This is a genomic window from Nonomuraea sp. NPDC059023 (assembly GCF_042740095.1).
Classification (GTDB): domain Bacteria; phylum Actinomycetota; class Actinomycetes; order Streptosporangiales; family Streptosporangiaceae; genus Nonomuraea.
On record NZ_JBHYIO010000003.1, the window covers coordinates 280,252 to 336,152 of the forward strand.

The 55,901-nt window shown below is 71.5% G+C and carries 53 protein-coding genes and 1 riboswitch (1 of these 54 running past the window's edge); of the genes, 22 read left to right on the forward strand and 31 right to left on the reverse strand.

Annotation, left to right across the window (positions count from 1 at the left end; genetic code table 11):
- Window positions 1–11: 11 nt before the first annotated feature.
- Complete coding sequence (locus tag ACFWYW_RS07235; protein ID WP_379611658.1) at window positions 12–2,351, reverse strand: VIT domain-containing protein; 2,340 nt, start codon at window positions 2,349–2,351, stop codon at window positions 12–14.
- A complete protein-coding gene (locus ACFWYW_RS07240) occupies window positions 2,348–3,127 on the reverse strand; it encodes a helix-turn-helix domain-containing protein (RefSeq protein WP_379611657.1) in 780 nt (259 codons plus the stop codon). Before ACFWYW_RS07240 ends, ACFWYW_RS07235 begins: the two co-directional genes overlap by 4 nt.
- Before the next feature lie 103 nt (window positions 3,128–3,230).
- Here ACFWYW_RS07240 and ACFWYW_RS07245 point away from each other — a divergent pair, with 103 nt between their 5' ends.
- Window positions 3,231–3,698: a Dps family protein gene (locus ACFWYW_RS07245; RefSeq protein ID WP_379611656.1), complete on the forward strand. Its 468-nt coding sequence runs from the start codon at window positions 3,231–3,233 to the stop codon at window positions 3,696–3,698.
- A gap of 33 nt (window positions 3,699–3,731) precedes the next feature.
- Here ACFWYW_RS07245 and ACFWYW_RS07250 read toward each other — a convergent pair whose 3' ends face one another.
- Window positions 3,732–6,125, reverse strand: a complete 2,394-nt coding sequence (locus tag ACFWYW_RS07250; protein WP_379611655.1) for a P-loop NTPase fold protein — start codon at window positions 6,123–6,125, stop codon at window positions 3,732–3,734.
- Window positions 6,126–6,226: 101 nt separating this feature from the next.
- Here ACFWYW_RS07250 and ACFWYW_RS07255 point away from each other — a divergent pair, with 101 nt between their 5' ends.
- Together ACFWYW_RS07255 and ACFWYW_RS07260 are read left to right on the forward strand one after the other, a co-directional pair.
- A complete protein-coding gene (locus tag ACFWYW_RS07255; protein ID WP_379611653.1) occupies window positions 6,227–7,261 on the forward strand; it encodes an alkaline phosphatase PhoX in 1,035 nt (344 codons plus the stop codon).
- A gap of 44 nt (window positions 7,262–7,305) precedes the next feature.
- Complete coding sequence (locus ACFWYW_RS07260) at window positions 7,306–7,761, forward strand: MarR family winged helix-turn-helix transcriptional regulator (protein WP_379611652.1); 456 nt, start codon at window positions 7,306–7,308, stop codon at window positions 7,759–7,761.
- Here the strand turns inward: ACFWYW_RS07260 and ACFWYW_RS07265 are convergent.
- Window positions 7,758–8,465, reverse strand: coding sequence for a lysophospholipid acyltransferase family protein (locus ACFWYW_RS07265; protein WP_379611651.1), 708 nt, complete (start codon window positions 8,463–8,465; stop codon window positions 7,758–7,760). The genes ACFWYW_RS07260 and ACFWYW_RS07265 overlap by 4 nt on opposite strands.
- 157 nt (window positions 8,466–8,622) lie before the next feature.
- On the opposite strand from ACFWYW_RS07265, the gene ACFWYW_RS07270 reads away from it, so the two are divergent.
- Both ACFWYW_RS07270 and ACFWYW_RS07275 read left to right on the forward strand, forming a co-directional pair.
- Window positions 8,623–9,381: an alpha/beta hydrolase gene (locus ACFWYW_RS07270; protein ID WP_379611650.1), complete on the forward strand. Its 759-nt coding sequence runs from the start codon at window positions 8,623–8,625 to the stop codon at window positions 9,379–9,381.
- A gap of 25 nt (window positions 9,382–9,406) precedes the next feature.
- Window positions 9,407–9,874 carry a hypothetical protein gene (locus ACFWYW_RS07275; protein WP_379631131.1) on the forward strand — a complete coding sequence of 156 codons (468 nt, stop codon included), beginning with the start codon at window positions 9,407–9,409 and terminating at the stop codon, window positions 9,872–9,874.
- Window positions 9,875–9,883: 9 nt separating this feature from the next.
- Here the strand turns inward: ACFWYW_RS07275 and ACFWYW_RS07280 are convergent, their stop codons facing one another.
- The 7 genes from ACFWYW_RS07280 to ACFWYW_RS07310 all read right to left on the reverse strand — a co-directional run bounded on the left by ACFWYW_RS07280 (window position 9,884) and on the right by ACFWYW_RS07310 (window position 15,715).
- The gene (locus ACFWYW_RS07280; protein ID WP_379611647.1) at window positions 9,884–10,999 is read right to left on the reverse strand and encodes a hypothetical protein; all 1,116 of its coding nucleotides are present in this window, start codon (window positions 10,997–10,999) and stop codon (window positions 9,884–9,886) included.
- A 155-nt stretch (window positions 11,000–11,154) separates the two neighbouring features.
- Window positions 11,155–11,859 (reverse strand): endonuclease/exonuclease/phosphatase family protein, encoded by a 705-nt coding sequence (locus ACFWYW_RS07285; RefSeq protein WP_379611646.1) that lies wholly within the window; start codon window positions 11,857–11,859, stop codon window positions 11,155–11,157.
- A 32-nt stretch (window positions 11,860–11,891) separates the two neighbouring features.
- On the reverse strand, window positions 11,892–12,824 hold the full coding sequence (locus ACFWYW_RS07290; protein WP_379611733.1) for an ROK family glucokinase: 933 nt from the start codon (window positions 12,822–12,824) through the stop codon (window positions 11,892–11,894).
- 2 nt (window positions 12,825–12,826) lie between these two features.
- A complete protein-coding gene (locus tag ACFWYW_RS07295; protein ID WP_379611645.1) occupies window positions 12,827–13,249 on the reverse strand; it encodes a DUF5304 family protein in 423 nt (140 codons plus the stop codon).
- Between the two features lie 34 nt (window positions 13,250–13,283).
- Window positions 13,284–14,489, reverse strand: a complete 1,206-nt coding sequence (locus ACFWYW_RS07300; protein ID WP_379611644.1) for an ArsA family ATPase — start codon at window positions 14,487–14,489, stop codon at window positions 13,284–13,286.
- Window positions 14,486–14,926, reverse strand: a complete 441-nt coding sequence (locus tag ACFWYW_RS07305; RefSeq protein WP_379611643.1) for an SRPBCC family protein — start codon at window positions 14,924–14,926, stop codon at window positions 14,486–14,488. The genes ACFWYW_RS07300 and ACFWYW_RS07305 overlap by 4 nt, the downstream gene beginning before the upstream one ends.
- Before the next feature lie 21 nt (window positions 14,927–14,947).
- Entirely contained in the window at window positions 14,948–15,715 is a 768-nt protein-coding gene (locus ACFWYW_RS07310; RefSeq protein WP_379611642.1) for a metallophosphoesterase, read from the reverse strand.
- A 127-nt stretch (window positions 15,716–15,842) separates the two neighbouring features.
- On the opposite strand from ACFWYW_RS07310, the gene ACFWYW_RS07315 reads away from it, so the two are divergent.
- From ACFWYW_RS07315 to ACFWYW_RS07350, 8 genes are all read left to right on the forward strand, one after another.
- Window positions 15,843–17,606: an AMP-dependent synthetase/ligase gene (locus ACFWYW_RS07315; protein WP_379611641.1), complete on the forward strand. Its 1,764-nt coding sequence runs from the start codon at window positions 15,843–15,845 to the stop codon at window positions 17,604–17,606.
- 175 nt (window positions 17,607–17,781) lie between these two features.
- Window positions 17,782–19,068 carry an ABC transporter substrate-binding protein gene (locus ACFWYW_RS07320; protein ID WP_379611640.1) on the forward strand — a complete coding sequence of 429 codons (1,287 nt, stop codon included), beginning with the start codon at window positions 17,782–17,784 and terminating at the stop codon, window positions 19,066–19,068.
- A gap of 11 nt (window positions 19,069–19,079) precedes the next feature.
- Window positions 19,080–19,946 carry a carbohydrate ABC transporter permease gene (locus ACFWYW_RS07325; RefSeq protein ID WP_379611639.1) on the forward strand — a complete coding sequence of 289 codons (867 nt, stop codon included), beginning with the start codon at window positions 19,080–19,082 and terminating at the stop codon, window positions 19,944–19,946.
- On the forward strand, window positions 19,943–20,755 hold the full coding sequence (locus ACFWYW_RS07330; protein ID WP_379611637.1) for a carbohydrate ABC transporter permease: 813 nt from the start codon (window positions 19,943–19,945) through the stop codon (window positions 20,753–20,755). Before ACFWYW_RS07325 ends, ACFWYW_RS07330 begins: the two co-directional genes overlap by 4 nt.
- 63 nt (window positions 20,756–20,818) lie before the next feature.
- Window positions 20,819–21,862, forward strand: a complete 1,044-nt coding sequence (locus ACFWYW_RS07335) for a substrate-binding domain-containing protein (protein WP_379611636.1) — start codon at window positions 20,819–20,821, stop codon at window positions 21,860–21,862.
- Window positions 21,850–22,986: an NPCBM/NEW2 domain-containing protein gene (locus ACFWYW_RS07340; RefSeq protein ID WP_379611635.1), complete on the forward strand. Its 1,137-nt coding sequence runs from the start codon at window positions 21,850–21,852 to the stop codon at window positions 22,984–22,986. Before ACFWYW_RS07335 ends, ACFWYW_RS07340 begins: the two co-directional genes overlap by 13 nt.
- On the forward strand, window positions 22,974–24,473 hold the full coding sequence (locus ACFWYW_RS07345) for a sugar ABC transporter ATP-binding protein (protein ID WP_379611632.1): 1,500 nt from the start codon (window positions 22,974–22,976) through the stop codon (window positions 24,471–24,473). The genes ACFWYW_RS07340 and ACFWYW_RS07345 overlap by 13 nt, the downstream gene beginning before the upstream one ends.
- Window positions 24,474–24,704: 231 nt before the next feature.
- Window positions 24,705–25,736 (forward strand): ABC transporter permease, encoded by a 1,032-nt coding sequence (locus ACFWYW_RS07350; protein ID WP_379611631.1) that lies wholly within the window; start codon window positions 24,705–24,707, stop codon window positions 25,734–25,736.
- Window positions 25,737–25,929: 193 nt separating this feature from the next.
- Here ACFWYW_RS07350 and ACFWYW_RS07355 read toward each other — a convergent pair whose 3' ends face one another.
- The 8 genes from ACFWYW_RS07355 to ACFWYW_RS07390 all read right to left on the reverse strand — a co-directional run bounded on the left by ACFWYW_RS07355 (window position 25,930) and on the right by ACFWYW_RS07390 (window position 32,812).
- Entirely contained in the window at window positions 25,930–26,190 is a 261-nt protein-coding gene (locus tag ACFWYW_RS07355; protein ID WP_379611630.1) for a hypothetical protein, read from the reverse strand.
- Window positions 26,187–26,984, reverse strand: a complete 798-nt coding sequence (locus ACFWYW_RS07360; RefSeq protein ID WP_379611629.1) for a DUF4097 family beta strand repeat-containing protein — start codon at window positions 26,982–26,984, stop codon at window positions 26,187–26,189. The genes ACFWYW_RS07355 and ACFWYW_RS07360 overlap by 4 nt, the downstream gene beginning before the upstream one ends.
- Window positions 26,985–27,235: 251 nt before the next feature.
- The gene (locus tag ACFWYW_RS07365) at window positions 27,236–28,027 is read right to left on the reverse strand and encodes a hypothetical protein (protein WP_379611628.1); all 792 of its coding nucleotides are present in this window, start codon (window positions 28,025–28,027) and stop codon (window positions 27,236–27,238) included.
- A 70-nt stretch (window positions 28,028–28,097) separates the two neighbouring features.
- Window positions 28,098–29,183 (reverse strand): glycosyltransferase family 4 protein, encoded by a 1,086-nt coding sequence (locus ACFWYW_RS07370; RefSeq protein WP_379611627.1) that lies wholly within the window; start codon window positions 29,181–29,183, stop codon window positions 28,098–28,100.
- Window positions 29,180–30,454: a M48 family metallopeptidase gene (locus ACFWYW_RS07375; RefSeq protein WP_379611626.1), complete on the reverse strand. Its 1,275-nt coding sequence runs from the start codon at window positions 30,452–30,454 to the stop codon at window positions 29,180–29,182. Before ACFWYW_RS07375 ends, ACFWYW_RS07370 begins: the two co-directional genes overlap by 4 nt.
- Complete coding sequence (locus ACFWYW_RS07380) at window positions 30,451–31,152, reverse strand: hypothetical protein (protein WP_379611625.1); 702 nt, start codon at window positions 31,150–31,152, stop codon at window positions 30,451–30,453. The genes ACFWYW_RS07375 and ACFWYW_RS07380 overlap by 4 nt, the downstream gene beginning before the upstream one ends.
- A 69-nt stretch (window positions 31,153–31,221) precedes the next feature.
- Window positions 31,222–31,698 carry a C40 family peptidase gene (locus ACFWYW_RS07385; protein ID WP_379611624.1) on the reverse strand — a complete coding sequence of 159 codons (477 nt, stop codon included), beginning with the start codon at window positions 31,696–31,698 and terminating at the stop codon, window positions 31,222–31,224.
- 64 nt (window positions 31,699–31,762) lie between these two features.
- Window positions 31,763–31,926, reverse strand: a riboswitch (cyclic di-AMP (ydaO/yuaA leader).
- A 253-nt stretch (window positions 31,927–32,179) separates the two neighbouring features.
- Complete coding sequence (locus tag ACFWYW_RS07390; RefSeq protein WP_379611623.1) at window positions 32,180–32,812, reverse strand: class I SAM-dependent methyltransferase; 633 nt, start codon at window positions 32,810–32,812, stop codon at window positions 32,180–32,182.
- A 70-nt stretch (window positions 32,813–32,882) separates the two neighbouring features.
- On the opposite strand from ACFWYW_RS07390, the gene ACFWYW_RS07395 reads away from it, so the two are divergent.
- Entirely contained in the window at window positions 32,883–33,761 is an 879-nt protein-coding gene (locus ACFWYW_RS07395) for a LysR family transcriptional regulator (RefSeq protein WP_379611622.1), read from the forward strand.
- 14 nt (window positions 33,762–33,775) lie between these two features.
- Here ACFWYW_RS07395 and ACFWYW_RS07400 read toward each other — a convergent pair whose 3' ends face one another.
- Together ACFWYW_RS07400 and ACFWYW_RS07405 are read right to left on the reverse strand one after the other, a co-directional pair.
- Window positions 33,776–34,729 carry an NlpC/P60 family protein gene (locus ACFWYW_RS07400; protein WP_379611621.1) on the reverse strand — a complete coding sequence of 318 codons (954 nt, stop codon included), beginning with the start codon at window positions 34,727–34,729 and terminating at the stop codon, window positions 33,776–33,778.
- Between the two features lie 504 nt (window positions 34,730–35,233).
- Entirely contained in the window at window positions 35,234–36,556 is a 1,323-nt protein-coding gene (locus ACFWYW_RS07405; RefSeq protein WP_379611619.1) for an NYN domain-containing protein, read from the reverse strand.
- A 134-nt stretch (window positions 36,557–36,690) separates the two neighbouring features.
- Between ACFWYW_RS07405 and ACFWYW_RS07410 the strand changes: the two genes are divergently transcribed.
- Window positions 36,691–37,770: a phosphotransferase family protein gene (locus tag ACFWYW_RS07410; RefSeq protein WP_379611618.1), complete on the forward strand. Its 1,080-nt coding sequence runs from the start codon at window positions 36,691–36,693 to the stop codon at window positions 37,768–37,770.
- Here the strand turns inward: ACFWYW_RS07410 and ACFWYW_RS07415 are convergent.
- On the reverse strand, window positions 37,752–38,411 hold the full coding sequence (locus ACFWYW_RS07415; protein WP_379611617.1) for a response regulator: 660 nt from the start codon (window positions 38,409–38,411) through the stop codon (window positions 37,752–37,754). The genes ACFWYW_RS07410 and ACFWYW_RS07415 overlap by 19 nt on opposite strands.
- Window positions 38,408–39,610 carry a sensor histidine kinase gene (locus tag ACFWYW_RS07420; RefSeq protein ID WP_379611616.1) on the reverse strand — a complete coding sequence of 401 codons (1,203 nt, stop codon included), beginning with the start codon at window positions 39,608–39,610 and terminating at the stop codon, window positions 38,408–38,410. The genes ACFWYW_RS07415 and ACFWYW_RS07420 overlap by 4 nt, the downstream gene beginning before the upstream one ends.
- Window positions 39,611–39,721: 111 nt before the next feature.
- Between ACFWYW_RS07420 and ACFWYW_RS07425 the strand changes: the two genes are divergently transcribed.
- Genes ACFWYW_RS07425 through ACFWYW_RS07435 form a run of 3 tightly spaced genes read left to right on the forward strand, consistent with a single transcriptional unit; the run spans window position 39,722 to window position 41,959 of the window.
- Window positions 39,722–39,943: a hypothetical protein gene (locus ACFWYW_RS07425; protein ID WP_379611615.1), complete on the forward strand. Its 222-nt coding sequence runs from the start codon at window positions 39,722–39,724 to the stop codon at window positions 39,941–39,943.
- Between the two features lies 1 nt (window position 39,944).
- The gene (locus tag ACFWYW_RS07430) at window positions 39,945–40,436 is read left to right on the forward strand and encodes a PH domain-containing protein (protein WP_379611614.1); all 492 of its coding nucleotides are present in this window, start codon (window positions 39,945–39,947) and stop codon (window positions 40,434–40,436) included.
- The gene (locus ACFWYW_RS07435; RefSeq protein ID WP_379611612.1) at window positions 40,433–41,959 is read left to right on the forward strand and encodes a PH domain-containing protein; all 1,527 of its coding nucleotides are present in this window, start codon (window positions 40,433–40,435) and stop codon (window positions 41,957–41,959) included. Before ACFWYW_RS07430 ends, ACFWYW_RS07435 begins: the two co-directional genes overlap by 4 nt.
- A gap of 96 nt (window positions 41,960–42,055) precedes the next feature.
- Here the strand turns inward: ACFWYW_RS07435 and ACFWYW_RS07440 are convergent, their stop codons facing one another.
- The 3 genes from ACFWYW_RS07440 to ACFWYW_RS07450 all read right to left on the reverse strand — a co-directional run bounded on the left by ACFWYW_RS07440 (window position 42,056) and on the right by ACFWYW_RS07450 (window position 46,608).
- On the reverse strand, window positions 42,056–43,567 hold the full coding sequence (locus ACFWYW_RS07440) for a hypothetical protein (protein ID WP_379611610.1): 1,512 nt from the start codon (window positions 43,565–43,567) through the stop codon (window positions 42,056–42,058).
- Between the two features lie 103 nt (window positions 43,568–43,670).
- Window positions 43,671–45,119 carry a serine/threonine-protein kinase gene (locus ACFWYW_RS07445; protein ID WP_379611609.1) on the reverse strand — a complete coding sequence of 483 codons (1,449 nt, stop codon included), beginning with the start codon at window positions 45,117–45,119 and terminating at the stop codon, window positions 43,671–43,673.
- Window positions 45,109–46,608 (reverse strand): protein kinase, encoded by a 1,500-nt coding sequence (locus ACFWYW_RS07450; RefSeq protein WP_379611608.1) that lies wholly within the window; start codon window positions 46,606–46,608, stop codon window positions 45,109–45,111. Before ACFWYW_RS07450 ends, ACFWYW_RS07445 begins: the two co-directional genes overlap by 11 nt.
- Window positions 46,609–46,731: 123 nt before the next feature.
- Here ACFWYW_RS07450 and ACFWYW_RS07455 point away from each other — a divergent pair, with 123 nt between their 5' ends.
- Both ACFWYW_RS07455 and ACFWYW_RS07460 read left to right on the forward strand, forming a co-directional pair.
- Window positions 46,732–48,438 (forward strand): DEDD exonuclease domain-containing protein, encoded by a 1,707-nt coding sequence (locus tag ACFWYW_RS07455; RefSeq protein WP_379611607.1) that lies wholly within the window; start codon window positions 46,732–46,734, stop codon window positions 48,436–48,438.
- 10 nt (window positions 48,439–48,448) lie between these two features.
- A complete protein-coding gene (locus ACFWYW_RS07460) occupies window positions 48,449–48,736 on the forward strand; it encodes an Lrp/AsnC family transcriptional regulator (RefSeq protein ID WP_184970864.1) in 288 nt (95 codons plus the stop codon).
- Between the two features lie 678 nt (window positions 48,737–49,414).
- On the opposite strand, the gene ACFWYW_RS07465 is transcribed toward ACFWYW_RS07460, so the two are convergent.
- The 4 genes from ACFWYW_RS07465 to ACFWYW_RS07480 are packed head-to-tail and all read right to left on the reverse strand — an operon-like array spanning window position 49,415 to window position 53,644.
- Window positions 49,415–51,079, reverse strand: coding sequence for a cytochrome bc complex cytochrome b subunit (locus ACFWYW_RS07465; RefSeq protein ID WP_379611606.1), 1,665 nt, complete (start codon window positions 51,077–51,079; stop codon window positions 49,415–49,417).
- A complete protein-coding gene (locus ACFWYW_RS07470) occupies window positions 51,076–52,176 on the reverse strand; it encodes a Rieske 2Fe-2S domain-containing protein (protein WP_379611604.1) in 1,101 nt (366 codons plus the stop codon). The genes ACFWYW_RS07465 and ACFWYW_RS07470 overlap by 4 nt, the downstream gene beginning before the upstream one ends.
- On the reverse strand, window positions 52,173–52,982 hold the full coding sequence (locus ACFWYW_RS07475; protein ID WP_379611603.1) for a c-type cytochrome: 810 nt from the start codon (window positions 52,980–52,982) through the stop codon (window positions 52,173–52,175). The genes ACFWYW_RS07470 and ACFWYW_RS07475 overlap by 4 nt, the downstream gene beginning before the upstream one ends.
- A 14-nt stretch (window positions 52,983–52,996) precedes the next feature.
- Window positions 52,997–53,644 (reverse strand): heme-copper oxidase subunit III, encoded by a 648-nt coding sequence (locus tag ACFWYW_RS07480; protein WP_184970856.1) that lies wholly within the window; start codon window positions 53,642–53,644, stop codon window positions 52,997–52,999.
- A 207-nt stretch (window positions 53,645–53,851) separates the two neighbouring features.
- On the opposite strand from ACFWYW_RS07480, the gene ACFWYW_RS07485 reads away from it, so the two are divergent.
- Complete coding sequence (locus ACFWYW_RS07485; RefSeq protein WP_379611732.1) at window positions 53,852–54,250, forward strand: hypothetical protein; 399 nt, start codon at window positions 53,852–53,854, stop codon at window positions 54,248–54,250.
- Window positions 54,251–54,260: 10 nt separating this feature from the next.
- Window positions 54,261–55,307 (forward strand): anthranilate phosphoribosyltransferase, encoded by a 1,047-nt coding sequence (gene trpD, locus ACFWYW_RS07490; RefSeq protein ID WP_379611602.1) that lies wholly within the window; start codon window positions 54,261–54,263, stop codon window positions 55,305–55,307.
- Between the two features lie 345 nt (window positions 55,308–55,652).
- Here trpD and ACFWYW_RS07495 read toward each other — a convergent pair whose 3' ends face one another.
- Window positions 55,653–55,901: the 3' end of an MFS transporter gene (locus tag ACFWYW_RS07495; protein WP_379611601.1), read on the reverse strand. It continues 1,293 nt past the right edge of the window; 249 of the gene's 1,542 nt are visible here — the last part of the coding sequence; its start codon lies beyond the right edge, outside the window; the stop codon is at window positions 55,653–55,655.

Here is a 55,901-nt window from a genome sequence, read left to right on the forward strand (position 1 = left end):
TCAGCGGGTGGTCAGGGGCGCTTCCAGAAGGCGGTTCTGGAGGCGCCGCCCGAGCTGCCTCCGTCCGAGGTCAGGGAGGTGAGTACCTCGATGGCGCGGGCCCACAGGGCGGCCACGTCGGCGCCCGGCCGGTCGGCGGACTCCAGCTCGCGGGCCAGTGCCGCCAGTTCCGCGTGCCCGCCCAGGAAGGCCGCGAGCACCGCCAGCCGGGAGGCCAGGTCGGCCAGGTACAGCGGGTCGGGTACGCCTCGTGCCGCCTTCAGGCGGTCCAGTTCGGCCACGAGCTGGGGGCGTACCGCGTCGAGGGAGTGACGCACCGCGCCCGGGGCCATGGGCCGGGCGGCGGGCATGGCCCGCGCGAAGCCCCGTCCGCGCTTCATCGCCTGGCCGCCGCCCGTGGGAGGAGGCGTGGTGAAGCCGCGCGGACCGGCGGAACCGCCCGCGCCGCCGTAGCTCGCGATGCCGTCGGAGGCCTCGTGGATCTCGGCGACCGGACCGGACAGGGGCGAACCGGGCGCCGGCATGGTGAAGGCGGCCGCGGCCATCGGGGCGGCGGCGGGCATGTCCCAGCCGCGTGGCATCTCGACCGGCTGTACCACCCGGTGCTCCGGTCCGCCCTCGGCGACCTGCCGGGTGTCGGCGGCCACGTAGGCGGTGAAGCGGCACAGCACGCCGTACTCCAGAGAGGTCCGCACGATCTGGCCCTCCAGCTCGTGCTCGCCCATCGCGTAGCGGTCCTCCAGCTCGCGCAGGTGGGCGCGGGCCCAGACGGCCCTGAGCGCGGGGTTGTCCACGACGGTCGCGGGCACCTGCTCCTCCCACGGCGCGCCCGCGGCCAGCCCGCGCACGGTCACGGCGGCGGCCTCGCGGTAGCGGCCGTACACGCGCAGCGGCACCCCGGGGAAGATCGAGCCCAGGTGCGTGACGGTGCCCGGCTCGGTCTCCAGGCCCTTCAGCGACAGATCGGTCACCAGCGGCGCGCCGATCCTGCGGTGGATCTGCTCCATGGCGGCGTCGAGCCGGTCCTCCGACTCGACCAGCTCGCAGCGGCCGGCGCCGAGACCGGCCAGGCGGCTCAGGAACCCGGCGTTGACCGCCTGGTCGATGCCGACCGTGTGCACCCGCATGGCCGACAGCGCGCCGCCGGTCCGCTCCAGGATCTGGTCCTCGTTGCCGACCTGGCCGTCGGTGACCAGGACGATCACGCGTTCGCGGGTCGTCTCGCCGAGGAGGGCGATCGCGTGGCGCAGGGGTTCGAGGAGCTCGGTGCCGCCGCGCGCGTCCATGCGCGACAGGTGCTCGACGGCGCGGTAGCGGTTGCGGTCGCTCGCCTCGCGCAGGCCGTCGAAGGCCGCCTCGACGTAGGAGTCGAAGGCGAGTACGGCGAAGCGGTCCTGGTCGGTGAGCGTGTCGACGATGCGGGAGGCGGCGCGGCGGGCGGCGACCATCTTCCAGCCGCTCATGCTGCCCGAGCGGTCGAGCAGCAGCACCAGGTCCCGCGGCGTACGCGTCCCGGCCGGCGGCGGTGGCACCACGGTGAGCGCGAACGTCCCGGCGCCGTCGAGCTGCAGCGCTGTCGAGGCGTCGAACCCGAGGCGCAGGATGAAGTCCCGGTCCAGCCGTTCGCCCGGCTCCAGGCTGAGGCGGTCGCCCTCCCGCCGGACCAGGTGCAGGCTGGAGGCCAGCTCGCGCAGGTCCAGGCCGGCGGCGTCCACGTCGACCGTGAGCGACAGCCGTACCGGATTCGGGAAGCCCGGCAGCAGCACCGGCGGCGAGATGCGGGAGGCGTCCGGGACCGCGTCGGTGTCGGGCACCACGCCGTCACCCGCGGGCGCCCCGTCCAGCGGCGTGCCGGGAACGTAGCGCGGCGCGACCACCAGCGGGAAACGGAAGGTGGCGGCGCCGTCCTCGTAGGGAAGCGGCTGGCTCAGCGTGAGCCGGACGGTGACCCGCTCGCCCGGCACGATGTTGCCCACCCGGATCGTGAACACATCCGGCCGGTCCTCCTCCGCGATCGCCGCCCGCCGCCCCTCGCGCAGCGCCTGGTCGTAGTCGGCCCTGGCTTCACCGCGTTCCTTGAGCACACCCTCGATCACCCGGTCGTCGGCCTCCATGCGGAAGGCGGTGACGGCGGCACGGTCAGGCAGCGGGAAGACGTAGGTGGCCTCCAGAGGCACCTCGAACGGGTTCCTGAACCCCTGCGCGACCTCCACCCGCGCGACCAGCCCCGAGATCGAGGCGGCCACGTCGACGCTCTCCAGCGGGAGGTTGCCGCGCTCGGTCTCCAGCGCCCCCAGCCCGGCGTCGGGCAGCGGCAGGCAGCGGGCCGGATCGAGAGAAGTGATCTTCATGTGAGCTTCCTCTCCTGTAGCACCTGAAGAAGCGGTCCGGCCGCGGCGAGGACTGCCTCGATGTCATCGTCTGTGGGGGTACGGCCGCCGCCATCCAGCACCAGCGCCACCCCAGGCGCCAGCCACACCCCAGAAACCCGCCCACTCCCTTGCCCGGACCCCCGACCGGGTCGCCCGGCGGCTTCGTGAACAACATCCGGCCCGGCTTGGCGGGCAACCTCCCGCCCGCTATCCGGAGCGGCCTCTCCCGCGGTTTCCCTGGCGGCATCCCCCGCGAGCCCATGGGCAGCCTCCCGCGCAGAACCCGGGGAGGGTACGCCCGGGGCCGGTGTGGTGGGTGCCGGTGGGGCGTATGGGGTCGGCTCTGTCGTGGGGCGAGAGGCCCAGAAGCGGGGGCGGGGGCCCTCGTCTCGGGTCCCGTCGGGAAGGTCGCCATCCAGGCTTCCGCCCGGGTCGCTGCCCGGAGGCTCCAGGTGGGCGGTGGCCTCCAGCGTGGCGTCGGTGGCGCCGGTCAGGCGGGTTTGGATCTCGGCGATCGAGTGGCCCTCGGCCTGCAGGCGTTTGACCGCCACGACCTGAAGCAGGTGCCGCCTGCCGTACTGGGCGAGGCGGCCGCGTCTGGTCAGGGGCGGGTCGACGAGGCCGATGGTCGTGTACCAGCGGATGAGACGCTCGCCGGGCACCTCGCGGATCCGGCCGTTGGCGCGCTGGAGACCGGGCCGCAGCGCGTCCGCCGCCCGCTCCGCCAGCTCGCCGATGGTCCAGGTATCCCTCATACCCTCACAATTACACTGTCATTATTACAGTGTCAACGGCGGAAGAATCGGGCAGCAAGATCTGTTGAAACAGACGAAGCGGATTTAGAAGGAGGATTCAGATATGGCAGCGATCACCGGACCTCTCTCCGGAGACGCCAAGAAGGTCGTGGCCGACGCGCTCCAGAGCGCGCTGGTGGACCTCATCGACCTCTCCCTCGTCGCCAAGCAGGCGCACTGGAACGTCATCGGCGCGCACTTCCGCCCCCTGCACCTGCAGCTCGACGAACTCGTCGCGATCACGCGCGAGCACGCCGACACGCTCGCCGAGCGGGCCGTGGCGCTGGGGCTGAACCCGGACGGCCGGGCCGCCACCGTCGCCGGCACCACGAAGCTGAGTCAGCCCGAGCGGGCGTGGATCGAGGACGGCAAGGTCGTCGCCCTGTTCACCGACATCCTCGAAGGCGTCATCCAGCGTCTGCGCCAGCACATCGCGGCCACCGACGAGCCGGACCCGGTCACCCAGGACCTGCTCATCGCGCTCACGCAGGACATCGAGAAGCAGCACTGGATGTTCCAGGCCCAGCGCTAGCGACAGGCCCAACGCCTGGAGACAGGCCCAGCGCTAAAGCAGCGTGCGAGCCAATGCGGCGATCGGCGGCCGGGTGGCCAGGAGCTGGCGCAACGCCTCCTCCTCAGCCAGCCCGGCCTCCGCCATCGTGCGCGCCCACCCGTCGCCGTCGCACGCCAGCGCCGCCTCCTCCAGCCGTTCGAGCACCGTGGCCCCCGGATGCGCCTCCTGCGCCAGCGCCCACAACAGGTGCGGCCACCTGATCGTCAGCGCCGCCACCTTGGCCACGCACTCGTCACCGTGATGCGGCTGCCCGGCCAGATGGCGGCGGTAGGTGATGAAGGAGTAGAAGCGGAACACGTTCAGGTACCGCTTCACCTCGCGCGGATTGGTCAGGTTGAGCGCGGGCAGCGCCGTCTCCACGGCCCGGCAGGCCCGCTCGTCGCTGTAGAGCTCGTCGAACACCCGGTCGGCGGCCCTGGCCGCGGCGAGGGAGGCCGCCTCGGACGGCCCCGCCGCCGCCCGCGCGCTGCGGGCCGCCTGGTCCAGCGTCTCGATCGTCGGCGACAGGCTGCGGATCGCCGTCTCCAGCCGGTCGACGAGTTCCGCCCTCGGCTCCGGCACGGGCTGGGTGAGGGGCGCGGACGAGCGCAGCCCCAGCACCTCCTTGATGTAGTCGGGTGCGCCCTCGTCCAGTGACGGGACGCTCAACGGCAGCTGAACGATCTTCTCCAGGAAACGCCAGCCGAGCCGGTAGGTGCGCTCGTCGGGCAGCGTCCCCATCAGCTCCCGGTAGGCCAGCCCGACGTGCGCCGCGACCACCTCGGGCTCCATGCCCAGCACGAACACGCAGTTGCCGAAGTCACCGGCCACGAACAGGTTGATCGCCTCGATCACCTGCGACACCGTGCCGGGCGAGCATCGGTCGAGGTCGTCGACGAAGACCACCAGCGGGCGTTCCTCGGTGGCGACCAGGTCCAGGACCCGCCGCATGTCGCCCTGGACCAGGTGCAGCAGCCCGGCCTGGTTGCGGTAGCCCTGGTCGGCCACGCCGAAGCGGGACAGCGGATCGGGCTGGCGCACCAGCGGGCCGAAGGCGCCGTCGGCCGACTCGGCCAGGAACCTCGCCATCCGCATCACCCCCGCGCCCACCGAGGCCAGGCAGCCGGCCGAGGCGACGGCGGCAGCCGTACCCTGCAAGGAGGGGAACAGGGCGCTGGCGGCCACGCAGGCGGCGGTGACCAGCCCCGTGGCCAGCAGCCCGAGCGCCACGGGCGCGAGGCGGGTCAGCGCCAGCCAGTACATGCGCCGGCGCACCTCCTCGGTGTCGATGCGCGACAGGTTCAGCTCCAGCCAGAAGCGCTCGCGCTCGGCGCCCGGCAGCCGGCCGGTGATCTGGCTGATGATCTCGTGCGCGAGCCCGGCCCAGACCTGCTCGCCGTTCTGGTACATCCAGGGGTTGAACCACACCGTCGGCCGCCATCCCGCGTCCGCGGGCGCCTGCGCGCACGCGTCGGCGGGCCGCCGCACGCGCAGCCGGCCGAGCACGTCGAGGTTGGTCAGCCTCCCCGTACGGCGCCGCAACCGCAGCCCGCCCGACCCGGACGGATCCAGCAGTTCCTGCACCATCCGCATGAGCGAGGTCTTGCCCGCCCCCCACGGCCCCTTGATGCCGATCGTCAGCGGCGGCGAGGTGTCCCGATGCCGCAGGAACGCCGCGATCGCCTCAGCGTAGACGCGGTGGCCCAGCCGGTCGTCGAGCGTCCAGCGGTCGGAGGCCAGCAGCGTGCGCGGCCGTACGGCCCGCCGCTGGGCGTCCCTGCGCCGCCTGGCCGGATCGGCCGTGAACCGCTGCCCGGTGCCGACCGGCACGTGCGCGATGTCGCCGTGGCTGAAGAGCATCGCGGTCAGCCCCGAGCCCGCGTACCTGGCGGTGGCCAGTTCGTGCAGGTCGGCGATGGTGACGGGCCCATCGGCGGCCAGCAGCGCGTCGGCCAGCACCCCGGTCAGGCTGGGCGCGCTACCGGGCCGGTCGCTCGTGGAGGCCATGGAGGCGGTCAGGGCGGCGGCGGCGACGGGCGGATCGCCGGGTACGTTCAGCCGGGCCTCGCCGTCGCCGTTGACGACCCAGCCGAAGTCCACGACCAGCACGAGCGCGGCGGCGGGCGAGTCGCCGAGGCGGCGGCCGAAGTCCACGATGAGCCGCGTGAACGAACTCGGCGCCCATCCGGCGCCCGACGGCCAGCGCACCAGCAGCAGTTCGTCCGGCTGGGCCGAGGTCAGGAACGCCGCCAGCTCCCGCGGGGCCGCGTCGGCGGCCTCCACGGTGCGCACGTCGTATCCGGTCATGCGCAGCGCTCTGGCCAGGCGGGGCGCCGACGGTGTCCCGTCGAGGTAGACCAGGGCCCTGCGTGTCTTGATCGCGGGCGCCAGCCGTAGTGCTGTCATGATCGAAATGTGCCGACTCCGCGGTACCGGTGGCCCCAGGTTTGCGGAGAGTTTGGTCTTGCGAGTACCTCCCATTCACGTCGGTGCGATCGACTGACGGCATGTTGCCCAGCACGCCCCTCCGCGCGAGCGCCGTCGTGGCGGTGGGCACGCTCCGGCAGGGTACGGCCCGCGCCGGCGCCGGCCCGTACGGGCCGCTGCTGCCGCCCAACGGCGACGGGCTCGCGCTCCCCGAGGGGTTCACCAGCCGGATCGTCGCGAGAAGCGGGCGGAAGGTGGCCGGCCTGAAGTGGCACGCGGCGCCCGCCGGCGGCGCCTGCTTCCCCGACGGCGACGGCTGGATCTATGTCTCCAACTCGAAGGTCCCCCTGCTGGGCGGGGCCTCCGCGCTGTGCTTCGGCGCCAACGGCACCGTGATCGAGGCCTACCGCGTCCTGCCGGGCACCACGCTCAACTCCGCCGGCGGCGCGACACCGTGGAACACCTGGCTGTCGTGCGAGGAGACGGAGAACGGCCGCGTGTTCGAGTGCGACCCGTACGGCGAGCGCGCCGCCCGCCCACGCCTGGCGATGGGCAGGTTCCGGCACGGGGCGGTGGCCTGCGACCCGGAGCGCCAGGTGGTGTACCTGACCGAGGCCGAGCCCGACGGCTGCTTCTACCGCTTCCGCCCCCGCGACTGGGCCGACCTCACGGAGGGCACGCTGGAGGTGCTCACCACCAGTGGCGCGTGGCGTCCGGTGCCCCATCCGGCGGCGCCGGTCGAGCCGACCCGCTTCCAGGTGCCCGACGCGCTGCGCTTCGACGGCGCGGGAGGCTGCCGCTACGCGGACGGGATCTGCTCGTTCACCAGCGAGGGCGACGGCCGGGTGTGGAGCTACGCGGCCGGCACCGGCCGGCTGGAGCCGGTCCGCGACGTGAACCAGGACGGCGGCGCCATGGAGATCAGCGTGATCACCCGCGCCGGGGAGGTGGCGCCCTTCGCCCGGCTGGAGGGGCACGGCCACTCCGAGCCGGCCGGTCCCGCCTTCAGCCCGGACGGCACCCGCCTCTACTTCTCCTCCCAGCGCGGCCGCACGGGGGCCAGGGCCGGCACCGACGGGCACACGTTCGAGGTGACCGGCCCGTTCCGCGCGTGAGAGGTGATCGCGCGGGCGCCCGCCCGGGGTGGTGCAATGGTGGGGTGACACAGACACGGTGGCTCGACGCGACGGAGGCGGCCGCCTGGCGGGCCTTCCTGTTCACCGCGCATCTGCTCGAACGGCGCATCGAGGAGCAGCTGAAGACGGAGGCCGGCCTGACGCATCCGCAGTACGAGATCCTCGTGCGGCTGTCCGACGAGCCTGACCGGCGGCTGCGGATGACGCAGCTGGCCAGGGAGGTCGTAGTCACCAAGAGCGCGCTGACCTACCAGATCACCCAGCTGGAGAAGGCGGGGCTGGTGGAGCGCACCACCTGCCCCTCCGACGACCGGGGCGTGCTGGCGGTGCTGACCGACGACGGCCTGCGCTGCCTGGAGCGCACCGCGCCCGGCCACGTGGACGTGGTGCGCGAGTACCTCATCGACCATCTCACGCCCGACGAGCTGCGCACGATGACGCAGGCGCTGCTCAAGGCGCAGGCGGTGCTGCGGGACTAGGACTGCTGGCGCGCCGCGCGGGCGGCGCGCTCGATCTCGACCCTGGCGCTGGCGGCGTACTTGTCGACGTACTCCTGGCCGGACAGCTCCATGAGCGCGTACATGATCTCGTCGGTGACCGCCCGCAGCACGAGCCGGTCCTCCTCCATGCCGTAGTAGCGTGAGAAGTCGAGCGGCTTGCCGAAGCGCACGCCCGGCCGGATGCCGAGCTTGGGCAGGGCGCGGCCGGGCGGCATCATCTCGTAGGTGTTGACCATCGCCCACGGGATGACCGGGACGCGCGACTCCAGGGCCATGCGGGCCACGCCGGTCTTGCCCTTGTAGAGGCGGCCGTCGGGCGAGCGGGTGCCCTCGGGGTAGATGCCGAGGACGTTGCCCTCGCGCAGGATGCGCTTGCCGGTACGCAGGGCGGCTTCGCTGGCCTTGCCGCCGGAGCGGTCGATGGGTACGGTGCCGACCCCGCTGAAGAACATCCGGGTGAAGAAGCCCTTGAGTCCCCGGCCGGTGAAGTAGTCGGACTTGCCGAGCGAGATGACCTTACGGCGGAGCTGGAGCGGACCGAAGAAGTGGTCGGCGAACGACAGGTGGTTGCCGGCCAGGATCGCCGGGCCGTGCTTGGGAACGTTCTCGACGCCCTCTGCCCAGGGGCGGAACACCACGTGGAGGATCGGCGCCAAGATGGCCTTGACCACCCAATAGAACACCCGGCCACCCCTTCGCGAATCTGGTTCTGTGAGCAGAGTCATCTTCGCATCCCAGGGCCGATGCTCCTACACATGCTCTCGCACAACGGCGATAACCGTGCGACGATCGGGCAATTCCGGGATGAATTACAACCACGCCGATGTTGTGGGAGCTGTCATGCCGCTCATGTCTGGCGCTGAGCCATACCACCACGAGGCCGGTCCGGTCGGCGTGTTGTTATGCCACGGATTCACCGGCACGCCGCAGTCGCTGCGGCCGTGGGGTGAGTTCCTCGCCGGGCACGGGCTGAGCGTGTCGCTGCCACGCCAGCCGGGACACGGCACGACGTGGCAGGAGATGAACCGCACCCGCTGGGAGGATTGGTACGCCGAGGTGGAGAAGGCGTTCCAGGATCTTCTCGGACGGTGCTCGGAGGTGTTCGTGGCCGGGTTGTCGCTGGGCGGCTGCCTCGCGCTGCGGCTGGCGGAGGTCCACGGACCGGCGGTGAAGGGGGTGGTGGCGGTCAACCCGTCGATCGCCCTCGACGTGCCGCTGCTCAGGCTGGCGCCGGTGCTCAAGTGGATCCTGCCGTCGGTGCCCGGAGTGGCCAACGACGTCAAGAAGCCCGGGGTGCGGGAGCTGGCGTACACGCGGACCCCGGTGAAGGCGGCGGCGTCGCTGCCGAGGTTGTGGTCCCTGGTCCAGGCGGACCTGACCAAGGTCACGCAGCCGCTGCTGGTGTACCACAGCACCGATGATCATGTAGTCAAGCCGACATCGGTCGGGATACTACGACAAGTCCTCAAACACGCGACGATCGAGGAACTCTCCGATAGCTACCATGTTGCGACGCTGGATAATGATGCCGACAGGATCTTTGCCGGGAGCCTCGACTTCATCCGGACACATGCCTCGGTACCCTTGCAGAGGGACTGAACGCACCCAGGGGGAAGGCGCGTAGGTGACGCCCCAGAGTGACGAGGACGAGGTCTGGCGTCAGATCGTCGCGTCCTTCAACGAGACAGCCGAGCGCGACTCGGCCGACCAACCATGGCCCGACAGCGAGAACGTGCCGGAGGAGCCGACCCGGCGGGTGGTGCGTCCGCCTGAGTTCCGCGAGGTCGACACCGACCTCGCCGAGCCCGAAGGCGAGACCGAGCCTGTGCGCGAGGAGGAGGAAGAGGGGCATTACGTGCCGCCTCCCCCGCCCCCCCTGCCCAAGCTCGACCTGCCCACCAAACTGGCCTGGGTGGCGCTGTTCGGCGGCCCCGCCTATCTGCTGCTGGCCGCGATGGCCGAGTGGGAGATGGAGGGCTGGGCGCTGTTCACCGCCGTGGCCGCCTTCATCGGCGGCTTCGTGGCGCTGGTGGTGCGGATGGGCGACGGCCCGCCCAACGACTCGGGCTGGGACGACGGCGCGGTCCTGTAGCGCCCGCCCTCAGGACTGGGTGGGCGTCTTCAGGCCGAACGTCTCCACGACGTCGGTGTAGCGGTCGGTGGCGTCCACGACGTGCCCGACCGCCCACACCGTGCCCTTGCCCGGCAGATAGGTCACGGCCTGCAGGCGTACGGCGTCGCGGCCCTTGAGCGTGCCGCCGCCCCTGATCACCTGGAAGCCGTCCTTGCCCTGGCGCATGAGGAAGCCCTCGGTCGGGCGCGCGGCGTCGTACCCGGCGATCCAGTAGCGGCCCTTGCCGTCGCCCGTGACGCCGTAGAGGCGGGCCTCGACGGCGGGCAGCTTCTCGCGGGTCCACTTCTTGCCGTTCCACGACAGCACGAGCGGCTCGACGCTGCCGGGCCCGTGGTAGACGCCGCCGACGGCCAGCGCCCGCTTGGCGTTGTCGACCTGGATGTCGCGCAGGTAGCCGCCAGGCACCGACGGGACCGGCATCGCCTTCCACGACCCGCCCGACTGCCGCACGATCAGCGGCTGCTCCCCCGTGTCGCCGACCGCGAACCCCGAGGAGACCGCGTAGAGCGCGCCCTTCTCCTTGGTCTTCTGCACCGTCCAGGAGTTGCCCTGGCCCGTGACGATCAGCCCGGTCTTGTCGCGCCGCCCGACCGCGACGACCTTGCCGCCGCGCGCGTCGAGCCCGCCGAGCCAGTCACCGCTCCAGAGCCCCGGCACCTGCACGCGGTCGAAGCCCGCGAGGTCGCCCTTCGCCAGGTACGGCAGGCCGTCGTGCCCGTCGCCCAGCGCCCAGACCTCACCCGGCGCCGCGGCGGCCACGCTGCGCAGGTTCCCCGCGCCGGTGGAGTCGCGGATGGCGACCTCGCCCCAGGCCTTGCCGTTCCAGTGGCGGATGGTGCCGCGGTTCTTCCAGACGTCCCAGATCGCCTGCTGGCCCACGGCCCAGATGTCGCCCGCGGACAACGCCAGCACGTCGGAGAGCGAGCCGTCGGCGTCCAGCCGCGCGCTCGTCGACTGCTGCCACGCCTCGATCGTGGCAGGGCGAGGGTCAGCATGCGCCACTCCGGCCGGGGCGACCAGCGAGGACGCCAGACACACCGCCGCGGTCAGGGAGAGCGCACGCCGCCGAGAGCGACGGGTCATGAGCAAATGGTACGGGCTGCGCGAGCACGCCCGCCCGGGGACCCCGCCATCCGGCCTCGGGCGGCGCCGGGGCCCTTGCACCGCGGGGGTCCCGTATCACCCGGTCTGACCTGGGCAAGATCACCCAGCGTGCGCGGAACGACACGGGAAGATGTTCAGCTGACCGTTGCCTGGGCGTGACCGGCCAGCTCGGCGACGACGGGCAGGTGGTCGGTGGCGGAGACCAGGTCGTCCCGTGCGGCCCCGACACCCCCGCAGCCCACCACCCGCACCCCCGCGCCCGTGAACACCCCGTCGATCCGCTTGCGCGGCTCCCTGGCCGTGAACGTCATCCCGTCCCCCTGCGGCGCCCACGCGTAGGCGTCCGCCAGCCGCCCGGCCAGGTACCGCCAGGTGGGCGCGTCACTCTGCTCGTTGACGTCCCCGCACATCACCGGGACGGCCCCGAACCGCGCCGCGGCCCTCTCCAGCCACCTCAGCGCCTCCACCGCGTGGTGGAAGCGGGCCGCGGCGCTCAGGTCGAGGTGGATGGAGGCGACCGCCAGCCGTACCCCTTCCAGCTCGACCACGGCGATCGCCACGCCCCGGATCTCCAGCCCGAGGAAGATCTTCAGCACGTGGTGCTCGGCATGCAGGACCCGCGCCCGCGGGCCCACGTAGACCGACACTCCGCCGAGCCGGCCGCCGGCCGCCACCCGCATGCCCGCCGCCTCGGCCAGCGCCTGGCGCCGTCCGCGCCAGTAGAGGAAGCGCGGCGCCTCCTGCACGCACAGCACGTCGGCGCGCATCGCCGTGATCACGCGGACCAGCGCGGGCACGCTGTCCTTCAGCCCGCGCACGTTGTACGTGCCGACCCTCACGCTGGGGAATCTAACCCCGTCCGGCGCCGCTGTCAGCGCTGCCGCGCCAGGTCGGCCGCGCCGACGACCCCGGCCGAGGCGCCGAGCTCGGCCAGCCGGATGTCGGCGACGGGACGGTGCCCGCGGCCGGTGAGCTGGCGGGCGAAGGTCTCCTTGGCCCGGTCGAAGAACAGGTCGGCGGCGCGCGAGACGCCGCCGCCGATGATGAAGCAGCCGGGGTCGAGGACGGCGGCCAGATCGGCCATGCCCTGCCCCAGCCAGTCGGCCAGCGAGGCGAAGGCGGCCAGCGAGGCGTCGTCGCCCTTGCGGGCGGCCTCGGTCACCTCCTCGCCCTCGATCTTCTCCCCGGCCAGCTCGAACAGGATCCGCGCCCGCTCGGGCTGCTGCCTGGCGATCTCCCTGGCGTCGGCGACGAGGGCGTTGCCGCTGGCGTACTGCTCCCAGCAGCCGAGGTTGCCGCACCCGCACAGCCGTCCCTCGGGAACGACCTGCATGTGCCCGAGCTCGGCCCCCATCCCCCACCGGCCGCGAAACAGTTTGCCGTCGAAGACGAGCCCGCCGCCGATGCCGGTGCCGACGGTGATGCAGACGACGTGGGTCTGCCCGCGTCCGGCGCCGAAGTTGGTCTCGCCCCACGCCATCGCGTTGGCGTCGTTCTCGACGACGACCGGCAGGCCCACCAGGCCGGTGATCTTCTTCTGCAGGGGCTCCTCGCGCCAGGCGAGGTTCGGGGCGAAGCGCACGATCGAGCGGGTCTCGTCGACGAACCCGGCCGCGCCGACGCCGATCGCCTCGATCTCGCGGCCCTCGGCGAGTTCCTTGACCACGTCGGCCACGGTCTCGGCGACGAGGTCCGGCTGGTCGGCCGGCGTCGGGCGCAGCGCGTGCGCGACGACCTCGCCGTCCTCGTCGACCACGCCGGCGGCGACCTTCGTGCCGCCGATGTCCACCCCGATAGTCAGCATGCTCACCCCAGGTCGATGTGTTCCACGTCGTCGCCGCCGCGCTCGTCGCGCGTGCGGTCGCGAGTCCTCTCGGCTGCCCCGGGGGTGGGCCTGTTCAGCGCGTCGAACGCGCCACGGACCGCGGCGAACAACTCGCCGCCCGCGGCCACCAGGTGCCCGGCCACGTCGGAGCCGGATTCCCGCCGCGCCGCGATCGCCCGGCAGACCGGGCAGGCGCGGCAGATGTACTCGTCATGAGGCTCGGACACTGCCTCGCCCCACACGTCCTTCTCCTTGCGCCCGCCACCGGTGACGGTGCTGGCGACGGAGTTGAAGACGGTCTTGCCGACCTGCCTGGTCGCGCGGTCCTGGATCACGCCGAACAGCTTGCGCGCCTCGTCCGCCACGGATCCGATCGGGTCCCTGTCGTTGCTCGTCTCAGTCATCTGGCCCTCCCTGCCGAAGAGTCGCTCATCCTCCTCACTCACTACGCGGCCGACCTCCTCCGTCGGTCGTCCACTCCGTTCGCTGCGTCGGATTCGCTTCTGAGACGAACCGTACCTTCAGGAACCCGTCCTGGAGCGCCGCGGCACCGATCTTCCTGCGGGCGAGCGCCGCGGGCAGCGCGATGATCCTGCGGTACGGCCCCGCCGTCACGATCAGCTCGTCCCGCTTGCGGGCCAGATCGACCTCGCCCTTGGTGGCCCCGGGCAGCGCCAGGCTGAGCTCGTCGGCGGTCAGGACCAGCGGCGCTTCGACGGCCGGCGGGGCGAACGGGTCGCTCTCGCCGTAGAGGCTCTCGCCGAGGGCGGTGAGGGCGTCGGCGCCGACGGGTTCCGAAGGCAGGTAGGGCACCACGTGGATGGGCAGGGGCGCGAACGACTCCTCCGCCTCGGCCAGCAGCCGTGCCTGGGCGCGTACCCACTGGGCGCGCCACTCGTCGGCGTCGCCGGCGGGGAAGACCCGGTTGGCGATGACGGCGTCGACGCGGTAGCCGTACAGGTTGAGCGAGGTGAGGGTGCGGCGCGCTTCGGCGAGCACCACCGACTCGGGCGTGAGCACGAGGCGCACGGACGCGCCGGGGCCGGTGAGCAGCTCGCGGATCTCCATGAGCCCGCGGTGCAGGCGCTCGCCGGCGCTGACCACGTCGTCGCCGGGCGCGCTGACGTGGGCGACGCTGCGCATGAACGGCGAGATGACCTTCATGATCCGGCGGCCGACCGGCAGCAGGCGGCTGACGTGCCAGTCGAGCGCCTCCGGCAGGGCGAGCAGGCGCAGCGTCTCGGCGGTGGGCGCGCAGTCGACCACGATGACGTCCCAGCCGCCGGAGCGGGCGTGCTCGCGCAGCTCCAGCAGCGCGATGACCTCTTCGGCGCCGGGCAGGACGGTGATCTCCTCGGCGGTGATCTGGTCGAGGCCGAGTTCGCCGAGCACGCCGCGGGCGTAGCCCTGCAGCTCGCCCCAGTGCTCCTCCAGGGACTTCTGGGTGTCGACCTGGTGCAGGCGCAGGCCGGGGGCGATCTCGCCGGGCTGGACGGCCAGGGCGTCGGCCAGCGAGTGGGCGGTGTCGGTGGAGATCACCAGCGTCTTGAGCCCGCGGCTGGCGGCGAGCGTGGCGGTGGCCGCGGCGACGGTGGTCTTGCCGACGCCGCCCTTGCCGGTGAACAGCAGGACGCGAGGACTCACGGGCGTCCCTCGACCCGCTTCTTCAGGCCCTTCAGAGCGGTGTCGACGATCACCTTCTCGGCCTTGCGCTTGATCATGCCGATCATCGGGACCTTGAGGTCGACGGCGAGTTCGTAGGTCACCTCGGTGCCACTGCCCGTCTCGGCGAGCCGGTAGCTCCCGCTGAGCTCGGAGATCATCTTGCCCTGCTCGACGACCCGCCAGCTGACGCCGGTGTCGTCGTCCCAGGTGTAGCCGAGGGTGTAGGAGTCGCTGATCACGCCGGCGTCGAGCACGAAGCGCACGTCGGCCGGCCGCCCGTCGGCGCCGGTGGTGCGGACCTCGGCGCTCTTGACCGCACCGGCCCATTCCGGGTACGCGGGCAGGTCCGCGATGACCGCCATGACCGCGGCCCTGTCGGCGGAGATGGTGATGCTCGAAGTGGTGCGATCAGCCATGCGACCACAGTATCGGTCCGCTCACCACTCCAGCACGAACGGCTGTCCCTTTCCCCGGAAATGGCCGACGTTCACACATTCGGTGCGGCCGATCCTGGTGCGCTGGTAGAGCGGCTGGTGGACGTGCCCGAACAGGGCGTAGCGCGGCTGGACGCGCCGGATGTAGTCGAGCGTCGCCTCGCTGCCGCGCTCGAAGCGCCTGGCGACCGTGTCGTACAGCAACTGCGGCACCGCGGGCGGGATGTGCGCGCACAGGACGTCCACCTCGCCGAGCGCGGCGACCTTCGCCGCGTACTCCTCGTCCTCGATCTCGTACGGCGTGCGGTACGCCGTCTTCAGCCCGCCCCCGACGAACCCGAAGCGCCATCCCCCGATCTCCGCCTCCTGCCCGTCGAGCACCCGGTGCCCCGGCTTGAGGTAGTCGGCCCACAGGCGCGGCACGTCCACGTTGCCGTAGGTGAGGTAGGCGGGCTCGGGCATGGCGGCGAACAGCGCGGCGTACTGCCTGCGCACGTTGGACTCGATGTGCTCGCGCGGGTCGCCGCCCAGGCCCTTCCACAGCTCCGCCGACATGGCCCTGGCCTCGTCGAAGCGCTTGGCGGTGCGCAGCGCGATGAACGCGGCCGCGTTCTCGGCGCCGAACAGGTCGGCGAAGATCCCCTGCGCGTGGTCGTCGTAGTCGATGTAGAGGATGAGGTCGCCGAGACAGATCAGGGCGTCGGCCCCGTCGCCCGATCGGGCCAGCGCCTCGGCGCTTCCGTGGACATCGCTCACGACATGGACCCGCATGCGGGAAATCCTATGAGCGGCGGCGGCTAGCATGAGGTTTGCCCTTCATAACGCCTGTATGACGAAGCTACCGGTGCGTAACTTAACGCGGTAACGTCTCGCCGGTCCCCGAAGAGGAGTTTGATCCGTGCGCGAGTACAGCGTCCCCGTCCTGGTGGATGTGCCGGCTTCGGCCAGCCTGACCGACACCGTGTTCAGGCGAGGCGAACAGGAGCCGGGCGCGGTGGTGCTACGGCGCAAATCGGGTGACGACTGGCCGGCCGTGACCGCGGCCGAGTTCAGGGACCAGGTCGTGACGCTGGCCAAGGGCCTGGCCGCGGCGGGCATCGAGCCGGGCGACCGGGTCGCGATCATCTCCCGCACCCGCTACGAGTGGACGCTCGCCGACTACGCGATCTGGGCCGCGGGCGCGGTCTCGGTCCCGATCTACGAGACCTCGTCGGTCGAGCAGGTGCGCTGGATCCTGTCCGACAGCGGCGCCAAGGCGGTCTTCGCCGAGCTGGACAACCACGTGGAGACCGTACGCGAGGCCGCGCCGGAGCTGAAGCCGATCTGGCGGATGGACGAGGAGCTCGACGGCTCCGGGGTGACCGGTGAGGAGATCGAGCGCCGCCGTACCGCGCTGACCGGCGCGGACCTGGCCACGATCATCTACACCTCGGGCACCACCGGGCGGCCCAAGGGCTGCCGCCTGACCCACGACAACATGCTGTTCACCGCGCGCAACGTGGCCGGCGGGCCGCTGGAGACGGTGTTCATGACCGAGGAGCCGGGGGTGCTGCTGTTCCTGCCGCTGGCCCATGTCTTCGCCCGGCTGATCCAGGTGGTCGCGATCGAGACCGGAACGGTCCTCTCGCACACGCCGAACATGAAGAACGTGGCCCCGGACCTGGTCTCGGCCAGGCCGACGCTGCTGCTGGGCGTGCCGCGGGTCTTCGAGAAGGTCTACAACGGCGCCGAGCAGAAGGCGATCCAGGGCGGCAAGGGCAGGATCTTCGCCCGCGCGGTGGACGTGGCGGTCGCCTACAGCAAGGCGTCCGGCAAGGCCGGGTTCGGGCTGCGGCTCAGGCACGCGGTGTTCGACAAGCTCGTCTACTCCAAGCTGCGCGCGGCCACCGGCGGCAGGCTGTCCACGGCGATCTGCGGCGGCTCGGCCCTGGGCGAGCGCCTGGGCCACTTCTTCCGCGGCGTGGGCATCGAGGTGCTCGAGGGCTACGGCCTGACCGAGACCTCGGCCCCCTCGACGGTCAACCTGCCCGGCGGCAACAAGATCGGCACGGTCGGCAAGCCGCTGCCCGGCGTCACGGTGCGCATCGGCGAGGACGGCGAGATCCTGGTCAGGGGCCGCCACGTCTTCGCGGGCTACTGGAACAACGACCAGGCCACGGCCGAGGCCATCGACGCCGAGGGCTGGTACCACACGGGCGACGTGGGCGAGTTGGACGACGACGGCTACCTGCGCATCACCGGCCGCAAGAAGGAGATCCTGGTGACCGCGGCGGGCAAGAACGTCGCCCCCGGTCCGCTGGAGGACGCGCTGCGCGCGTACCCGCTCGTCTCCCAGGCCATGATCGTGGGCGACGACCGGCCGTTCGTCGGCGCGCTGATCACGCTCGACCCCGAGGCGCTGGAGCACTGGAAGAAGGAGAACGGCGCGGAAAGCGCGACGGGGGCCGAGCTGAGCCGCGACCCGCGGATCCTGGCCGAGGTGCAGAAGGCGGTCGACACCGCCAACCTGATGGTCTCGCGGGCCGAGCAGATCAAGAAGTTCGTGGTGCTCGACATCGACATCACCGAGGAGAGCGGCCACCTGACGCCGACGCTGAAGATCAAGCGCAACATCGTCATGCGCGACTTCGCGGACACGGTCGAGGCCCTCTACACCACGTAACCCCTCCGATCACTTTTCTGTTTGAGAACGGTTGCAGGGCCGATATTGACAACTTGAGACGGATCACAGCTACTAGAGGTCGTATCATTCAGCGGCCCTGACTAGCAGTGCTCCGATGAATGGGCCGCACAGTCAACCCGCCGGTTCGTCACGCCCGGCGAGGAAGGCGGCAAGGGTGTACAGGACCCTCGCAGCAGGCTTAGCGGCCCTGCTCGCGCTCACCGCGTGTTCGGTGAACGAGGCGGCCGCGCCGTCATCGCCGGCCCCGGCAGGCGCCAAGGAAGTCACGTTTCTGCTGTTCGAGTCGCCCAACCTGAACGCGGCCTACTGGGACGCGCAGATCAAGCGGGCGACCGACGCGGTTCCCGGCATCACCGTGAAGAAGGTCGTGGCGCCCGCGGCGGGCAGCCGCGACGAGTTCGCCAAGCAGCTCATAGCCTCCGGCCAGTTCCCCGACGTGCACATCGGCCTGCAGGACATCCTCGGCTTCGCGCCGAACCTCTACTCCTGGACGCCCGAGGACCTCAAGGACTTCGAGTGCGCCACCTGCGGCGCGACCGGCGGCAAGGTCGTGCAGTTGCCCACCAACACGCAGACGCACTCGAACGTCTACTACAACAAGGGCCTGTTCGAGAAGGCCGGCATCACCGCCCCGCCCAAGACCTACGCAGAACTGCTCGACGCCGCGGCCAAGCTCAAGGCCAAGGGCATCACGCCGTTCGTGACCGGCGGCGGCCCCGACGCCTTCGCCTCCACCCTGGCCTGGACCGGCGTCCTGACCACCGACGTGTACGCCGAGAACCCCGGCTGGATGCGCCAGCGGCGCGAGGGCAAGGTCAAGTTCTCCGACCCCGGCTTCAAGGCCGCCACCCAGAAGTTCGCCGACCTCGCGGCCAAGGGCTACATCGACAAGAAGGACCTCTCCCGCGACTACGGCGCCACGCAGACCGCCTTCCTCGAAGGCAAGGGCGCCATGTACCCGATGGGCAGCTGGTTCGCCTCGCCCGGCGCCGGCGACAACCCGGAGAACAAGATCGAGATCGGCCGCTTCAACTGGCCCGGCGAGGCAGGCTCCGACAAGCTGGCCGGGTTCACCGGCGGCGGGCTCACGGTCAGCGCCGCCGCCAAGGACCTGGAGTCGGCCAAGAAGTTCGCCCTGGCCTTCCAGCTCGACAAGGCCAACCTGGACGCCTCGGTCAAGGCCGACGCGCTCTTCCCGGCGATCAAGGGCTACACGCCGCCGTCGATGGGGCCGGTGTTCACGGAGTCGTACAAGGCCTGGTCTGATGCCAAGACGGCGGGCGCCATCGTGCCGTCGTTCGGCTGGGAGGCCGGTGACGACGCCATGCTGCCCGGCATGAAGGAGAAGTGGTGGTCCTCGGCCCAGGACCTCGTCAGCGGCAAGAAGACCGTGGACGACGTGCTGAGCTACCTCGACGACGAGTGGGACAAGTCCTCTTGAGAGTCGCGTACATGAGGGCCTGGTACTTTCTCAGCTTCGGCGCGCCCGGACTGCTCATCTACGTGTGCTTCGTGCTCGTGCCGATCCTGCTCAGCGTGGGCTACAGCATGACGAACTACAGCCTGCTGCGCCCCGGCTGGACCTGGGTGGGGTGGCGCAACTACGAGCTGCTCCTCACCGACCAGGCGTTCCTGACCTCCCTGCGGGTCACCACGATCCTGACCGTCATGGTCCTGGTCGCGCCCAACCTCCTCGGGCTGGCGATCGCGGTGCTGCTGGATCGCCGCGGATGGTTCTACAACGCCATGCGCAGCGTCTACTTCACCCCGATGGTGCTCAGCTCCGTCGTGGTCAGCGTGATCTGGACACGGGTGCTCGACGACGAGGGCCCGCTCAACCAGGCGCTGCGCTTCCTCGGCGTCGCCGACCCGCCGGGGTGGCTGTCCGACCCCGGCTACGCCCTGTTCTCCCTGGGCGGCATCGTCTCGTGGCAGATGCTCGGCTTCTGCGTCGTGGTCTACCTGGCCGGACTGCAGGGTGTGCCGAACGAGCTGGCCGAGGCCGCCTCCATCGACGGCGCCGGACCCTGGACGCGCTTTCGCCGCATCACCTGGCCGCTGCTGGCCCCCGCCCTGACCGTCAACACCGTGGTCCTGCTGATCACCACCTTCAAGATCTTCGACCACGTCAAGGTCATCACCAACGGCGGGCCCGGCACCGGCACCACCGCCGCCGTGGCCTTCACGATCATGCAGGAGGGCTTCGTCGAGAACCACCAGGGCTACGCCTCGGCCATGGCCGTGGTCATGCTGGTGATCATCGCCGTGGCCTCCGTCGTCGCGCTGCGCGTACTCCAGAGAAGAGAGGTGCAGCTGTGAGACGCCCGCTCGTCACGCTCGCGGTCACCAGCGTCTTCTTCGTGCCGCTCTACGTCGCGCTGGTCAACGTCGTCAAGCCGAGCGCGCTCATCCCAGGCGCTGGCGCGATCGCGCTGCCGATCCCGCCGACGCTGGACAACCTGAGCGCGGTCCTCACCGACCCGACCAACCTGTTCTGGGCGAGCCTGGCCAACAGCGTCATCGTCACGACGCTGTCGGTGATCGCGCTGACGCTGCTGTCGGCGATGCTCGCCCACTATCTCGCCCGTACGGCGGGCCGCTGGGGCCGGCTCGTCACCGTGCTCCTGTTGTGCGGCCTGATGATCCCGCCCCAGGTCATCCTGGTCCCGATCACCCAGGTGCTGCGGGCCCTCGGCCTCATGACGACGGTCCAGGGGCTGGTGCTGTTCAACGTCGGCTACTACATCCCGTTCGGGGTGTTCGTGTTCACCGGGTTCCTCAAGGGCATCCCCGCCGACCTGGAGGAGGCGGCGGCGATCGACGGCGCGGGGCGCGGGCAGGCGTTCTGGCGCATCGTCTTCCCGCTGTTGCGCCCGGCCACCGCCAGTGTCCTGATCTTCCTGTCGGTGTGGATCTGGAACGACTTCCTCAGCCCGCTCATCATCCTCGGCCCCGGGCAGGGCACCACGGTCACCACCGGCATCTACCGCTCGCTCGGGCAGTACTCCTTCGACTACGGCGGCGTGTTCGCGCTCATGTTCCTGTCGACGCTGCCCGTCCTGATCTTCTATCTCGCCCTGCAGAAGCAGTTCGTCAAGGGACTCACCGGCGGTGCCACGAAGGGGTGAGTTTAGCCGGCCTGACAAACGGAAAAAGATCTCAGTCAACGCAAGGAAGCAGGTGCACCCCCCATGATCCTGCCGTCCACCAGAACCGCCGCCGCGTTGCTCGTCGCCGCGCTGGTGCTGGCCGCGTGTTCGTCCGGCAAGGAGGAGACCACCGCGGGCGCGAGCAAGGCGCCGGCGGGCGGCAAGATCTCGATCGCCTACCTCCAGAAGCAGGGCGACCAGGAGTACTTCATCGGCGAGGCCCAGGGCGCCAAGGACAAGGCCGCTGAGCTGGGCGTCGACCTGCAGGTCGTCGACCTCGGCGAGGACACCAACAAGGCGGTCACCGAGACGCAGGCGGCCATCGGCAAGAAGGTCGGCGGCATCATCATCGTGGTGCCCGCCCCCGCCGTCGGCCCCCAGATCGTCCAGCTCGCCAAGGACGGCGGCGTACCGCTGCTCACCTCCGACGACCAGGTCTGCGTCGACGGCCCCGACCCGGCCGCCTGCGACAAGTCCAAGCTCGTGCCGCGCGTCGGCTTCTCCGGCACCCAGATGGGCGAGTCCGTCGGCACCCGCGCCGGCGAGGAGTTCAAGAAGGCCGGATGGAAGAAGGAGGACTCCGCGATCATCACGGCCTGGCAGCAGGACGTGACCGTCTGCACCGACCGCGTCAAGGCCGCGGTGCCCACGTTCGAGGCGGCGGCCGGCGTCACCGGCGTGAAGGTCATCGAGGTCGGCACCGACAACACCCCGACCGGCGCCCAGGACAAGGTCGCGGCCACGATCAGCGGCAACCGGGCGGTCAAGAACTGGGTGATGCTCGGCTGCAACGACGAGAACGTCAGCGGCGGCGTCACCGCCATGCAGAACTCCGGAATCAAACCGGAGAACATCATCGGGGTGGGTTTGGGCGCCTATCTCGCGTGCAAGGACTGGAACAGCGGCAAACCTTCAGGTATGAAGGCAGCGTTGTTCATCAACGGATACGAGGTCGGCAAGCTCGCCGTGCAGACGATGTTCGACAACATCAAGAACGGCACCGCCATGCCGGCCGAGGCCTTCGCACCGACGAAGATGGTGGATGCGACCAATTGGCAGGCCGAGGGAGTCAAGTGCAGCGCCTGACACGGTTATCGGTGGCCGCCGCGGCGGCGGCCACCGCTCTGGCAACGCTCGCGAACCCGGCGGCGGCCGACGAGGTGCCCGAAGGCGCCCTGCTCGGCGACGGCAGCCGGGTCGTGCGCGTCGACGACGGCCGCTGGGTGGTGGCCAAACACCTGCCCAACGGCGACATGGCGGTGGCGCTCTACAACGACAGCGGGCACCCGCAGCGCATCGCCACCACGGTCACCGACATCGGGCTCCCGGCGGCGGCGCCCGCCTACCGCGTACGCGAGTTGTTAACCGGCGCCGACGCCCACACCGCGGGCGTCCTGGCCGCCAACGTGCCCGCCAGGCAGGCGATGCTCTACCAGATCTCCCGGGACGCGGCCTGGTCCTCCTACCCGCCGCTTCTCGAGTTCGACCTCCAGGTTCCCGCCCCCTACCAGGGGGCCGCCGCGCTCATCGAGCCCGGCGCCACCGCCCAGGTGACCACCGTCGTCACCAACCACGGGCTCACCAACGCCGCCGACGTCACCGCGGCGCTGCGCGCGCCCGACCGCTGGCTGTCGGCCGCCGCCACCCCGGCCGCCGCCAAGGTCCTCGGGCCCGGCCAGCGCCTGGCCACCGCCTGGAACCTCACCACCCCGGCCGACCTGCCCCGCAACGCGTACTGGCTGGAGGCGAGCGCCGCCAAGCTGCGCGCCGCCTCCGTCTTCGTCGTGCCCCCGCCCGCCCCCACCGGCACCGCCTACGTCAGCGACCTGCGCTGGCTCAGCATGGCCAACGGCAAGGGCGCGGTCGAGCGGCGCAAGGTCGTGGTGAACGGCGCCACCTACGCCAAGGGCCTGACCGCCCACGCCCCCGGCACCCTCGACTACTACCTCGGCGGGCGCTGCACCAAGCTCACCGCGCACGTGGGCGTCGACGACACCGCCGGCACGGGCGGCACCGTCACCTTCGAGATCTGGGCCGACGGCCGCAAGGCCGCCGCCTCCGGGGTGCGGACCGGCGCCATGGCGGCGCTGCCGCTCGCCGCCGACGTCACCGGCGCCCGTCTCGTCAGGCTCGTCGTCACCGACGCGGGCGACGGCCCCACCGGTGACGCGGCCGCCTGGGGAGACCCGGTGATCGCGTGCTCAGGGTAGAGGAGCTGGCCAAACACTTCTCCGGCGTCCAGGCACTACGCGGCGTCACCTGCGACTTCCCCGCCGGCCAGGTCACCGCCCTCATGGGCGAGAACGGCGCCGGCAAGTCCACGCTGATCAAGATCGTCAACGGCGACCACCGTCCCAACGGCGGCCGCGTCCTGCTCGACGGCCACCCCCTCGACCTCCACTCCCCCGCCGACGCCCGCCGCCACGGCATCCGCGTCATCCCCCAGGAGCCGGAGATCATCCCGCACGTCTCCGTCGCCGAGAACGTCCACGCCGGCGCCCTGCCCCGCCGCCGCGGCCGCCTGCTCGACCGCGCCGCCCTGCGCGAGCGCGTCCAGTCCCAGCTGGTACGGCTCGGCTTCGAACACGCCCTCGACCCCGACACCCTCGGCTCCGCCCTGACCCCCGCGCAACGCCAGCTCGTCGAGATCCTGCGCGCCCTGACCGGCGAGGCCCGCGTCATCGCCTTCGACGAACCCACCTCCTCCCTCGGCGAACACGAGACCGAAGCCCTCTTCGCCCTCATCACCCGGCTGCGCGAACAGGGCCTGGCCATCGTCTACGTCTCCCACCGCCTCAAGGAGATCTTCCGCCTGGCCGACCGCATCGCCGTCCTGCGCGACGGCGCCCTGGCCGGCGTACGGCAGGCCGCCGAGGCGAGCGAGGGCGAGATCGTGCGCATGATGGTCGGGCGGGACCTGTCGTCCATGTTCGAACGCCCCGGCACCGAGGCCGGCGACGTCGTCCTCGACGTACACGAGGTCACCACCGACGACGTGCGCGGCATCACCTTCCAGGTGCGGGCCGGCGAAGTCGTCGCCCTGGCCGGGCTGGTCGGCGCCGGCCGCTCCGAACTCTCCCGCGCCCTGGCCGGCGACCTGCCCATCCGCTCCGGGACCGTCAGCGTGGGCGGGCGGGTGCTGCGGCTGCGCCACCCGGGCGACGCCGTACGGGCCGGGCTGGGCTACGCCCCGGAGGAACGCAAGGCCCAGGCCCTCTTCCTCGACCGGAGCGTACGCGACAACACCTCCCTGGTCATCCTCGACCGCCTGCGCACGTTCCGCTTCGTCCGCCGCGCCGCCGAGAACCGGGCCGTCGCCGAGTTCGTGACCCGCCTGCGCGTCCGCACCCCGTCCTTGGAACACGAGGTCCGCAAGCTGTCCGGCGGCAACCAGCAGAAAGTGGTCCTGGCCCGCTGGCTGGCCCGCCGCCCCAAGGTGCTCATCCTCGACGAGCCGACCCGGGGGATCGACGTGGGGGCGAAGGCGGAGATCTACCACATCATCGCCGACCTGGCCCGCTCCGGCGTGGCCGTCCTCGTGGTCTCCTCCGAACTCCCCGAGGTCCTGGGCCTGGCCGACCGCATCCTGGTCATGCAGAACGGCCGCATCACCGGCGAACTCCCCCGCACCCGCGCCACCGAGGAAGCCATCCTCTCCCTCGCCATGACCGACGACCTGACCCCCACCCCCTCCTAACCCCACCCCGGGCCCCACTCGCCCCTCAACCACACCCCCAACGCCCACCCCTCCTCCAGGCCCGCACACCCCCGCCTCCCACCCCCGCCGCCTTCGGAGATCCCCCGAGGCGTCCAGCACCCACGCTCAGCGCGGCGCACCGCCGTACACCTGACCGCCACTTCCCGCCGAGGCCCGCACACCCATGACCACCGCAGCAGAGCACGCCGACCCCATGCCCGGAGGCGCGCGATGACCTCCCAGACCAGCGCCCACAAGGCCCCCACCGACCCACGCGAGAACCGCGGCCGGTGGGCGGGAGCCGTCGCCGCCATCGGCGCCCAGAACCTGATCCTCGTGCTGGCCATCGTGGCCGTGGGCGCGCTGTTCGGCGTGCTGGACCCCGGCTACCTGGCGTGGAGCAACATCCGGGTGATCGGCGACGCCGTGACGATCGCCGGTCTGCTGGCCGTCGTCCAGACGGTAGTGATCATCTGCGGCGCCCTCGACATCTCCGTCGGCTCGGCCACCGGCGTGGCGTCCGTGGTCAGCGCGATGGCCTTCATGTCCACCGGCCGCGACCCGACGCTCGGCATGGCCGCCGCCCTGGCCGTGGGCCTGCTGCTGGGTCTCATCAACGGCATCATCATCGTGTACGGCCGCGTCAACGCCGTCATCGCCACCCTGGCCACGCTGGCCGCGTACAAGGGCCTGGCCCAGTTGCTGTCCGGCGGCGCCGCGCAGGGTTATGTGCTGGGCGACGACCTGTTCATCTTCATCTCCCGGGGCAGCCTGGCAGGCCTGCCCACGATGGTGTGGATCCTCATCCTGGTAGCCCTGGCCGTCCACATCCTCCTGAAATACACCGACATAGGCCGCAACCTCTACGCCATAGGCGGCAACGACACCGCCGCCCGCCTCGCAGGCATAAACATCAACAAATACCTGATAGCCGTGTACGCCCTGGCGGGCCTGGTAGCCGCGATAGCCGGCATCATCCTCACCGCCCGAATCGGCTCCGGCCACCCCACCTCGGGCAGCGCCGGCCTGGAACTGAAGGCCATCACCGCCGCGGCCCTGGGCGGCTGCGCCCTGAAGGGCGGAAAGGGCGGAGTGGGCGGCACGCTCCTGGCGGTGGTGTTGCTGGGCGCCCTGGAAAACGGCCTCACCTTCCACGGCATCAGTACCTTCTGGCAGAACGTCGCCCAGGGCGCCCTCCTCGTCGTGGCCGTGGTGATCCAGCAACGCCGCAGCGGCGAACGCGCCGTAGGCCTCCCCACCTGACCACCGCCCCCGCGAGGCGGCGCCACCCTGACCTCCGAAGCGGCCCCGTAGGACGGGCGAACGGGCCAGAGGTAAGCACCAGGGGGAGGCGTGGGCCGGGCCCAGAACATGGACAGGTCCGGGGAGTGCGGAGTGAGACCGTGTTCAGAGCGTGGGGTTCAGACCAGAACGTGGTGGCGGGGTTGGGCGGAGGCTAGTGGGGAGTTGGGTGGGGGTCGATGGCGTTGGCGAGGGTGTGGAGGGCGCGGGCCGCTCGGTGGCGGAGGCCGTGCGCGGCGCCGGAGGCGGTAGCTCGTGAGGTGGCGACGCCTGAGGTGGTGGTTCTAGGTCGGAGGGCGGGGGGCTGGGAAGGGGTCTGGCGGTTGTGGTGGGTGGCGGTGCGTTCGGCGGCGGCTTCGGATATGAGGTCGGCGTGGCGGGTGCGGACGTACTCGGTGATCATGTGTTCGTTCATCGGGTGGACTCCGCTCTGGTGATGGCGATGCCGCCGCTCAGGCTGCGGGCGGTGATCTCGACGGTCTGCTCCGCGGGGGACGGCTCGGTGGCGTCCTGGGTGAGGGCGGAGGTTACGCGGCCGGTCAGGGAGTTGATGTCGAGCCAGGCGGCGGTGCCCTCGTGCACGGCCACCGTGGCGTCGCCCGAGGTGGTCCGGATGCCGATCTTGCCACTGGTCACGCAGCGGAGGGACACTTCGCCGGACGTCGACGTGATGGAGGCGTCGGAGGCGACCTTTCCGATCACCAGGTCGCCGGAGACGACGGTGACGGTGATGGGGCCGCGGGCTTCGGTGATGCGTACGTCGCCTGAGGCGGTGTTGATGCCGGCGACGCCATCGATGACGTCAAAGTTGACGTCACCTGACGCCGTCTTGGCGATCGCGGTGGCGGCGTGGGCGGCGTCCAGGTCACCGGAGGCGCTGGAGAACTCGACTCCGGCCAGCCGTCCGCGGATTCTGACGTCGGCGGAGGCGGTCTCGACCACCACGCGGGAGCCGGTGGGGACCTCTACGACGATGTCCAGGCTCGGAGTGCGGCGCAGGCGGGAGCTGTCGGGGGCCTTCACCTGGACGACGCCGTCGCGGTGGGTGACCTTGACCGATTCGGCGTAGTCGGCCACGCCGCCCTGGTCCAGGTGTTCGGGGGTGACCTCGACGGTGGTGTCCGTACGGTCGGACGCGGTGACGACCAGGTCACCGGCCGGGAAGTTCACGTGGAGGGCGATGGGGTCCGGGGTGCTGAAAGTGGGCATGGCGAGATCTCCGATCGGCGTGGTCAGAACACCCTCGTGGTCAGGCGCGGCGAGGGGATGATGCGACGCCCGCCCGGGACAGGCCTCGGACGGGGAGTGCTGCCCGCGGGTGGCCGCTGCGGGCGGACCTGGCTCGGGTAGGTCCCCGGCTCGGGCAGGTCTCCGGCTCGGGTAGGTCCCTGACTGGGGTACTGCCCAAGCGGGGGCACGGCACCCCCGGCTGGGGTACGGCCCCGGCAAGAAGGTGTGGGTTAGCGGGCCCAGCCGGTGATGCGCTGGCCGGGGAAGCCGGAGGGCGGGGCCGCCGGTTGGCCGGAGACGGCCTGGCTCAGGGCACGGACCATCCAGGCGTTCACCGACATGCCCGCCTGGCCCGCGACCTGTTCGATGCGGGACTTCAGCGGCTCGGGCAGGCGCAGGGTCATCCTGGCGGTTCCGGCGTCGCCGTCGCCAGGGCCGGGCGGCTCGGGGGGCGAAGGCGGGACCGGGGGTGTGGGGGGCATGGGCGGGGTCGGGCCGGGCCACGCGGCGTCGGGCCAGCCGGGCGGTCCGGGCGGGCCGTAGCCACCAGGCCCGTGGCCACCACCAGGCCCGTAGCCACCGGCGCCGTAGCCACCACCGGGGCCGTAGCCACCACCGGGGCCGGAGCCACCGGGACCGTAGGCACCAGGGCCATAGGCACCGGCACCGTAGGCACCAGGACCGTAAGCGCCCGGACCTTGGCCACCGGTGCCGGGGTCGCCTGGACCGTAGGCGCCCGGGGCCTGGCCGGGGGCGACGCCCCAGTTCGGGTCGGGGCCGGGTGGGACGGTGACCACCAGCTCCGGCTCCCTGCCGCGGATCCGCAGCTCGACGAGGCCGGGCTCGATCTGGCTGGTCACCGACTCCGCCGCGTCCGACAGCACCTCCAGCAGCGTCAGCCGCACGGAGGACTCCAGCGCCGAGGTCAGCGACTCGGCCGCGGCCCGCATGTCCGCGCCGCCCACGTCGGCGGCGGCGGTGAGCTCCCTGCGGAGGGTGTCGATGTGGGGCGTCAGGTCCATGACGTCATCATGACATCAGAATGCTGTCATGGCAAGCCACAGGCTGACACAGAAGAGCATCACCCCGACGTCACCCGGAGAGAATGTCGCGGAAACGCCTCGCCACCAGCTCCCACGACCAAGCGGACGTGATCCACTCGCGCCCCAGCGCCCCCATCTTCCCCGCCCGCTCCCGATCCTCCAGCAGCTCGACCAGCGCCTGAGCGACCGCGCCGACCGACCCGCCGTCCACGACCAGCCCGGTCTCCCCTTGGCGTACGGCATCCGGCGCCCCGCCGGAGGCCCCCGCCACCACGGGCAACCCGCTGGCCGACGCCTCCAGGAAGACGATTCCGAGCCCCTCCACGTCCGCCCCCCGCAACCGCGTACGGCAGGGCATGGCGAAGACGTCACCGGCCGCGTAGTACCCCGGCAGGCTCTCCCCCGGCACCGCCCCGGCGAACACCACCGACCGGGTCCGGGCCGCCAGCCGTTCCAGGCGGCGCCGGTCCGGCCCGTCCCCCACCAGCAGCAGCACCGCGTCCGGCACCGCCCGCAACACCCTGGGCCAGGCCTTGATCAGCTGGTCCTGCCCCTTGCGCCGCACCAGCCGGGACACGCACACGACCACCGGCCCCCCGAAGGAGCCCGCGGGCGCCACGCCGGGATGGAAGGCCGCCGTGTCGACGCCGGGCGCCAGCCGTACCAGCTTGGCCGCGGGAACGACCCCGGCGAGCCGCGCGCGCGTGTACTCCCCTAGGTAGGTCACCACGTCGGCGTGCGCGCCGATGCGACGCAGCACGCCGCGCAGGAGCGGCGTGCTCGCCCAGGACGCCTCGTGGCCGTGCGTCAGCATCACCACCCGCCGCGCCCCCGCCGCGCGCAGGCGGGGCGCGAGCAGCCCCAGAGGGGCCGCGGCGCCGAAGACCACGGTGTCGGCGCCGAGGCGGGTCACGAGCCGGGCGGCCCGCCGCGCGACGCCGGGCGTGGGCAGCATGAGCGAGGTGGGGTGCCGGACGATCGGGTACGGCTGCCGCCGGTCGAACTCGGCGCTGCCCGCCCAGGCGGGCGCGTAGACGACGGCCCCGGGTGTGCGCACCGCCAGCCCGTGCACGAACGACTGGATGCCACCCTGACGTGGCGGGAAGTCGTTCGTGACGATGAGGACGCGCCTCACGGCTCCGGGACGCCGTTCAGCAGCGCCCAGGAGCGGGCCATGGCGATGCGCTGCGGCGCGGTGGGGTGGGAGGCGTACAGGACGTACTCGACGGCGTCCGGCGCGAGGTCGGAGATGTTGGTCGTGGCCAGCCGCTTCTGCATGGCCGTGAACGTCGCCGGGTCGCGGGTGAGGTCGAGGGCGTGGGCGTCGGCGCGGGCCTCGACGTGGCGGCTGACGACGTTCTGGGCGGGCCCCGACAGCACGGTGGCCAGGCTCATCAGGCCCATGACGGCGCCCACGGCCAGGGGTTCGGTGATGGCGGTGACGCGGGCGCGCCGCCGTACCAGCGGGAAGAACGCGAACAGCAGGGCGGCGCCGAACGCGGCGCCCAGCGCGCCGATGAGCGTGCCGTTGAGAACGTCGTCGTACTTGGCGTGGCCGAGTTCGTGGGCGACGACGAGTTCGACGTCCCGCTCCGGCGCCTTGAGCAGCGTGTCGTAGACGACGATGCGGCGGGTGGCGCCGAAGCCGGAGACGTAGGCGTTGAGCGCGGTCGTGCGGCGGGAGGCGTCGGCGACGAGCACGTCCTCGACCGGTACGCCGTCGCGCTCGGCCATGGCCAGCAGGCCGGTACGCAACTGGGACGGCGGCATGGGCCGGAAGTCGTTGAACAGCGGCTCGAAGACGACCGGATACACGAACGAGGCGGCGACGGTCAGCGCGGCTGCGCCCACGGCCGCTGGCACCCACCAGCGCCGGAACCTGCGCGCCAGGCCCACCAGTGCCACGATCATGATGGACAGCAGCACGACCCGGACCGCGATGTTCTTCAGCCGGTCGCCGCTCCAGCCCGCCCAGTCCTGCGTGGACAGGCCGAACTCGCGCAGCCGTACCTCGAACCACATTCCGAGCGGCCAGCGCACGACCTCGACCAGCACCGTGAGCAGCAGGACGCCCAGCAGGACCCGCAGCCACCACGGGCCCTTGAGCCGCCCGAGGACTTTCGCGCCGAGCGGCGTGGCGACCAGCAGCCCGGCGAACAGGATCGTGAGCCCGAACGACAGGTACGACGGCACGCTGGTCGCCGCGTCGAACGCCTGCGACCTGGCGATCTCGGCGGCGGAGAAGTCGCGGGCCGGATCGGGGGCGACCTGGGGCGCTCCCGGCGGCAGCGCCCGCCACGGCGTGGTGAACGCGGCGACCGCGACCACGACGGCGCCGAGCACGACGGCGGCGATCCCGGCCTGCCGCCGTATCCGCGCGGGGGCCTTGTCCCGCTGATCGGTCACTCGAGTTCCTCCCGTAGATAGGCGCGCCATCCGGCGACGAGCTCGCCGGACGGCAGGGGCAGGGCCCGTTCCACGCCCAGCCGCCGCGCGTCGCGGTAGAGCCTCACCAGCCTGTCCTCGCCGAAGCGCGCGGCCAGGAAGCGACACGCCAGCCAGGCCTCCTGGTAGGACTGTGCCAGCCGCGCGGCCCCGGGCGCGAACGCGTCAGCCCCGGGCAGTTTCCCGGGCACCCGTCCGGCACGTACCTCGGTGGCGAGTTCGGCCGCCGCCACGGGCACGGCCAGGCCCGCGTCCTTGTAGGCCACGTAGTCGGCGAACCCCTCGTACAGCCAGACCGGCAGCCCGCCGGTGCCGGCGGCGACGTGAGTCAGCTCGTGGGCGAGGACGACGTCGCGTCCGGTGGGGTTGAGTTTGGCGTAGTTCTCCGGGATCACGATGACCCTGCCGTCGTGGGCGATCGCGGCCAGGCCCTCGACCGAGCCCACGCCCGCGGTCCGCGCCGCGTGTGCCGCGTTCTCGGCGAGTTCGACGCTGGGCCGTACCGGCTGCCCGAGGATCGCCGCGACGCGCGCCGCCGCCCGCTCGGCGCGCCGCTGAAGGTCGCCGCGGTCCGCTCCCGCGTCAGGAGCCCGCTCGGGGGCGCAGCCCAGCGCGAAGACCAGGAGGGCCGCGAGCGCGGCGCGACGGCTCACGACCACGGCCCTGATGGTAGCCGGACGCGCGAAGGCCCCGTCCCGGGAGGGGACGGGGCCTTTCGGTCCGGACGACTACAGACCGGGCCGGACGGCTCCCGCGAAGGACGACTTGCGCCATCCGCTGAGCCGCTCGATGCGCACCCGCTTGCCGGAACTCGGCGAGTGGACCATCTTGCCGTTGCCGACGTACATGCCGACGTGGCCTCGACCGCGGAAGAACAGCAGGTCACCCGGCTGCAGAGACTTCCACGAGATCTTCTTCTTGATGCGCGCGTACTGGCTGTGCGTCACGCGGGGGATCTTGACTCCGGCCTTCTTCCAGGCGAACTGGACGAGACCGGAGCAGTCGAAGGCGCCGGGTCCCGTTCCGCCGTAGCGGTACGGGTCGCCGATCTGCGCCCTTGCCGCGGAGACGGCCTTGCGGGCCTTGCTCTTCTGCCGGGCAGTCGTCGACTGCGTCGCCGTCTTGGCCGAGGTGGTGGTCTTGGCCGTGGTCGCCGCCTGGGCCGCCGGGGCATGGAGGGCGAACCCTCCGGCCGTCACGGTCATGGCGAGCGCCGCGCCACCGAGAACAAGACGGGGGTTGTGCAGGGAGGTAGACAGGATTTCTCCTTGGTTCTTCCACGAACGCCTACCGGGTTAGCTGACGGATTCGGGCCTGGAAGTCGCCCTACGGCACGCTGAACGCGCCGATTCACCCCTTGATCCCGGGGGAATGGGATCGGTGGTTCCCCGGCTCCGTGCCTCCTGGCTGCACGGACTCGGCAGGTCGCGGCCCCTTGTCGGACGGGGGCGACCGGCGGATCTCTATGGGTCCTCATCGAGCCCGGACGGGGCCGATGCCGGTTCGCGGCGCCATGGCTTGTTCGCCGCGACGCCAGAACGTACTCCCGGGTTCATGACCCGGCAAAGTCCTGGCAAAGCTGTAAAGATCAGATAAAGGACCCTGTCAGGACGGGAACTCCTGCTGGACAGCGGGGTCCCGTTACTCAAATGTGACCCTCCTCACACTTGGAGCTCCAGGGGTGAGTCAGGTCCCTTCCGCCCCTCCTGTCACACGCGTCACAGCGGTCAGCCGGAAGCCGGTCGGCGTGTGCCGTACCTCTTCGATCTCCTTCAGCCGCGCGGCGTGCTCGCCGCCGAGATAGCGGAAGAGGTACGGCACGCGCCGCGTCCGCCGGATCTCGAACCGGGCGGCGATGGCGTCGAGCATGTCCCCCGCGGGCGAATGATCGACGTGCGCCTCGCGCCAGCGGGTCACCGGGTCGCGCTCGGGCCCGTCGAAGCGGCCGAGCAGGGTTCCGGCGTCGTAGAACCAGGTGGCGGCGGCCTCGTCGGCCCAGTCCCAGGCGAACTCGTCCACCACGAGCAGCCCGCCCGGCTTCAGGAGCGCGGCCGCCCGGTCGAGTGCGGCCCCCAGCGGGTGCATGTGGTGCAGCGACAGTGACAGCACGATGACGTCGAACGGGTCGTCCTCGTAGAGCGTCAGGTCGGCGCGCTTCGCGGGCACGCCCGCCGCGAGCGCCGCGGACGGGTCGAGGTCGATGGCGGTGACGTCGTGGCCGCGCGCGATCAGCGCGCCGGCCAGCGCGCCGTCGCCGCAACCGGCGTCGAGAACGCGGGCGGGAGCCGCGGGCAGCGCGGAGAGAATCCAGGTGTCCATGCCCCGATCGTGCTGCGCGCGAGCCATGCGTACCACTGCGGGTTCGGCATGAAAGGCATAAGCTCCATGCATGCTTGACGTCTGGTCGCTGAAGGTGCTGTCAGAGGTGGGGCGGCTCGGATCGTTCTCGGCGGCGGCCGAGGCGCTGTCCATGACCCAGCCGGCCGTCTCCCGGCAGATCGCCGCGCTGGAGCGCCGGGCGGGGGTGCTGCTGTTCCACCGCCTGCCGCGCGGCGTACGGCCCACCGGCGCCGGGCAGGCCGCGCTGGAGCAGGCCGCGCACGTGCTCGACGGGATCGCGCTGCTGGAGACCCGGCTGGCCGCGCACGCGTCGGGCGAGCGGGGGCGGGTGCGCGTACAGGCCTTCCCGAGCGCCGCCACCGCGTTCGTGCCCGAGTGCTTCCGCGTCTTCGCCGCCCGCCACCCGGCGGTCGAGCTGTCCCTGACCGTCGGCGGCGGCGCGTCCGCCGTCCTCGCCGGAGAGGCCGACCTCGCGCTGGTCACCTCGTGGGACCCCGCGCCCGCCGGCCTGGACCTGGTGCCGCTGCTCGACGACGAACTACTGGTCGCGCTGCCGGAAGGTCACCCGCTGGCGGCCGGGGAGAGCGTGCGGCTGCGCGCTCTGGCCGGGCAGGCGTGGATCGACGGCAGCCACCCCGACTGCCTCGGGCCGCTGTCGGAGCTCGCCGCGGCGCTGGGGGCGCCGCCGCGCGTCAGCCACCTGTGCGACGACTGGAACGGGCGCCAGGGGCTCGTGGCGGCGGGCGTCGGGGTGATGGTGTTCCCGTCGATCGCGGGCGGCGCGGCCCTGCGCCCGGACATCAGGCTCCTGCGTCCCGAGCCCGCCCTGCCCGCGCGCCGCGTCTTCGCCGCCGTCCTGCCCGCGCCCGGCCGCTCACCGGCCGTGGAGGAGCTTCTGCGGACCATGCTCGGGTACGGCGGGCCGTAACGCCGGCCGGGGCCTCAGGGCCGGATCGCGCCCACGACGCGCCTGCCGTACGAGGAGAACTTGACGACCTTGATGACGTCACCCGTCTGGGGCGCGTGCACGATGTTGCCGTTGCCCGCGTAGATGGTGACGTGGCCGAGGCCCTCGCTGAAGATCAGGTCACCGGGGCGCAGCGCGTCGAGCGAGACCCGGCGCTTGGCCCCCCACGCCCACTGCTGCCAGGTCGTCCGCGGCAGCGAGACGCCGGCCGCCCGCCAGGAGGCCTGGGTGAAGCCCGAGCAGTCGTACCCGCGCGGACCGGTGCCGCCATAGATGTACGGCTTGCCGACCTGCCCGAACGCGAACTTCAGCACCGCCGCCGCGTTCCCGGTGGCCGGGCCCGTGTACTTGATGCCGGTGCTGTTGGGATCGCCGGTCTTGTACGCCCCGAGCTCGCGCAGGAGCTTCTTCTGCTCCTGGATCAGCTTGAGGATCTCGGCCCGTTCCTTCTCGACCTCGTCGCGTTCCTTGTCGGCCGCGACCAGCGCGTCCTGGGCCAGGTCGCGCTCGGTCTTGAGGCCCTTGTTCTCCCGGTCGAACGCGGCCAGCTTCTCCGCCCGCTCGGCCTGGAGCTGGCCGGTGAGGGCCATGCCGTTGAGCATGCTCATGGGGTCGCCCTCGCCCATCATCGCCGGCCACGAGGTCACGTCGGCGCCGAGCTGGTAGTCGTTGACCGCCATGGTGATGACCTGGACCCGCAGGCGGGCGACGGTGGCCAGCTTGTCCTTGTAGGAGGAGTTGAGCCGGCCGTACTTCTTCTTCGCCGTCTTGTGCCGCTCGGTGGCGGTGTTGAAGCGCTCGACGACGTGGTCGGCCTTGTTGTTGAGGCGGGAGAGCTTCGCCTTGGCCTGTTTGATCGTGGGCTTGGGATCAGCCACGGCCACGCCGACCGGCGACGCCAGCAGCCCGATCGCCAGACCAGTCGCCAACGAAACCCGGCCAAACCTCACAGCGTCGCCTCCCAGTGATCACACCTGGGGGCAAATAGTACAGAAGTGCTGGGTGTGTTCTCAGCCTTTAGCCTGATTTGTAACCCACACCCCACCCTTCCCACCTCCCCCACCCACCACCAGGCACAACAACGGGCGGCCCCACCGCGCGACCGGCCGCCGTCCGGATGCCCGGGACCGCTGGGAGTGCCCGTCGAGCGGCCGGCCGCGCCGATGGGCGCAGATCGGAAGGTACGCCCGGCCGGGGCGCCCGCGCACCCCGGCAGACCAATCCGGTCTGACACCCCCGGCCGCCCCCACCCCAGAGCTCCAAACCCCAAAACCAAGGCGCAAGACACAGGCGTCACGTGACCCCGGCAAGAACCCCGAAACCCGGAACGCGAGGACGAGGAGCACTGCGCCGAGCACAGGCCGACGGGCGGAGCCCAAAGCCCGGAGCGCGAGGGCGCGAGGGCGCGAGGGCGCGAGCGGCTTTGGGAGGGGTCAGACGCGGCCGAGGCGGCGCAGGATCAGGGCGGAGGGGACGGGGCGGGCGCCCATGCGGCGGACCGACTCGGCCACCTCACGGTCCGACGACACCACGGCTATGGCGCGGCCCGGTGGCTCGGCGCGGACCAGCTGGCGGATCACGTCGTCGGCGATCTCGCCCGGGGCGCTGAACAGGACGCGGACCCCCCGCGGAGCCACCACCTGCACGGGCGAGTTGAGTTCGGCGCCGTCGAAGACCACCGTGACCTCCACCCGGGTCTGGGCGACCAGCCCGCCGAGGCCGGTCATCAGGCGGGCCCGCTGGTCGGCGAGGGTGAAGTTGCCGTAGCCGGTCTTGGTCACGTTGTAGCCGTCGATGATCAGATGCACCTGCGGCAACGCCAGCAACTGGTCGAGCAGCTGCGGATCGTCGTCGGCCAGGGCACGCGCCGGTACGCCCCGCACCCCGGGGGCGCCGGGCGACACCGCGGCCACCGAGTCGGCGGGGCGGCTGATGGTGGTCGGCAGGGCCAGTTCCCTGCGCAGTCCGGCCGACGCGTCCTGCAGCGCGTCGAGCAGCACCCTGATGCGGGCGTCCTCGATGCTCCGGCCCTCGCGCGCGGCCCGGCGGGAGGCCTCCAGCTGCTTCTCCACGTCGCTCAGCCGCTCACGCACCCGGCGCAGTTCGGCCTCGCCCGCGCTGCCCGCGGCCGTGGCGGCCGTCTTCACCTCGACGGCGGCCTGCTCCACGGCGGTCACGCGCTGCTCCGCCGCCTTGGCGCGCTCGCGGGCCTCGTGGAGTTTGCGGCGCAGGTCCGAGTTCTCGGCGCGGGCGGTCTTGAGCTGCTCGCGCAGCCGGTCGGACTCCTCCTTGGCGGCGGTCTTCGCCCCGGCGAGTTGTTCGCGCAGCCGTACGACCTGCTGCTCCTGCGCCGACCCTTCGGCCGCGACGGCGGACTGCTCCAGGTCGGCCCGCGCCATCTCCACCATCTCCGCCCAGCCGGGCGGGCGGGTGAGGTAGGCGGCGGCGGCCACCAGCACGGGGTCGGCGGCGGGCGGCACGTTGCCCTCGGCCAGCGCGGCGACGAGCTCGGGCCAGCCGGCCGCGACCGACTCGGCCACGGCCTCGCGGAACTCCTTGTCGCTCTCCAGCTGAGCGGCGATGGGCGCGCTGCCGAGCTTCGCGCGCTTGCGCGGATCGAACCTGGCGATCCCGCGCAGCGGCGGAGGCACGATGGCGGCCGGCATCGACCCCAGGACCTGCGCCGCGAGGTCGACGACGTTCAGTCTTACCTGCTCAGGGAGCGGGCGAGACAGGCCTTCACCGGCTGAACTCATCCCGTTGTGTCCCTTCGCGCCTTGCTCTTTCAGTCAAGGGTACGGCTGCCGCGTACCTAACCGTAACTGTGCGTTGCATCTGGACAAGCGCTTGGTTGGCGGTATACGACTGTGCCAGGCCAGGGAGGTCCAGGGTGACGGAGCAGATGCGTACCTCCACGCGTGACCTGGAGGAACTGCACGATCGGGTGTCCGCGTGGCTCGGGGCCAAGCTCGGCCGGGCCGTACCGGTGTCGGGGCTGGAGCGTCCTTCGGGCAACGGAATGTCCAGCGAAACGTTATTTTTCACAGCACAATGGGCCGAAAAGCCCACACGGTGCGTCGCTCGCATGGCGCCCACCGCCGAGGCGGTGCCCGTCTTCCCCGCCTACGATCTCGGCGCCCAGTTCGAGGTCATGCGGCTGGTCCGCGAGCGCGCGGGGGTGCCGGCGCCCCGGGCGCTGTGGTTCGAGCCGGACCCGGCGCCGCTCGGCATGCCGTTCTTCGTGATGGAACGCGAAGAGGGGCTGGTCCCGCCCGACGTCATGCCGTACACCTGCGAGGGCTGGCTGCTGGAGGCCGACTCCGAGAGGGCGCGGACGCTTCAGGACGAGACCGTGGCCATCCTGGCGGCGGTGCACGAGGCGCCCATCCGCCCCGCCGAACTGGCCTTCCTCGGCGCCGCCGGGCTGCGGGCGCACGTGGAGGACCAGCGCGCCTACTACGCCTGGGCGCACGGCAGGCGCCGCATCCCCGTGCTGGAACGCGCCTTCGACTGGCTGGAGGCGCACTGGCCGAAGGACCCCGGCCCCGACGTGCTGACCTGGGGCGACGCCCGGCCGGGCAACGTGATGTACCGGGACTTCCGCCCGGTGGCCGTGCTGGACTGGGAGATGGCCGCCGCGGCCCCGCGAGAGCTGGACCTCGGCTGGATGATCTTCCTGCACCGCTTCTTCCAGGACATCGCCGAGATGCTGGAACTGCCCGGCATGCCAGACTTCATGCGCCGCGACGACGTCTGCCGGAAATATCAGGAACTAACCGGCTACGAGCCCCGCGACATGGACTTCTACGAGATGTACGCCGCCCTCCGGCACGGCATCATCATGGCCCGCGTCTGGCAGCGGCGCATCCACTTCGGCGAGCAGGCCGACCCCGAGGACCCCGACGACCTGGTCATGCACCGCGCCGCCATCGAGCGGATACTCGCCGGGGATCAGGGGCCCGCGTCGTAGACGGTCAGCGCGATCTGGACCCGGTTGTTCAGCTCCAGCTTGGTGAGGATGCGCGACACGTGCGCCTTCACCGTGGCCACGCTCATGTAGAGCTCCGCCCCGATCTCCGCGTTGGACCTGCCCTGCCCCACCGCGACGGCCACCTCCCGCTCGCGCTCGCTCAGCCGCGCCAGCAGGACCCGCGCCCGGTCGGTACGCTGCCCCACGCCCCCGTCGGACACATGCGAGATGAGCTGCCGGGTGACCACCGGCGACAGGATCGGCTCCCCGGCCGCCACCTTGCGGATCGCCGACACCAGGTCGCCGGGCGGGATGTCCTTCAGCAGGAACCCGGCGGCCCCGGCCCGCAGCGCCCGCAGCACCTGGGCGTCGGCGTGGAAGGTGGTCAGCACCACCACCTCCGGCGGCGACGCGGTGGCCCGCAGGGCCTCGGTGGCGGCCAGGCCGTCGACGCCGGGCATGCGGATGTCCATGAGCACCACGTCGGGCCGGTGCTCGGCCACGCTCGGCGGCACCTGCGCGCCGTCGGCCGCCTCGCCCACGATCTCGATGTCGCCCGCCCCCGAAAGGATCATCGAGAGCCCCGCTCTGACCAGGGCGTCGTCGTCGACGATCAGGACGCGGATCGGTGCGGTGGTCATGTCGTCCACGGTAGCCATGCCTTCACCAGAAAATCCCCATCGGGTCGCGGGCCGTGCTCCAGACGGCCGCCGGACAGTTCCGCGCGCTCGGTCAGGCCGATCAGCCCGGCCCCCGCGCCGGGGATGCGCGGGCCGAGCCGTACCCCGACCGGATTGCGCACCTCCACCGTGAGGCCGTCGCCGGGACCGCCCGAGACCCGCACCGTCACCGGCGCGCCGGCGGCGTGCTTGCGGGCGTTGGTGAGCGCCTCCTGGACGATGCGGTAGGCGTTGCGGCCCAGCGCGTCGGGGACGCCCTCCCGGTCGGGAAGGATCAGCGCGACGTCCATGCCGGCCTGGCGGCACTCGGTGACCAGGGCGTTGAGGTCGGCGAGCGTGGGCTGTGGGCGGTCGGGGACGGGGTCGTCGCCCGCGGCGTGGCGCAGCACACCGATCACGCCGCGCAGGTCCTGCAGGGCTTGGTGGGCGCTCTCGCGGATGGCGCCGGCCGCCTTGGCGATCTCGGCGGGCTTGGCGTCGGGGCGGAACTCCAGCGCGCCCGCGTGCAGGCTCAGGATCGACAGGCGGTGGGCGAGCACGTCGTGCATCTCCCTGGCGATGCGCTCGCGTTCGAGATGCTTGGCCTGCTCGGCCGCGGTGTCGGCCTGGACGCGCAGCGACCAGACGAGCTGCCGCCTGGCGCGCACCACCAGCCCCCACGCGAACAGCACGGTCACGATCGAGGCGCCGAGCATGAAGTTGCCCCAGAAGCCGAGGTCGGGGCTGGGCCGGAAGTAGGCGAAGGGGAAGAGCGTGACGAGGTTCGCCAGCGCCACCGGACCGGAGATCTTGAACGGCCGGTGCACGGCCACGGTGAAGAGCGCCACCGCTGAGGCCCCGCCCACCAGCACGAGCCCGGTCGACAGCAGGGTGAGCGCCAGCGCCAGCGTGACCGGCCAGCGCCGCCGCAGCCACAGCGCCGCGCACGCCAGCGCGCCGAGCACCTGCTCAGTGGCCTGGAGCGGCTCGGGAAGCCGGCTGATCTCGGGCAGGGTGAGCAGCGTGAGGCCGCAGGCCAGCACGAACATGAGCGTGTCGACGATCCAGTCGCGCGTCGAGCGCTTGACCGGCCGCCCCTCCTCGCCGTCGCCGAGCAGGACCGAGGGCAGCGCCCATCGATATTCCTGCCCGGGTGCCCGGGCGACGTCCGACTCCTTCATCGTTTCCCGAGGTTAGAGCCTTCCTACGACAGAAAGACAGCGACCAAAGTCGATGTCTCGCTCAACCTACGGCCGAGGCGGCGTCAACGGGCGCGGGGCCAGGCTGGAGCCATGAGAGTGGTCCTCGAGATTGCCGGCTGGCTCCTCCTGCTGCAGGGGGCGGGCGGCGTGATCAATACCCTGTTCGGCTGGTGGAGCTGGGCGCACGACCTGCTGCTGGTCAACAGGCTGTCGTTCCTGAGCGGATACGAGGTGTTCGCCAGCATCGTCCTCGGCGTGCTCGGCGGCGCGCTCCTGGCCGCCACGAGCGCGGCCAAGAAGAGGGAGGCGTGAGATGAGCACGCTCGCCCTGCGCCCGCCGCGCCACCAGGCCGACCCGAGGGCCGTCTCCTGGTGGACGGTTCAGTCGCTGCTGCTGGCGGTGCCGATCGCCGCGGCCGCCGGGGCCGCGTATTGGTTCTTCTCCGACCGGCCGTTGTGGCTGGGGCTGGTGGTGGCCGCGTTCGTCCTGATCTGCCTGGTGCTGGCCCTGGTGGCGCCGCGTGCGTACTACCGGGTGCAGCGGTGGGAGGTCACCGACGACGCGGTCTACACCCGCCAGGGTTGGGTGACCCACACCTGGCGGGTGGCGCCGATGTCGCGCATCCAGACGGTCGACACCGCGCGGGGGCCGGTGCAACGGCTGTTCGGGCTGGCCGACGTCACGGTGACCACCGCCTCGGCCGCCGGCCACATCAAGATCGAGGCGCTCGACCACGAGCTCGCGGCGCGGCTCGCCGAGCGCCTGACCGCGATCACCCAGGCCACCCCGGGAGACGCCACATGACCACCGCGCAGGAGCAGGACGTGCTGCCCGAGCAGGACGGCTGGCGGAAGCTGGCGGGCAGGAGCGTGGCCGCCTCGACGGTGATGTCGGTGGCCATCATCGTGCCCGTGGTCGTGGTGCTCGGCCGGATCCTGCTCGGCCAGGACTGGTCGTTCGGCGCCGTGGCCGGCGTCGGCGCGCTCGCCGCCGTCGTCATCATGGCCGCCGTGGCGGTCTACGACGTGCTGCGCCTGCGCACCACCCGCTGGCGGCTGACGGGCGAGCGCCTGGAGCTGCGCTCGGGCATCGCCGAGCGCCGCCACCGGTCGGTGCCGCTCGAGCGCGTGCGCAGCGTGGACATCACCGCCGATCCGGTACGGCGGGCGTTCGGGCTGGCCGTGGTCAAGATCGGCACCGGGGAGCACACCGGCGAGACCAAGGAGCTGACCCTCGACCCGCTGGTCAGGCCGGAGGCGGAGGCGCTGCGCCGTACCCTGCTGGAGGGAGAGCGCCCGCAAGCGGAGACGGCGGGGCCCGACGCGGCGGTGGCGCGGCTGGACTGGGCCTGGATCAGGTACGCCCCGCTGAGCATCTGGACGTTCGTGGGCGGCGCGATCGTGGCCGGAGCGCTCTACAAGCTGCTCGACGTACTCGGCTTCGACCTGGTGAAGGAAGGCACGCTGAAGGAGGCGTGGTCGTGGGTACGGGAGCACCCGTGGCCGGCCGCGCTGGCCTTCGTGGGCGCCAACGCGTTCGTGGGCGTCGTGGGGGCGCTGGGGCTCTTCGCCGAGACGTGGGGACGCTACCGGCTGGAGCGCGAGCCCGGACGGCTGCGCCTGCACCGCGGCCTGCTGACCACCCGCTCGCTGACGCTGGAGGAGCGGCGGCTGCGCGGCGTGGAGGTGGCGGAGCCGCTGCTGCTGAGGCTGGGCGGCGGCGCCAAGGTGAAGGCCGTGGCCACGGGCCTGCGCAAGGCCGAGGAGAACGAGACCGAGGACGTGGCGGCGCTCACCCCGCCCATGCCGCGCGAACTGGCCTGGCAGGTGGCCTCGGCCGTCTACGGCGCGCTCCCCGGCGAGCAGCACCCGGTGCTGCTGCGTCACCCGCGCGCGGCCAGGCTCAGGCGGCTGCGCTGGGCCGTGGCGTACGTGGTGGTGCTGGCCGCCGCTGTGGGCGTCCTGGACGCGGTGTTCGCGTGGGTGCCGGTCTGGGCCTGGGCGGCGCCGGTCGCGGCCCTGCCGGTGGCGCTGGGGCTCGCGGTGGACGCGTACCGGGGGCTGGGGCACGGGCTGGGGCCCAGGCACCTGCTCACCCGGTCGGGTTCGGCGCTGCGCAGCACGGTGGCGCTGGACCGCTCGGGCATCGTGGGGTGGACGGTACGCCAGTCGTTCTTCCAGCGCCGGGCCGGGCTGCTGACGGTCTCGGCGACCACGGCGGCGGGCAAGGGCCACTACGACGTCCTGGACGTCGCCCAGGACGAGGGCCTGCGCACGGCGTCCGTCGCGGTGCCGGGGCTGCTGGAGCCCTTCGTCGTCAGGCGATGAGACGAGTCACGCTTTGCCCAGGCCCCTGTGCTGGGCAAAGCGTGACTTTTGACTGACAACCGTAGTCATCGCACTTGCAACCCAGTTGCAGGAACCTCAACTGCCGATCGGCTGTTCCTTCATCGCCGCGACGAAGGCGCGGGCCAGCTTGAGCGCGCCCTCGCGGGCCTCCTGGTCGGCCAGCAGCCGCGCCTTGGCGGTGTTGGGCGCGGCGCCCTCGGGGACGTCCACGCCGGCGTAGTCCACGAGCACCACCTTGGCGCCGACGCGCAGCACGATCGTGCCGCTGCCGTTGTGGAGCAGCCCCTTCTTGTACTTGACGTACTGGCTGAAGGCGCTGTCGCCCAGGTCCTTGATGTCCGTCATCTTGCTCCAGGTGATGCCGCCGAAGCCCATCTCCTGGTTGGCGCCGCGCTTCTGCGCGTACATGCCCCTGGCCGCGCCCTGGTCCTCGGCGCCCGCCCGGTTGGTGAACTCGTGGACCGTGATCATGGCGCTGCGCAGCTTGTAGCCCGCGCCCTCCATGGGGATCTTCTTGTTCAGCCAGCGGCACTCGCTCTGGCGCTCCTGGCCTGCTTCGGCGCCGCGGGCGCGGGTCTCGCCCTCCGGCACGAGCTCCAGCGCGACCTGCGCGACCTTCTGGCACACCGGCGGGAAGACCGCCACCGGCGTGGGCGACAGCGTGGGCCGGGCGGTCGGCGACGCGGAGACCTTGGGCTTGGGCTGGGCGAGCACGTTCGGGTTGGCCGCCTGCCAGGCCGCCATGCCCTTCACCACGTGGCCGACCAGGGCGCTCGCCTCGCGCAGCGCGTTCTCCTCGTTGATGGACTTGGTGCCCTCGTTCGTGAGCATCTTGGCGTCCTTGGGCTGCTGGCTGGCCTGGAACTTGACCTTGACGGTCATGTCGCCGTTCCTGGCCTGGGCCTCGCCGAAGGAGTACCACAGCAGGTCCCCGGAGCGCCGCCAGGTGTACTGGACGAAGGCGCCCTCGCCCACGCCCGGGATCTCCCGCATCGGAGAGATGTACTCCTTCTCGTCCTTGCGCAGCTCCGGCTTGGCGGTCTCGCGGTACTTGGCGCCGCTGAGGTCGAGCTCGTAGGAGCTCTGGGCCATGGCACGGCCGGTCTTGGCGCCCTCGCCCTTGTGCTGCTCGACACGGATGTCGATCTCGCGGCTGCGCCAGAACTCGTTGTAGGAGATGCGGCGGTTTGTCCAGTTGCAGGTGAAGGAGATCGTGTAGGAGTCGGGGGCGTCGCGCGAGTCGCCGCTGACCGTGGCGCCGGGCACCAGCCGCTCGGCCTCCTTCCGCGGCACCATCGCGCACACGTCGAGCGCGGCCGGCGCCGCCGGCTTGCCCGAGCCCGAGCCGGAAGGCACGCCCGTGGGCTTGGCCGCGGGCGGCCGGGTGCCGGGCAGCGAGGCCTTGCCCGTGAGCACGAGCGCCGCCACGGCCCCGGCCCCCAGGACCACCACGACCACGGCGGCGACCAGCGCGACGATCCAGCCCCTGCGGCGGGGCGGCGGCAGTTGGGCCGGCGGCATGGTCGGCTGCTCGAACGGTCCGCGGTACGGGTTGGTCGGCGGCTCGAACTGGCTACCGGGGTTCACTGCGTCACTCCTGACTTGCCCGGGAACGGTGGGGAAACATGCTAGTCATGGGGCTTGCAAGGCACTTGCAGGCATCAGCCCCTTACGCTCCGTCCCATACGCATCAGCCCTTCAGGGCGCCCGCGACGGCCTTCGCGGCCCGCGCGGCCAGGTCCTTGTCCTCCGCGCCGACCTCGCGGGCGTCCTGCTCGTAGACCAGGACCTCCCCGATGAGGTTGCTGTCGCGAAACAGCACCCGCGCGGTGCCCTGCCCGTTGCTTCCCGTCAGGTGCTTCTTGAACGTCGACTGCGCGAACGCCGCCTCGCCCACACCGGGTACGTCGGCGACGTCGCCGGTGGTCAGCCGGAACGTGGTCCCCTTCGAGGCGCTGCTGTTGACCCGGTCGGCGTCGAACAGCGTGCGGGCCGCGCCCGGCCCGTCCAGGCCCCCGCGGGGCTGCTCGGCACGGGTGCGCACGGTCAGCTCGCGGGCCGGCCGCGAACCCCGCCAGACCCGCCAGCGGCACTCGCCCTCGCGGGTGCGCTCGGCCTTGGCCGCCGTCTTCAGCAGTTCGGCCACCTGGGCCGCGGGGAGCAGGGTGCACGGGTCGGGGGCGGTGGCGTACTTTCCGGCGTCCGGAGCGGTCAGGACGGCCACGCCGTACCAGGCCCCGGCCCCCAGCACGAGAACGGCGGCGAGCGCGGCCGGCAGCGCCCACCGGCGCCGGCGCGGCCCGGAGGCCTGGACCCGCGGCGGCGGCCCGCCCGACAGCGCGGCGCGGACCTGCGCGGCCGTGGGCCGGGCGGCGGGCTCCTTGGCCAGCATCGCCATGAGCAGCCCGCCCAGATCCCTGCCCGCGCGCGTGGGGAAGGGCGGCTCGTGCAGCAGTACGGCGGCGGCCACCGCGGCGGGCATGGCCCGTTCGAACGGCGGGCGCCCCTCCACCACGGTGTACAGGCTCGCGCCGAGCGACCACAGGTCGGAGGCGGGCCCGGAGGCGTGGCCGTTGAGCCGCTCCGGCGCCATGTAGCCGGGCGAGCCCGCGCTGCCGTAGCGGTCGCCGCGCCCGCCGACGGGGGCGGCGATGCCGAAGTCGGTGAGCATCGCGGTGCCGTCGGCGTCGAGCAGGATGTTGGCCGGCTTCACGTCCTGGTGGACGATCCCGGCGGCGTGCGCCGTCTCCAGCGCCGACAGCACGCGCAGCCCGATCGCCGCCACCAGGCCGGGCGGCAGCGGGCCGTGCTCCTTGACGACCTTGTCGAGCGAGCGGCCGGTGGACAGGTCCATGATGATCCACGGCTGGTCGCCGTCGAGCACCACGTCGTGGATGAGCACGATGGCCGGGTCGCGCAGCCGTCCCGCGGCTCTGGCCTCGTGGATGGCGTTGTGGGCGAACTCGGCGCGTTCGTGCGGGCTCAGCCCGCCCGGCACCCTGACCTGCTTGACCGCGACGGAACGGTGCAGGGTCTCGTCGAGCGCCCGCCAGACCGTGCCGGCGCCGCCCTCGCCGAGCCGCTCCAGCAGGCGGTAGCGGCCGGCGAGGAGATAGGAGCCGGAGCCGTCAGCCCGCACGGCGCAGCCCCTGTTCGATCAGCTGCGCTGCCTTCTGCGCGGTGTTCCTGATCTCCACGTCGGTGGGCTTGTTGTTGATCGTGGTGTACTCGACCTGCACGACCAGGTTCGCCGTCCGGAACAACACGAACGAGCTGTGGACCCTCCCGGTCTTGCCGGACAGCTCGAAGGCGAAGCCGCCCTCTCCCGGGGCGGTGACCTTCCTGATGGCGCCGCGGCTGGCGGGCAGGCTCTGCTTGACCCCGATCTCCGGCCAGGTCCACTGGAGCTTGGCGGAACGGTTCCAGTAGCGCTCCTGGTTGGTCAGGAGGCGACCGGCCGTGGCGGGGGTCATCCGCCAGGGGTCGGGGGTGTCGGAGTCCTTCTGCACCTGCAGTCCGAGACCGGCGCCCTGCAGCGTCCAGCCGCACTTGGGCCCCACCTCGTCGGCGGACGGCTTGACCGCCGGCGCCTGGCGGGTGTCGAGCAGCGTGCCCACCTCCTCGGGGGTGAGCAGCTTGCACAGGTCGAGCGGCACGTTGTACGCGCTCGGCGGCGCGTTGTCCCCCGGCCGCAGCAGGAAGAAGCCGCCCACGCCCGCGACCAGCAGCACGGCGGCCGCGGCGGCGATCCAGATCCAGGCCCGGCCGCGGCCCTTGCGCCGCGTGGGCACGGTGGCGTCGTGGCCTCTGGGCAGCTCGGGGTTCTGGCCGGCGGACAGTTGCCGCAGCGCGTGCAGGGCCGTGGCCGCGTCGGGCCGGGCGGCGGGGTCGCGGGCGAGCATGGCGGCCAGGAGGAGGCCGATCGGGCCGCGGGCGGGCCTGGGCGGCCTGGTGAGCGTGTTCTTGATCCGCTCGGCCACCGGCCCGTCGTACACGGGGCTGCCCTCGGCGGCCAGGAAGAGCGTGGCGGCCAGGGACCACAGATCGCTGGCGGGGCCGCCCGGGTGGCCCTCCAGACGTTCCGGCGCGATGAAGCCGGGCGAGCCGATCATCAGCCCCTGCTCGGTCAGCGTGGCTTGGCCCTCCTGGCGGGCGATGCCGAAGTCGGTCAGCACCACGCGGCCCGAGTCGGTCAGGAACACGTTGCCCGGCTTCACGTCCCGGTGCTGCAGGCCGCGGGCGTGGGCGGCCGACAGCGCGTCGAGGGTCTCGGCGCCGATGCGGGCGACCTGGGCGGGCGGCAACGGCCCTTGGGCGGCCACCAGCGCGCCGAGGTCGCGGCCGCGCAGCAGCTCCATCACCAGCCAGGGCCGGTCGTGCTCGACGATGACGTCGTGCAGCGCGACGATCCCGGGGTGGCGTAGCTGTGCGGTGGCCTGCGCCTCGCGTACCGCCCTGGTCACGGCCTCGTGGCGCTCGCGCGGGGCCAGGTGTTCGGGCAGCGTGAGCTCCTTGACCGCGACCTCGCGATCAAGCATCTCGTCTCGCGCCAGCCAGACGCGGCCCATGCCGCCGCTGCCGAGCGGCCGGATCAGGGCGTACCTGTTGGCGAGTCGTCCCCCGGACATAGGTAGGAGACTAACGAAAGATCAGGATTTATCGGTCAGGTACGCTCCCGAACCCCGATCCGATCGGCTGGACAGGGGATGCGGGCGGATAACTGTCGGTCCCCCCTTCTATGGTCTTGGTTCGTGGACGCGGTTCAAGGCACTCTCGACGAGCTAGGCACTCCCCTCAGCGAAGTCACGTTCGTCGTCTTCGACCTTGAGACGACCGGCGGATCCCCCGCCGAGCACGCGATCACCGAGATAGGCGCGGTGAAGGTCAAGGCGGGCGAGGTGCTCGGCGAGTTCTCCACACTGGTCGACCCGGGTGGACCGATCCCGCCGTTCATCTCGGTGCTGACCGGCATCACCGACGCCATGGTCGTGGCCGCGCCACGCATCGAGTCGGTGCTGCCGAGCTTCCTGGAGTTCGTCAGCGGCGCCGTCCTGGTCGCGCACAACGCCGGGTTCGACACCCGCTTCATCAAGGCCGCCTGCGCCGCGCTCGGCTATCCGCCCCCGCTCAACCCGGTGGTCGACACCGTCGACCTGGCCCGCCGCGTGCTCACCCGCGACGAGGTGCCCAACGCCAAGCTCGGCACCCTCGCCCGCTTCTTCCGCAGCCCCACCGAGCCCTGCCACCGCGCCCTCCAGGACGCGCGGGCCACGGTCGACGTCCTGCACGGCCTGATCGGCCGGGCCGGCTCGTTCCAGGTCCACACGCTGGAGGAGCTCAAGTCGTTCGTCCGCGCCCCCACGCCCGAGCAGCAGCGCAAGCGCCACCTCGCCGAGTCGGTGCCCCACGCCCCCGGCGTCTACCTGTTCGAGGACGAGCGCGGCGAGGTCCTCTACATCGGCAAGTCCAACAACCTGCGCAACCGCGTCCGCTCCTACTTCACCGCCAGTGAGACCCGCCCGAGGGTGCGCGAGATGATCGGCATCGCCGAACGCGTGCGCCACGTGGTCTGCGCCACCGCCCTGGAGGCCGAGGTACGCGAGCTGCGCCTCATCGGCGGCGCCAAACCCCGCTACAACCGCCGCTCCCGCTTCCCCGAGAAGGTCGTCTGGCTGAAGCTGACCCAGGAGCCCTTCCCCCGGCTCTCGATCGTGCGCGAGGTACGCGACGACGACGCCGCGTACCTGGGCCCCTTCAGCAGCGCCAGAGCCGCCGACGACGCCAGAACGGCCCTGCACGAGGCCGTCCCCCTGCGCCAGTGCACCCAGCGCCTGACCGCCTCCACCCGCGTCGCCGCCTGCGCCCTGCACGAGATGGGTCGCTGCGGCGCTCCGTGCGCCGGCCACGAGAGCCCCGCCGACTACTCCCTGCACACCGAGGCCGCCAGACGCGCCATGCAACACGACGCCGGCGCCGTCTACACCGCCGTCAGCGCCCGCATGGAACGTCTGTCGGTCGAGCAGCGCTACGAGGAGGCCTCCGTCGACCGCGACCGCCTGGCCACGTTCATCCGCGCCGCCGCGCGCATGCAACGCCTGTCCGCGCTGACCGGCATCCCGCAGATGGTCGCCGCGAGCCCCGCGTTCGACGGCGGCTGGGACATCCACGTCATCCGCTACGGCCGCCTCGCCGCCGCCGGCGTCATGGCCCGCGGCACCCACCCCGTCCCCTACGTGGAGTCACTGGTCGCCACGGCCGAAACCGTCATCCCCGGCCCCGGCCCCACCCACGCCGCCACCGCCGAGGAGACGGAGTGCATCCTGCGCTGGCTGGAGTCCCCCGGCATCCGCCTCGTGGAGGTCGACGGCGAATGGAGCCTGCCCGCCCGCGGCGCCGCCCGCCACAAGGCCCGCATCGACCTGGCCTACCGCGGACTCGACCACAAGGCGCTGCGATAAGGTGGCAGCCATGGTCACGGCAATCGTTCACATCAACGCCGAAGTCGACCGCATCCCGGAGGTCGCGCAGACGATCGCCGAGATCGACGGGGTCAGCGAGGTCTACTCCATCACCGGCGAATACGACTTGCTGGCCATGGTCCGCGTGTCGGCCTACGAGCAGATCGCCGAGGTCATCCCGGGCCGCCTGAACAAGGTGGCCGGCGTGCTCCACACCGAAACCCACATCGCCTTCCGCACGTACTCCAAACACGACCTGGAGTCCGCCTTCTCCATCGGCCTCCCCGAGACCGACTGATCACTTTTCTCTGTCGGCCCTCAGAACCTCCGCGCCGCACGCCCCTGAAGGGCCTCTTTCCGTTACGGCAAGCCTCTGTTCAGGCGCCTTCTCCGTTACGGCAAGCCTCTGTTCAAGCGTCTTTTCCGTTACGGCAAGCCACGCCCCGCGCCACCCGCCGCCGTGGGCTGAGGCCGATCGTGGGGATCGCTTCTCACGTCGGACAACACCCCGCCGCAACGGCCAAGGCCAGCACGCGCCCGCGAACCCCAACCCGGCACCAGCGCCTTTCAGCCGCCCCGGAACCACAACTCCCGGTCCCGGATCTTCCCGTTGACCGCTTCCCCCGCCGCCTGCACGGTGTCTCCTGGCCGGCGAGGGGTTCGGCGGCGAGGGGTCAAGGTGGGCCGTTGCGGTGGGGACCACGTCCGACGTGAGAAGCGATCCCCACGATCGGCGCCAGCCCACGGCGGCGGGTGGCGGTGGGGCGGCTTGCCGTAACGGAAAGTGCACCTGAACGGAAGGTGCGCCCGAACGGAAAGTGCGCCTGAACGGAAAGTGCGCCTGAACGGAAGGTGCGCCTGAACGGAAAGTGCGCCCGAACGGACAGCCCCAGAGGCAGCCCGACCACACGGAGAGCCAGAAACACGCAAAGGGCCCGAACGCATGGCTCAGGCCCTTAACGGAGTTGCTGGTGAACTAGTGGCGCGTGATGGACTTGTCACCGCCGCTGTCGCCGGCGCCTACGGCGGCGTGGTCGTCTTCGTGGCCGTGGCCGTGGCCGTCGTCGAGGGGGATCTTCTCCCCGCCGTACGACTTGGACATGGCCGCGCGCAGCTTGCCGAGCGGCCCGCGCATCCCCTTGGGCGGGATGCCCGCGCTGTCCTCGGCGACCGCCACCATCGGCACCGGCTCCTTGGCCCGCAGCGAGTCCTCGACCGTGTCGATCGGCGGCGTGTGCACCTCGATGAACTCACCGTGCGGCAGCCGCTTGATGACGCCCGACTCCACGCCGTGGCCGATGACCGCGGCGTCGGAACGCTGGAGCCCCAGGCAGATCCGGTAGGTGATGATGTACGCCAGCACCGGCCCGATGAGCACCAGCACCCGGCCCGCATACGTGGTCACGTTGAGGCTGATCTGGAAGACGTTGGAGATCTCGTCGTTGGCTCCCAGCAGCCACAACACGCCGTAGAACACGATGGCCGACATGCCGATCGAGGTCCGGTGCGGGTTGTTGCGGGGGCGGTCGGAGACGTGCAGGGCGCGGTGGTCGCCGGTCACCCAGCGTTCCAGGAACGGATACAGCGCCAGGCCCGTCATGATGATGCCCATCGGCAACAACGCCGGAATGATCACACTCAGCGGCAGCGTGCCCGCGTGGGACGTGCCGAACAGGTTGATCTCCCAGGCGGGCATGAGCCGCAGCGAGCCCTCCAGGAAACCCATGTAGAAGTCGGGCTGCGATCCCGCCGAGATGTCCGCCGGGTTGTAGGGCCCGAAGATCCAGATCGGGTTGATCTGGGCGAACGTCCCCAGCCCCGCGATGAGCGCGAAGGTGAACAGGAACATCGCCCCGGCCTTGAGCATGAACGCCGGGTAGAACGGCGCGCCGACCACGTTGTGGTTGTTCGCGCCACGGCCGGGCATCTGCGTGTGCTTCTGGACCCAGGTGAGGACCACGTGGGCGCCGATCAGCGCCAGCAGAATGCCGGGGATCAGCAGGATGTGCAGCGAGTAGAACCGCGAGATGACATCCATGCCCGGGTACTCACCACCGAACAGGAAGAACGTGATGTACGTACCGACCAGCGGCAGCGAGATCGCCACACCCTCGGTGATACGCAGACCCGCACCCGACAGCAGGTCGTCCGGCAGCGAGTAGCCGGTCAGGCCCTCGGCCAGCGCCAGCGTGAGCAGGATGACACCGATCAGCCAGGTCAGCTCGCGCGGCTTGCGGTAGGCGCCCATGAAGAACACCCGCAGCATGTGCACCATCATGCTGGCCACGAACAACAGCGCGGCCCAGTGGTGCATCTGCCGCATCAGCAGGCCACCACGCACGTCGAAGCTGATCTCCAGCGACGACGCGTACGCCTGCGACATCCCGACGCCCTTGAGCGGGGCGTACGAGCCGTCGTAGATCACGTGCTCCATGCCCGGCTTGAACCACAGCGTCAGGAACGTACCGGTCAGCAGCAGGATGATGAACGAGTAGAGCGCGACCTCGCCCAGCAGGTACGTCCAGTGATCCGGGAAGATCTTGCGGAGGTTGCGCTTGAGGAAGTTGCCCGCCCCCAGCCGGTCGTCGAGGAAGCTCGACGGCCCGCTGATGGCCTTGGGCACTGACGTGAGCTCACTCATGCCGTGCTCCCTTCCCTGGCCGCCTGCTCGGCGTCACCGCGCTCCCAGTAGCTGGGGCCGACGGGGACGTTGAAGTCTTCCTTGGCGATGAGGAAACCCTCGGCGTCGACACCGATGTGCAGCTGCGGCAGCGGCCGCGCGGCCGGGCCGAAGATGACCTTGGCGCCGTCGGCCGCGTCGAACGTCGACTGGTGGCAGGGGCACAGGATGTGGTGCGTGGTCTGCTCGTAGAGGGCCGCGGGGCAGCCGACGTGCGTGCAGATCTTGGAGTACGCCACGATCCCGTCGTGCGTCCAGTTCTTGTTCGTGCCCGGCTTGAGGTCCTCCGGCCTGAACTTGATCAGGATCAGCGTGGCTTTGGCCAGGGCGTTCATGTCGTGCTCGTAGCCCTCGGGCACGACCGACAGGATGCCGCCGGGCGAGTTGAAGTCCGCGGCGCGGATCGGCTGCCCGGTGCCCTCGACGATCAGCTTCATCGGCTTCTTGAGCGTCTCCGCCCACACGGTGTGGCGCAGAAGCTTGTTGAAGTTGGCGCCGGTCATCTTGGAGTTGTCGAGGTCGCGCAGCAGTACCAGCGGCAGCAGGCCGAGCGGCGCGGAGGCCAGCAGCAGCGTGCGGCGCAGGAGCGGCCGCTTGACGAAGCCGCTCTCGTTGGCGCCCTGCAGGAACGTGTCGGCGACCTCTTCACGGGTCGTCTCGTCCGTGGCGAGGTCGTGGCGTTCCTGGATCAGGTTGTACTTCGGCATGATCGACCGCACCCACACGGTGACGCCGACGGCCAGGCCGAGCAGCGCCAGCGTCAGCGTGCCGCCGAGGGCCAGGTTGGACTGGCCCGTCGACTCCGGCGTGCCGACCTGGATCTGCACGTACAGGATGATGAAGGCGATCGCCGACAGGAACGTGATCGTGAAGCAGAGCGCCACGACCTTCTCCGCCTTACGCGCCGACTTCTCGTCGGGGATCATCACGCCGGGCACGTCGGCGTCTTCGACGGTCTCCTTCGCCCCGAGCATCGAGGTGCCCGGTGCGGGGGTGCCGATGACACGCTTGGGTACGCGCTCGTCCGGCTGCTCGTTCTCGTGCTCGTTGTCTGTCATGACTTCTTCCGCTTCTTCGCGGTGATCCAGATGGCGACGAGCGCCATGAAGCTGATACCCACGACCCACGCCACGAGTCCTTCGGTGACCGGGCCGATGCGGCCCAGGCCGAAGCCTCCGGGGTCCCTCTGGGAGCGGACCTCGGTGATGTAGGCGATCATGTCGCGCTTTTCCTGCGGCGTGATCGTCGTGTCGTTGAAGACCGGCATCGCCTGCGGGCCGGTGACCATCGCCTCGTAGATCTGCTGAGGAGAGGACTCGTTCAGGCTGGGGGCGTACTTGCCGCGGGTCAGCGCGCCACCGGCGCCGCCCCAGTTGTGGCACTGGATGCAGTTGGCGCGGAAGAGCTCACCGCCCTTGGCCGCGTTGCCCATGGCCGGGTCGATCTGGTCCTTGGAGGGGATCGTGGGCCCGCCGCCCAGCGACTGCACGTATGCGGCCAGCTGGCGGGTCGTCTCCTCGTTCACCCACCGGGGGGTGGGCTTGCGCGGCGCCTGGGCGCCGGGGTTGGCTGCCGGCATGCGGCCGCTGCTCACCTGGAAGTCGACGGCCGCGGCGCCCACGCCCACGAGCGTGGGGCCCGTGGAGGTGCCCTCCGCGTTGAGGCCGTGGCAGCTGGAGCAGTGGGCCTGGAAGAGGCTCTTGCCCTGTGCGACGTCGTCGAGCTTGCCGGACGCGAGAGCCGCGTCCGCCGGCCGGCTTCCCTGGACGAGCGTGGCGTAAGCCACCCCGATCAGCGCCAAGGCCAGAACCAGGACGGCATATCTCGCGAGGGGATGCCGCCGCCAGGCGGTGGTCCTAGTCACAGAGATCCCGTTCCTTAACGAATGATGTAGATGGTCGCGAAAAGACCGATCCAGACGACGTCGACGAAGTGCCAGTAGTAGGACACGACGATCGCGCTGGTGGCCTGCTCATGCGTGAAGCGCTTCGCGGCGTACGTGCGTCCCAGCATGAACAGGAACGCGATCAGGCCACCGGTCACGTGCAGGCCGTGGAAGCCCGTCGTCAGGTAGAACACCGAGGTGTAGGCGTTCGCCGACAGGGTCGCGCCCTCGCTCGCCAGCTCCGCGTACTCATACAGCTGACCGGCCACGAAGACCGCGCCCATGAGGAAGCTGACGAAGTACCAGAACCGGAGCTTGCCGACCTGGCCCTTTTCCGCGGCCCACACGCCCAGCTGGCACGTCACGGAAGACAGAACCAGGATGATCGTGTTGACCGTCGCGAACGGGATGTTCAGGTGAGCAGCCGCCTCCGTGCCCGCAGGCTGGAGGGACGGGCCCCATTCGAAGCCGTCACCGATGCTCACCGACCGGATGGTGAAGTACATCGCGAACAGCGCCGCGAAGAACATGAGCTCAGAGGACAGCCACACGATCGTCCCGACGCTGACCAGGTTCGGTCTGCGCGACGAATGTGCTGTCGTCGTCGAAGTTATTGCGGATGCTGTCGCCACGGGCAGCATTATTGCGGTTCCTGTGGTCGGTCCGGCGCACGACCCCCCGTTAGCAGGAACAAACATGCCACCAACCAGGGATAATTAGGGCAAATCACCCGCCAGGCCCGGCGGCCTGGGATTCCGTCCCGCGCCCCCGGTACGATCCAGTTGACCCTACCTCTACGACCGATAGCGAGCGCAGCAGTGAGCACCACTGGGAGCACCGACGAGACCATGAAGGTCCTCGTCTACAGCGACGACGCCGGCACCCGGGACAAGGTGCGGCAGGCGATCGGGCGCCGCCCGGCGGCCGACGTGCCGTTCGTGGAGATCGTCGAGTGCGCCACCGAGCCCAAGGTGCACCAGTGGCTCGGCTCCGGCGAGATCGACGTGGCCGTACTCGACGGCGAGACCCAGCCCGCGGGCGGCATGGGCGTCTCCCGCCAGGCCAAGGACGAGGTCTACGACTGCCCGCCCATCTGCCTCATCATCGCCCGCCGCGACGACCGCTGGCTGGCCGACTGGTCCAAGGCCGACGCCGTGGTCCCCCAGCCGATCGAGCCGATCGTGCTGGCCGACGCCGTCGCCGGTCTCATGCGCCGCCGTTCCGCCTCCCGACTCAACGCGAAGTAGGTACCCGACGATGGACTCCCGCACGACCTGGCCCGCCCTGCTGTCAGCCCTCCTCGCCGGAGAGCACCTCACCGCGGACGAGACCGCCTGGGCCATGCGGGAGATCATGTCGGGGTCGGCGACACCCGCCCAGATCGCCGGGTTCGCGATCGCGCTGCGGGCCAAGGGCGAGACCGTGGCCGAGGTCGTGGGCCTGTCGCGCACCATGCTCGACCTGGCCACCCCGCTGCACGTGGACGGTCCCGTGGTGGACGTCGTGGGCACCGGCGGCGACCGCGCCCACACCGTGAACGTCTCCACGATGGCGGCGATCGTGGCCGCCGCGGCGGGCGCCCGCGTCGTCAAGCACGGCAACCGGGCCGCGTCCTCCTCGTGCGGGGCCGCCGACGTGCTGGAGCACCTGGGCATCCGCCTCGACCTGACCCCCGAGCAGACGGCAAGCGTGGCCCACGAGGCCGGCATCGCCTTCTGCTTCGCGCCCGTCTACCACCCGGCGCTGCGCTTCGCCGGTCCCCCGCGCAAGGAACTGGGCGTCCCCACCGTCTTCAACTTCCTGGGCCCGCTCACCAACCCCGCCCGCCCCACCGCGCAGGCCATCGGCGTCTACGACCCGGACATGCTGCCGGTCCTGGCCGGCGTGTTCGCCGAGCGCGGGGTCTCCGCGCTGGTCTTCCGCGGCGACGACGGCCTCGACGAGCTCACGATCGCGACCACGTCCACGGTGTGGGTGGTCAGGGACGGCACCGCGACACAGACCACGTTCGACCCGGCGGTGCTCGGCATCCCGCGCGCCGAGGTAGGCGCGCTGCGCGGCGGCGACGTCGACTTCAACGCCCAGGCGGTGCACAACCTGCTGCGCGGCGACAAGGGCCCGATCCGCGACGCGGTCCTGCTCAACACGGCCGCGGCACTGGTCGCGCTGGACGGCGCGGGCGACGACCTCGACTCGGCCATGATCGACGGCTATGCGCGCGCCGTCCAGGCCATCGACTCCGGCCGCGCCGCCGCCACCCTGGACCGCTGGATCGAGACCAGTCGTTCTCATCGTCCTCTGTGACTTTCAAGGGCATTTCCATCCGTTACGGCTTCCGCCGTGGTTGCCCGGACTCGCCGCCGTGAGCTGAGGTCTGTCGAGCGCCGGTCGTGAGGGCTCACGGGGTACTCGCCGCTACGACTCCGCCCTTGACCGGCCACCGTGCCCCACCCCGGCCACCGCCCAACGGCGCCGAGCCCCACCGACCCCCACCCCACCGCGCGGCGCCCCGAACCCCGCGTGGGGTGCCCGTCTCACGGGCACCCCACCCACAGACCTTCCCCGCGCCTTCCGCCAAGGCTCCAGCGGCCTCCCGGTCACGCCCCCGAGGGCTCGTATCCCCGGGACGGTCTCGGCCGGTTCGAGGGGTTAGTGGGTTGCCTGGGTGAGTTCCTCCGTAGGGGCCGGCTGGGTGGGTGGGACGTGGCGTAGGAGGCGGGCTATCAGGATCGCCATCGCGGCCAGGGCCACCGCGGCGACCAGTGCCACGACGTTCAGGCTGGTCGTGAAGGCCTCTCTGGCGGTCGTCACGAGGGCTGCGCCCGTTTCTCCGCCCACTCCCTCGGCTGCGGCCAGTGCGGTCGCCAGCGTGTCCCTGGAGGCCGTCTCCACGGCCGG

Coding starts and splice junctions, on each gene's coding strand:
- ACFWYW_RS07235 (WP_379611658.1), bottom strand. CDS start 2,351: ATGAAGATCACTTCTCTCGATCCGGCCCGCTGCCTGCCGCTGCCCGAC.
- ACFWYW_RS07240 (WP_379611657.1), bottom strand. CDS start 3,127: ATGAGGGATACCTGGACCATCGGCGAGCTGGCGGAGCGGGCGGCGGAC.
- ACFWYW_RS07245 (WP_379611656.1), top strand. CDS start 3,231: ATGGCAGCGATCACCGGACCTCTCTCCGGAGACGCCAAGAAGGTCGTG.
- ACFWYW_RS07250 (WP_379611655.1), bottom strand. CDS start 6,125: ATGACAGCACTACGGCTGGCGCCCGCGATCAAGACACGCAGGGCCCTG.
- ACFWYW_RS07255 (WP_379611653.1), top strand. CDS start 6,227: ATGTTGCCCAGCACGCCCCTCCGCGCGAGCGCCGTCGTGGCGGTGGGC.
- ACFWYW_RS07270 (WP_379611650.1), top strand. CDS start 8,623: ATGCCGCTCATGTCTGGCGCTGAGCCATACCACCACGAGGCCGGTCCG.
- ACFWYW_RS07280 (WP_379611647.1), bottom strand. CDS start 10,999: ATGACCCGTCGCTCTCGGCGGCGTGCGCTCTCCCTGACCGCGGCGGTG.
- ACFWYW_RS07290 (WP_379611733.1), bottom strand. CDS start 12,824: ATGCTGACTATCGGGGTGGACATCGGCGGCACGAAGGTCGCCGCCGGC.
- ACFWYW_RS07295 (WP_379611645.1), bottom strand. CDS start 13,249: ATGACTGAGACGAGCAACGACAGGGACCCGATCGGATCCGTGGCGGAC.
- ACFWYW_RS07305 (WP_379611643.1), bottom strand. CDS start 14,926: ATGGCTGATCGCACCACTTCGAGCATCACCATCTCCGCCGACAGGGCC.
- ACFWYW_RS07310 (WP_379611642.1), bottom strand. CDS start 15,715: ATGCGGGTCCATGTCGTGAGCGATGTCCACGGAAGCGCCGAGGCGCTG.
- ACFWYW_RS07325 (WP_379611639.1), top strand. CDS start 19,080: ATGAGGGCCTGGTACTTTCTCAGCTTCGGCGCGCCCGGACTGCTCATC.
- ACFWYW_RS07335 (WP_379611636.1), top strand. CDS start 20,819: ATGATCCTGCCGTCCACCAGAACCGCCGCCGCGTTGCTCGTCGCCGCG.
- ACFWYW_RS07350 (WP_379611631.1), top strand. CDS start 24,705: ATGACCTCCCAGACCAGCGCCCACAAGGCCCCCACCGACCCACGCGAG.
- ACFWYW_RS07355 (WP_379611630.1), bottom strand. CDS start 26,190: ATGAACGAACACATGATCACCGAGTACGTCCGCACCCGCCACGCCGAC.
- ACFWYW_RS07360 (WP_379611629.1), bottom strand. CDS start 26,984: ATGCCCACTTTCAGCACCCCGGACCCCATCGCCCTCCACGTGAACTTC.
- ACFWYW_RS07365 (WP_379611628.1), bottom strand. CDS start 28,027: ATGGACCTGACGCCCCACATCGACACCCTCCGCAGGGAGCTCACCGCC.
- ACFWYW_RS07385 (WP_379611624.1), bottom strand. CDS start 31,698: ATGACCGTGACGGCCGGAGGGTTCGCCCTCCATGCCCCGGCGGCCCAG.
- ACFWYW_RS07390 (WP_379611623.1), bottom strand. CDS start 32,812: ATGGACACCTGGATTCTCTCCGCGCTGCCCGCGGCTCCCGCCCGCGTT.
- ACFWYW_RS07395 (WP_379611622.1), top strand. CDS start 32,883: ATGCTTGACGTCTGGTCGCTGAAGGTGCTGTCAGAGGTGGGGCGGCTC.
- ACFWYW_RS07405 (WP_379611619.1), bottom strand. CDS start 36,556: ATGAGTTCAGCCGGTGAAGGCCTGTCTCGCCCGCTCCCTGAGCAGGTA.
- ACFWYW_RS07415 (WP_379611617.1), bottom strand. CDS start 38,411: ATGACCACCGCACCGATCCGCGTCCTGATCGTCGACGACGACGCCCTG.
- ACFWYW_RS07420 (WP_379611616.1), bottom strand. CDS start 39,610: ATGAAGGAGTCGGACGTCGCCCGGGCACCCGGGCAGGAATATCGATGG.
- ACFWYW_RS07425 (WP_379611615.1), top strand. CDS start 39,722: ATGAGAGTGGTCCTCGAGATTGCCGGCTGGCTCCTCCTGCTGCAGGGG.
- ACFWYW_RS07430 (WP_379611614.1), top strand. CDS start 39,945: ATGAGCACGCTCGCCCTGCGCCCGCCGCGCCACCAGGCCGACCCGAGG.
- ACFWYW_RS07435 (WP_379611612.1), top strand. CDS start 40,433: ATGACCACCGCGCAGGAGCAGGACGTGCTGCCCGAGCAGGACGGCTGG.
- ACFWYW_RS07450 (WP_379611608.1), bottom strand. CDS start 46,608: ATGTCCGGGGGACGACTCGCCAACAGGTACGCCCTGATCCGGCCGCTC.
- ACFWYW_RS07460 (WP_184970864.1), top strand. CDS start 48,449: ATGGTCACGGCAATCGTTCACATCAACGCCGAAGTCGACCGCATCCCG.
- ACFWYW_RS07465 (WP_379611606.1), bottom strand. CDS start 51,079: ATGAGTGAGCTCACGTCAGTGCCCAAGGCCATCAGCGGGCCGTCGAGC.
- ACFWYW_RS07470 (WP_379611604.1), bottom strand. CDS start 52,176: ATGACAGACAACGAGCACGAGAACGAGCAGCCGGACGAGCGCGTACCC.
- ACFWYW_RS07480 (WP_184970856.1), bottom strand. CDS start 53,644: ATGCTGCCCGTGGCGACAGCATCCGCAATAACTTCGACGACGACAGCA.
- ACFWYW_RS07485 (WP_379611732.1), top strand. CDS start 53,852: ATGAAGGTCCTCGTCTACAGCGACGACGCCGGCACCCGGGACAAGGTG.
- trpD (WP_379611602.1), top strand. CDS start 54,261: ATGGACTCCCGCACGACCTGGCCCGCCCTGCTGTCAGCCCTCCTCGCC.